General features: G+C 53.8%; 58 protein-coding genes, 1 tRNA gene and 1 other RNA gene (2 of these 60 cut by a window edge). 31 read left to right on the top strand and 29 right to left on the bottom strand.

Going from position 1 to position 57355, the window contains the following annotated elements; genetic code table 11:
• The 3 genes in view from FHS30_RS01385 to FHS30_RS01375 are tightly spaced (at most 9 nt apart) and all read right to left on the bottom strand, a layout consistent with a single transcriptional unit that may run on beyond the window.
• On the bottom strand, positions 1-403 hold the beginning of the coding sequence (locus FHS30_RS01385) for an FAD-dependent monooxygenase (protein ID WP_183907556.1). The gene continues 818 nt to the left of window position 1, outside the view; only the first 403 of its 1221 coding nucleotides appear in the window; its start codon is at positions 401-403; its stop codon lies beyond the left edge, outside the window.
• 7 nt (positions 404-410) lie between these two features.
• A complete protein-coding gene (pepP, locus tag FHS30_RS01380; protein WP_183907554.1) occupies positions 411-1757 on the bottom strand; it encodes a Xaa-Pro aminopeptidase in 1347 nt (448 codons plus the stop codon).
• Between the two features lie 9 nt (positions 1758-1766).
• On the bottom strand, positions 1767-2324 hold the full coding sequence (locus FHS30_RS01375; RefSeq protein WP_183907552.1) for a UPF0149 family protein: 558 nt from the start codon (positions 2322-2324) through the stop codon (positions 1767-1769).
• Between the two features lie 217 nt (positions 2325-2541).
• Here FHS30_RS01375 and FHS30_RS01370 point away from each other — a divergent pair, with 217 nt between their 5' ends.
• From FHS30_RS01370 to FHS30_RS01350, 5 genes are all read left to right on the top strand, one after another.
• Entirely contained in the window at positions 2542-2751 is a 210-nt protein-coding gene (locus tag FHS30_RS01370; protein ID WP_183907550.1) for a TIGR02449 family protein, read from the top strand.
• Positions 2752-2754: 3 nt separating this feature from the next.
• A complete protein-coding gene (locus FHS30_RS01365; protein ID WP_183907548.1) occupies positions 2755-3051 on the top strand; it encodes a cell division protein ZapA in 297 nt (98 codons plus the stop codon).
• Between the two features lie 38 nt (positions 3052-3089).
• A non-coding RNA gene (gene ssrS / locus FHS30_RS01360) (6S RNA) lies at positions 3090-3268 on the top strand.
• Positions 3269-3288: 20 nt separating this feature from the next.
• The gene (locus FHS30_RS01355) at positions 3289-3879 is read left to right on the top strand and encodes a 5-formyltetrahydrofolate cyclo-ligase (protein WP_183907546.1); all 591 of its coding nucleotides are present in this window, start codon (positions 3289-3291) and stop codon (positions 3877-3879) included.
• Between the two features lie 59 nt (positions 3880-3938).
• Positions 3939-5582 (top strand): methyl-accepting chemotaxis protein, encoded by a 1644-nt coding sequence (locus FHS30_RS01350; RefSeq protein WP_183907544.1) that lies wholly within the window; start codon positions 3939-3941, stop codon positions 5580-5582.
• Positions 5583-5725: 143 nt separating this feature from the next.
• Here FHS30_RS01350 and FHS30_RS01345 read toward each other — a convergent pair whose 3' ends face one another.
• Both FHS30_RS01345 and ilvA read right to left on the bottom strand, forming a co-directional pair.
• Positions 5726-5863 carry a hypothetical protein gene (locus FHS30_RS01345; RefSeq protein WP_183907542.1) on the bottom strand — a complete coding sequence of 46 codons (138 nt, stop codon included), beginning with the start codon at positions 5861-5863 and terminating at the stop codon, positions 5726-5728.
• A gap of 217 nt (positions 5864-6080) precedes the next feature.
• Positions 6081-7607: a threonine ammonia-lyase, biosynthetic gene (ilvA, locus tag FHS30_RS01340; RefSeq protein ID WP_183907540.1), complete on the bottom strand. Its 1527-nt coding sequence runs from the start codon at positions 7605-7607 to the stop codon at positions 6081-6083.
• Between the two features lie 147 nt (positions 7608-7754).
• Between ilvA and rpiA the strand changes: the two genes are divergently transcribed.
• Together rpiA and FHS30_RS01330 are read left to right on the top strand one after the other, a co-directional pair.
• Positions 7755-8444, top strand: coding sequence for a ribose-5-phosphate isomerase RpiA (gene rpiA, locus FHS30_RS01335; RefSeq protein ID WP_183907538.1), 690 nt, complete (start codon positions 7755-7757; stop codon positions 8442-8444).
• The gene (locus tag FHS30_RS01330) at positions 8444-9469 is read left to right on the top strand and encodes an AraC family transcriptional regulator (RefSeq protein WP_183907536.1); all 1026 of its coding nucleotides are present in this window, start codon (positions 8444-8446) and stop codon (positions 9467-9469) included. Before rpiA ends, FHS30_RS01330 begins: the two co-directional genes overlap by 1 nt.
• Positions 9470-9531: 62 nt before the next feature.
• Here FHS30_RS01330 and FHS30_RS01325 read toward each other — a convergent pair whose 3' ends face one another.
• The 7 genes from FHS30_RS01325 to FHS30_RS01295 all read right to left on the bottom strand — a co-directional run bounded on the left by FHS30_RS01325 (position 9532) and on the right by FHS30_RS01295 (position 17470).
• A complete protein-coding gene (locus FHS30_RS01325) occupies positions 9532-11313 on the bottom strand; it encodes an ABCB family ABC transporter ATP-binding protein/permease (RefSeq protein WP_183907534.1) in 1782 nt (593 codons plus the stop codon).
• 112 nt (positions 11314-11425) lie between these two features.
• Positions 11426-11818 (bottom strand): hypothetical protein, encoded by a 393-nt coding sequence (locus FHS30_RS01320; RefSeq protein ID WP_183907531.1) that lies wholly within the window; start codon positions 11816-11818, stop codon positions 11426-11428.
• A 45-nt stretch (positions 11819-11863) separates the two neighbouring features.
• The gene (locus tag FHS30_RS01315; RefSeq protein WP_183907529.1) at positions 11864-13048 is read right to left on the bottom strand and encodes a dipeptidase; all 1185 of its coding nucleotides are present in this window, start codon (positions 13046-13048) and stop codon (positions 11864-11866) included.
• 54 nt (positions 13049-13102) lie between these two features.
• Complete coding sequence (locus FHS30_RS01310) at positions 13103-13684, bottom strand: NADPH-dependent FMN reductase (RefSeq protein WP_183907527.1); 582 nt, start codon at positions 13682-13684, stop codon at positions 13103-13105.
• Between the two features lie 124 nt (positions 13685-13808).
• Positions 13809-14891 carry a 4-hydroxyphenylpyruvate dioxygenase gene (gene hppD, locus FHS30_RS01305; RefSeq protein WP_183907525.1) on the bottom strand — a complete coding sequence of 361 codons (1083 nt, stop codon included), beginning with the start codon at positions 14889-14891 and terminating at the stop codon, positions 13809-13811.
• A gap of 199 nt (positions 14892-15090) precedes the next feature.
• Positions 15091-16602 (bottom strand): type VI secretion system contractile sheath domain-containing protein, encoded by a 1512-nt coding sequence (locus FHS30_RS01300; RefSeq protein WP_183907523.1) that lies wholly within the window; start codon positions 16600-16602, stop codon positions 15091-15093.
• Positions 16603-16816: 214 nt separating this feature from the next.
• Positions 16817-17470: a flagellar brake protein gene (locus FHS30_RS01295; protein WP_183907521.1), complete on the bottom strand. Its 654-nt coding sequence runs from the start codon at positions 17468-17470 to the stop codon at positions 16817-16819.
• Positions 17471-17602: 132 nt separating this feature from the next.
• Here FHS30_RS01295 and FHS30_RS01290 point away from each other — a divergent pair, with 132 nt between their 5' ends.
• The gene (locus FHS30_RS01290) at positions 17603-18421 is read left to right on the top strand and encodes a substrate-binding periplasmic protein (protein WP_183907519.1); all 819 of its coding nucleotides are present in this window, start codon (positions 17603-17605) and stop codon (positions 18419-18421) included.
• Positions 18422-18484: 63 nt separating this feature from the next.
• A complete protein-coding gene (locus FHS30_RS01285) occupies positions 18485-18925 on the top strand; it encodes a nucleoside deaminase (RefSeq protein ID WP_183907516.1) in 441 nt (146 codons plus the stop codon).
• Positions 18926-18976: 51 nt separating this feature from the next.
• Here the strand turns inward: FHS30_RS01285 and FHS30_RS01280 are convergent, their stop codons facing one another.
• Both FHS30_RS01280 and FHS30_RS01275 read right to left on the bottom strand, forming a co-directional pair.
• On the bottom strand, positions 18977-20365 hold the full coding sequence (locus tag FHS30_RS01280) for a Na+/H+ antiporter NhaC family protein (RefSeq protein ID WP_183907514.1): 1389 nt from the start codon (positions 20363-20365) through the stop codon (positions 18977-18979).
• A 128-nt stretch (positions 20366-20493) separates the two neighbouring features.
• Positions 20494-21606, bottom strand: coding sequence for a S66 peptidase family protein (locus FHS30_RS01275; RefSeq protein ID WP_246341107.1), 1113 nt, complete (start codon positions 21604-21606; stop codon positions 20494-20496).
• 680 nt (positions 21607-22286) lie between these two features.
• Here FHS30_RS01275 and FHS30_RS01270 point away from each other — a divergent pair.
• The 11 genes from FHS30_RS01270 (at position 22287) to FHS30_RS01220 (ending at position 32444) form a co-directional block, all read left to right on the top strand.
• Entirely contained in the window at positions 22287-22577 is a 291-nt protein-coding gene (locus tag FHS30_RS01270) for a hypothetical protein (protein WP_183907512.1), read from the top strand.
• A 114-nt stretch (positions 22578-22691) separates the two neighbouring features.
• The gene (locus tag FHS30_RS01265) at positions 22692-24983 is read left to right on the top strand and encodes an AAA family ATPase (protein ID WP_183907510.1); all 2292 of its coding nucleotides are present in this window, start codon (positions 22692-22694) and stop codon (positions 24981-24983) included.
• Between the two features lie 6 nt (positions 24984-24989).
• Positions 24990-26645, top strand: a complete 1656-nt coding sequence (locus FHS30_RS01260; RefSeq protein ID WP_183907508.1) for a hypothetical protein — start codon at positions 24990-24992, stop codon at positions 26643-26645.
• 65 nt (positions 26646-26710) lie between these two features.
• Complete coding sequence (locus FHS30_RS01255) at positions 26711-27238, top strand: hypothetical protein (protein WP_183907506.1); 528 nt, start codon at positions 26711-26713, stop codon at positions 27236-27238.
• Between the two features lie 709 nt (positions 27239-27947).
• Positions 27948-28223: a transposase gene (locus FHS30_RS17255; RefSeq protein ID WP_183907504.1), complete on the top strand. Its 276-nt coding sequence runs from the start codon at positions 27948-27950 to the stop codon at positions 28221-28223.
• A gap of 221 nt (positions 28224-28444) precedes the next feature.
• Positions 28445-29356 (top strand): alpha/beta hydrolase family protein, encoded by a 912-nt coding sequence (locus tag FHS30_RS01245; protein ID WP_183907502.1) that lies wholly within the window; start codon positions 28445-28447, stop codon positions 29354-29356.
• A 129-nt stretch (positions 29357-29485) separates the two neighbouring features.
• Positions 29486-29797: a GNAT family N-acetyltransferase gene (locus tag FHS30_RS01240; RefSeq protein ID WP_183907500.1), complete on the top strand. Its 312-nt coding sequence runs from the start codon at positions 29486-29488 to the stop codon at positions 29795-29797.
• 89 nt (positions 29798-29886) lie between these two features.
• On the top strand, positions 29887-30318 hold the full coding sequence (locus FHS30_RS01235; protein ID WP_183907498.1) for a GNAT family N-acetyltransferase: 432 nt from the start codon (positions 29887-29889) through the stop codon (positions 30316-30318).
• Between the two features lie 487 nt (positions 30319-30805).
• Positions 30806-31228, top strand: a complete 423-nt coding sequence (locus FHS30_RS01230) for a hypothetical protein (protein WP_183907496.1) — start codon at positions 30806-30808, stop codon at positions 31226-31228.
• Positions 31229-31391: 163 nt separating this feature from the next.
• Positions 31392-31670, top strand: a complete 279-nt coding sequence (locus FHS30_RS01225) for a hypothetical protein (RefSeq protein WP_183907493.1) — start codon at positions 31392-31394, stop codon at positions 31668-31670.
• 357 nt (positions 31671-32027) lie between these two features.
• A complete protein-coding gene (locus FHS30_RS01220; RefSeq protein ID WP_183907492.1) occupies positions 32028-32444 on the top strand; it encodes an MAPEG family protein in 417 nt (138 codons plus the stop codon).
• 106 nt (positions 32445-32550) lie between these two features.
• On the opposite strand, the gene FHS30_RS01215 is transcribed toward FHS30_RS01220, so the two are convergent.
• From FHS30_RS01215 to FHS30_RS01205, 3 genes are all read right to left on the bottom strand, one after another.
• A complete protein-coding gene (locus tag FHS30_RS01215; RefSeq protein WP_183907490.1) occupies positions 32551-33024 on the bottom strand; it encodes a nuclear transport factor 2-like protein in 474 nt (157 codons plus the stop codon).
• Positions 33025-33085: 61 nt separating this feature from the next.
• A complete protein-coding gene (locus FHS30_RS01210; RefSeq protein ID WP_343048894.1) occupies positions 33086-33379 on the bottom strand; it encodes a DUF6500 family protein in 294 nt (97 codons plus the stop codon).
• A 34-nt stretch (positions 33380-33413) separates the two neighbouring features.
• Positions 33414-34538: a site-2 protease family protein gene (locus FHS30_RS01205; RefSeq protein WP_183907488.1), complete on the bottom strand. Its 1125-nt coding sequence runs from the start codon at positions 34536-34538 to the stop codon at positions 33414-33416.
• 138 nt (positions 34539-34676) lie between these two features.
• Here FHS30_RS01205 and FHS30_RS01200 point away from each other — a divergent pair, with 138 nt between their 5' ends.
• From FHS30_RS01200 to FHS30_RS01185, 4 genes are all read left to right on the top strand, one after another.
• The gene (locus FHS30_RS01200) at positions 34677-36770 is read left to right on the top strand and encodes a TonB-dependent receptor (protein WP_246341106.1); all 2094 of its coding nucleotides are present in this window, start codon (positions 34677-34679) and stop codon (positions 36768-36770) included.
• Positions 36771-36888: 118 nt separating this feature from the next.
• Positions 36889-38160 carry a Xaa-Pro dipeptidase gene (locus tag FHS30_RS01195; protein ID WP_183907486.1) on the top strand — a complete coding sequence of 424 codons (1272 nt, stop codon included), beginning with the start codon at positions 36889-36891 and terminating at the stop codon, positions 38158-38160.
• A gap of 126 nt (positions 38161-38286) precedes the next feature.
• A complete protein-coding gene (locus FHS30_RS01190; RefSeq protein WP_183907484.1) occupies positions 38287-38721 on the top strand; it encodes a potassium channel family protein in 435 nt (144 codons plus the stop codon).
• 392 nt (positions 38722-39113) lie between these two features.
• Positions 39114-39884 (top strand): DNA/RNA non-specific endonuclease, encoded by a 771-nt coding sequence (locus tag FHS30_RS01185; RefSeq protein ID WP_183907482.1) that lies wholly within the window; start codon positions 39114-39116, stop codon positions 39882-39884.
• Positions 39885-40331: 447 nt separating this feature from the next.
• On the opposite strand, the gene FHS30_RS01180 is transcribed toward FHS30_RS01185, so the two are convergent.
• From FHS30_RS01180 to rpsU, 5 genes are all read right to left on the bottom strand, one after another.
• A tRNA-Ile gene (locus tag FHS30_RS01180) sits at positions 40332-40408 on the bottom strand.
• 508 nt (positions 40409-40916) lie between these two features.
• The gene (gene rpoD, locus FHS30_RS01175) at positions 40917-42770 is read right to left on the bottom strand and encodes an RNA polymerase sigma factor RpoD (protein WP_183907480.1); all 1854 of its coding nucleotides are present in this window, start codon (positions 42768-42770) and stop codon (positions 40917-40919) included.
• A 107-nt stretch (positions 42771-42877) separates the two neighbouring features.
• Positions 42878-44863 carry a DNA primase gene (gene dnaG, locus FHS30_RS01170; protein WP_183907477.1) on the bottom strand — a complete coding sequence of 662 codons (1986 nt, stop codon included), beginning with the start codon at positions 44861-44863 and terminating at the stop codon, positions 42878-42880.
• Positions 44864-44929: 66 nt separating this feature from the next.
• Positions 44930-45379, bottom strand: coding sequence for a GatB/YqeY domain-containing protein (locus FHS30_RS01165; protein ID WP_183907475.1), 450 nt, complete (start codon positions 45377-45379; stop codon positions 44930-44932).
• 156 nt (positions 45380-45535) lie between these two features.
• Positions 45536-45751: a 30S ribosomal protein S21 gene (gene rpsU / locus FHS30_RS01160; RefSeq protein WP_183909189.1), complete on the bottom strand. Its 216-nt coding sequence runs from the start codon at positions 45749-45751 to the stop codon at positions 45536-45538.
• Positions 45752-45956: 205 nt separating this feature from the next.
• Here rpsU and tsaD point away from each other — a divergent pair, with 205 nt between their 5' ends.
• From tsaD to folK, 3 genes are read left to right on the top strand one after another with little or no spacing between them, the layout of a single operon-like run.
• On the top strand, positions 45957-47003 hold the full coding sequence (tsaD, locus tag FHS30_RS01155; RefSeq protein ID WP_183907473.1) for a tRNA (adenosine(37)-N6)-threonylcarbamoyltransferase complex transferase subunit TsaD: 1047 nt from the start codon (positions 45957-45959) through the stop codon (positions 47001-47003).
• Positions 46996-47370 carry a dihydroneopterin aldolase gene (folB, locus tag FHS30_RS01150; protein ID WP_183907472.1) on the top strand — a complete coding sequence of 125 codons (375 nt, stop codon included), beginning with the start codon at positions 46996-46998 and terminating at the stop codon, positions 47368-47370. The genes tsaD and folB overlap by 8 nt, the downstream gene beginning before the upstream one ends.
• Positions 47363-47878 carry a 2-amino-4-hydroxy-6-hydroxymethyldihydropteridine diphosphokinase gene (gene folK, locus FHS30_RS01145; protein WP_183907470.1) on the top strand — a complete coding sequence of 172 codons (516 nt, stop codon included), beginning with the start codon at positions 47363-47365 and terminating at the stop codon, positions 47876-47878. The genes folB and folK overlap by 8 nt, the downstream gene beginning before the upstream one ends.
• On the opposite strand, the gene FHS30_RS01140 is transcribed toward folK, so the two are convergent.
• The 5 genes from FHS30_RS01140 to pomA form a co-directional block, all read right to left on the bottom strand.
• Complete coding sequence (locus FHS30_RS01140) at positions 47873-49108, bottom strand: multifunctional CCA addition/repair protein (RefSeq protein ID WP_183907467.1); 1236 nt, start codon at positions 49106-49108, stop codon at positions 47873-47875. The genes folK and FHS30_RS01140 overlap by 6 nt on opposite strands.
• A 62-nt stretch (positions 49109-49170) precedes the next feature.
• Positions 49171-49734, bottom strand: a complete 564-nt coding sequence (locus tag FHS30_RS01135) for an HNH endonuclease (RefSeq protein WP_183907465.1) — start codon at positions 49732-49734, stop codon at positions 49171-49173.
• Between the two features lie 495 nt (positions 49735-50229).
• Complete coding sequence (locus FHS30_RS01130) at positions 50230-50847, bottom strand: PilZ domain-containing protein (protein ID WP_183907463.1); 618 nt, start codon at positions 50845-50847, stop codon at positions 50230-50232.
• On the bottom strand, positions 50847-51830 hold the full coding sequence (locus tag FHS30_RS01125; RefSeq protein ID WP_183907461.1) for a MotB family protein: 984 nt from the start codon (positions 51828-51830) through the stop codon (positions 50847-50849). The genes FHS30_RS01130 and FHS30_RS01125 overlap by 1 nt, the downstream gene beginning before the upstream one ends.
• Positions 51831-51842: 12 nt before the next feature.
• Positions 51843-52604, bottom strand: coding sequence for a flagellar motor protein PomA (gene pomA / locus FHS30_RS01120; protein WP_183907459.1), 762 nt, complete (start codon positions 52602-52604; stop codon positions 51843-51845).
• A 262-nt stretch (positions 52605-52866) separates the two neighbouring features.
• Here pomA and FHS30_RS01115 point away from each other — a divergent pair, with 262 nt between their 5' ends.
• The 4 genes from FHS30_RS01115 to FHS30_RS01100 all read left to right on the top strand — a co-directional run bounded on the left by FHS30_RS01115 (position 52867) and on the right by FHS30_RS01100 (position 56722).
• Entirely contained in the window at positions 52867-53112 is a 246-nt protein-coding gene (locus FHS30_RS01115) for an exodeoxyribonuclease VII small subunit (protein ID WP_183907457.1), read from the top strand.
• A 2-nt stretch (positions 53113-53114) separates the two neighbouring features.
• Positions 53115-54005 (top strand): polyprenyl synthetase family protein, encoded by an 891-nt coding sequence (locus tag FHS30_RS01110; RefSeq protein WP_183907455.1) that lies wholly within the window; start codon positions 53115-53117, stop codon positions 54003-54005.
• 89 nt (positions 54006-54094) lie between these two features.
• Positions 54095-55999: a 1-deoxy-D-xylulose-5-phosphate synthase gene (gene dxs / locus FHS30_RS01105; RefSeq protein ID WP_183909181.1), complete on the top strand. Its 1905-nt coding sequence runs from the start codon at positions 54095-54097 to the stop codon at positions 55997-55999.
• A gap of 3 nt (positions 56000-56002) precedes the next feature.
• Entirely contained in the window at positions 56003-56722 is a 720-nt protein-coding gene (locus FHS30_RS01100; RefSeq protein ID WP_183907453.1) for a leucine-rich repeat domain-containing protein, read from the top strand.
• Positions 56723-56724: 2 nt separating this feature from the next.
• Here the strand turns inward: FHS30_RS01100 and FHS30_RS01095 are convergent, their stop codons facing one another.
• Positions 56725-57147: a response regulator gene (locus FHS30_RS01095; protein ID WP_183907451.1), complete on the bottom strand. Its 423-nt coding sequence runs from the start codon at positions 57145-57147 to the stop codon at positions 56725-56727.
• 45 nt (positions 57148-57192) lie between these two features.
• A protein-coding gene (locus FHS30_RS01090) for a diguanylate cyclase (protein ID WP_183907449.1) crosses the window boundary here: on the bottom strand, positions 57193-57355 show its 3' portion. It continues 740 nt past the right edge of the window; only the last 163 of its 903 coding nucleotides appear in the window; its start codon lies beyond the right edge, outside the window; the stop codon is at positions 57193-57195.

Raw genomic sequence — 57355 nt, 5'->3', positions numbered from 1 at the left:
ATTCGATCTGCGGCGTAGTTTTTAATTGCGCCATCAAGGCGCGACCCAACGCTTGATTGGGCACTACGCGCCCCAGACGCGTCAGGCCATGTTCAGCGGCGCAAATGTGGGCGTGCCCCCAGTGGCCGCGATCGCTCACTTGCACTTCAGTAATGGCACCGCTCGCATCATTCAAAGCAGGCTCTAAATTGAGTGCGGCGAGGGCGTCGAAACTGCCCGCTGCCACCGCCGTGGCGCGCTGATCAAAACTGGGCTGCGCGGGCCGCTCACTCGATAAATCGAAGCGCTCCAGCAAGCGAATGCGTGCGGTGGGCAATTGCTTGGCCAACAGTAGCGCAGCGGTGGCGCCCACCATACCGGCGCCAATGATGGTCACATCTACGTCAAAGTGCGCAGTAGTCATAAGCGAGTCACAGAAGATGTTGCTGTGGGCCATGGGCGCGGGCCTCGGCCATTAATTGTTCAATGTCGGCACAGGTTTTTGGCACCCCGCTGCTCAACACCTGACAACCGGTGCGGGTGATGACGATATCGTCTTCAATACGGATGGCCAAGCCGCGCCACTTTTTCGGCACCCGCTCGTCGTCTTCACGGATGTACAAACCGGGCTCAACGGTGAGCACCATGCCCGGCTCCAGCACACGCCATTGATCGCCCACGCGATAGTCGCCCACGTCGTGCACATCCATGCCCAGCCAGTGGCCGATGCGGTGCATGTAGTAATTTTTGTAGGCGCCGCTGGCAATTAATTTTTCCGGTTTACCGGACAAAATTCCCAAGCGCACTAGCCCATCGACCATCACCTGCACAGACACTTCGTGCGCGTGATTCCAATGGGTGCCCGGGCGCAGCGCGTCGATGGCAGCGAGCTGCACATCCAGCACCAGCTCGTACAATTGTTTTTGCGCCGGGCTAAACACGCCACTGACGGGAAAAGTGCGCGTGATGTCTGCGGCGTAACCGGCCCATTCGCAGCCGGCGTCGATGAGCACTAAATCGCCGGCCCGCAAACTGGCGCTATTGTCGATGTAATGCAAAATGCACGCATTGCGCCCACCGCCGACGATACTTGGGTAGGCCAGGTGCCGCGCCCCCTGTCGAGTAAATTCGTACAGCAGTTCCGCCTCGAGTTCGTATTCCATCATGCCCGGCTTGCAGGCGGTCATTGCGCGCCGGTGTCCTGCCGCAGAAATATCACAGGCCTTTTGCAGCGCACGAATTTCGGCCGCACTTTTATACAGGCGCATGTCGTGCAACAGGTGATCTAAATCTAAAAACTCGCCCGGCGGCATGGCGCCAATGCCGACGTTTTCGCGGATGCGATTGACCCAATTCATCACGCGCCTATCGAACAGCGGGTCTTTGCCCATGGCGTAGTAAACCCGATCGCGGCCTTCAATAAGCCCGGGTAAAATGTCATCGATATCGTCTACTGGAAAGGCGTCGTCGGCGCCGTGGCTGTCGAGCACACCGTCGGGGCCTGCGCGCACGCCATCCCAGATTTCTTTATCGGCATTGCGCTCGCGACAAAACATGACAAATTCGCCATGGGTGCGACCGGGCAACAACACCAACACCGCCTCGGGCTCGTTGAATCCACTTAAGTAAAAAAAGTTGCTATCGGGACGAAACGGAAAATCGATATCGCGCGAGCGCAGCTTGACGCTCGCGGTGGGCACAATGGCAATGCTGTTGGGCTCCATCATGCCCATCAAGGTTTGGCGCCTGCGCGCAAATTCCGCCTTGCCGATCGTCATAGGGTGCGCTTAGTGAAGTTTGGCTTTATGGGAAAATTCGAGATACAAGGTCAGCACCGCCATGCGCAGGTATTCCACCACCTCCACATAGTTCGCCTCAGCCTCTTGCTCAGTGGAGCTGTCGTCCGCCTCCACCTGCGCCAGCGAGGCGATATCGCGCAGCGCCTCGGCGGCCTCGGCAGAAAACTTGGCATCGCCCTTTAAGCCCGCCGTGCCAAAGCCGTGTAAAAAACTACTGCACCAACCGGCCAAGGACTCTACGCGCATATCCAAACTGATGTGGTCGCTCGGCAGCAACAAATCCAGACTAAACCCGTCGCCCTGCAGCTCTTCAACGGTGGCGGCCAACAGGTCATCCAGCGCCTGCGCGAGCAAGGGATCGAGGGATTCCACGTCCATCAGCTGCTTGGCGAGCGCGTGCCATGCACTTTGCTCGAGCGCGGCGCCCGCACTCAAGCGCCCGCACACCACGCCCTGTAAATCGGTGGGGCTGGCCAGGGACTTGGCCTGCAACAGCAGGTCGGCAAAATCGTCGAAGGCGGGCAGGGCGGGCTTACTTTGGCTCATGGGGCTATCCTAATCTCAGAAGCCGCACATGCTACCACGAACGCCGGTCAAATCGCCTGAGCGCCATGGCCACCCTTAGTCAAAAATAGTAAAAACTGCTTTAATTACGGCAACCTAGAGCACATTAGCTAGAATTAACTTCAACAATGATTGACCCCTTAAAGCGGCATGCATATAGTTACCGCTACATACACTGCCTCAATTGCACGAGTTGCCCATGGCCGAACCACAGTTAGCCCTTTTAGAAGCCAAGCTCAACCAGCTGATCGAGCTGTGCCAGCGCTTGGATCGGGAAAACGCCGGACTAAAAGCCCGGGAGGCCACCTGGCAGCAGGAAAAGCTGCGACTGGTAGAGAAAAATGAACTGGCCCGCTCGCGCGTCGAAGCCATGATCAAACGCTTAAAAAGCATGGAATCCGAGGGCTAAACCATGAGTAAACCCGCCAGCAACGCCGTGCTCGTCCGCATTTTAGACCGCGAATACCAAGTGGCCTGCCCGCCCGAAGAGCGCAACGCACTGCAAGATGCCGCCAAGCAGCTCGACCAACGCATGCGCGATATTCGCAGCGGCGGCCATGTGATTGGCTTGGAGCGCATCGCCGTGATGGCCGCCCTCAACCTCAGCCACGAACTGCTCCAGGCCAAGCACCAAGGTGCAGCAGCGGCAATGCCCGACCTGACGCCGCTCCTCAATCGAATTGACAAAACCCTCGAACAAATCGACTAGCCCCTGTTTTATCCCCGGCGCTTTGCGTTAAACTGTGTGCCTCCCTGAGGTGTTCGTTTGTCCGGTAAGTCCTCGAGCCGATAAATTGATACCCGGCGGCGTCTCGCTGGTGTTGGTGTGCATGTCCGCGCGACGGAAAGCCTGATTCACCACAGATTCCGCCACCTTGAACCATCGGGTTCAAGGCCAAACCGGCTACGGCATTCTCGGGGTCCTATCGCTAAGCTTATTGTCACCATGTCCGAAGTCGCGCAACGCCAACAGCTTCGCTCTCAAATGCGCGCCCGCAGGCGAGCACTTAGCGCGGCGCAACAAATGCGTGCGGCACAATCTTTGGCCACCCACTTAAGTCAGCACCTGTGGTTTCGCCAGGCCAAACACATCGCCTTTTATCTACCCAACGATGGGGAAATTGACCCTCGCCCGCTGCTAAATTTGAGCCTGGCACTGGGCAAGGCCTGCTATCTACCGGTAATCACACCCCAGCAACAGCTGATCTTTCGCCGCACAGACGGCCATAGCGCGCTGGTGACCAATCGCTACGGCATCGCCGAGCCCGCACAGGGCGCGCCTTTTCGGCCGCACTGGCTCTTGGATCTAGTACTGCTACCGCTAGTGGCCTTCGACAACGCCGGCAATCGCCTGGGCATGGGCGGCGGCTATTACGATCGCACCTTTGCCACTAGTCTCCATCGCCCGCACCCCATGGGCCGCCGCCTCGGCCTCGCCCACAGTTGCCAGCGCGTTGAATGCCTTGCCAGCGCGAGCTGGGACATTCCTCTGCACGCCATCGCCACCGAATCTGGCACCCAATCCATCGTCCGCTAATTCCTTGCCTATACTTTGCGAGCACTGTATTCCAACTAACGGATATTTGGGGTCGCCTTATGGGCTGGTTTCACAACCTGTCATTTCGCTGGAAGATCAGCATTCCCGTGGGATTTATTCTGGTTCTGCTGCTGCTGACGGGCCTCAATGGATTGCTCATCCAATCAAAGCTGGCCAACAACAGCAAAGTGTTGGGTGAGGTCTATCTCGAAGCCATGGATCTGCTACTGCAAGCAGATCGAGATATGTACCAAGCCCAAACTGCTGCGCGTGGATTGATTTTTTTAGATGCAAGCCACAGCGCCTACCGCGATCTGCGCCCGAGCTTTGATGAAAACCAACAACAAGCGTTGGAGCGCTCGGTTAAAGCCGCCAATTTGTCTTCCGAAATCGCCGGCGTGGTATCTCCGGAGCGCATTCGACAACTGCACCGGCAGTGGATTGACGGTGTGGAAAAAACATTAGCGGCGCGCGCATTAACTGACGCCAACGACCCAGAATTAGTGCAGCAAAGTTTCGGCGCCAACCAAACGCATTTTGCACAATTGCGGGTGTTGCTCGACAAGGCCGGTGAGGCCCATCAAGCGGGCGCCGCACGGTTTATTGCCGCGGCGGAAGCAGACAATGCCGCGGCGGCGCTGCGCGCCAACTTACTGCTCATTGGCGGCGGCATTCTCGGCGTGCTGATACTGCTATTTTTACCGCCACTGTTTACCCAACCACTGATCCAGATTAACCAGTCCATGGCCAACATCGCCGAGGGCGAAGGCGACTTGACCAGTCGCACCTTGCTGAATACGCAAGACGAGCTTGGCAGTTTGTCGCGCAGCTTTAATCGCTTTATGGACAAGCTACAAACTGCCATCGGCGCGGCTAAATCCGACGCCCAAAAAGTGCTCAACGCCGCGGCCGATATGACGCAGTTGGGCGAAGTTAACTTGAAGGGAATGTCGAACCAAAATCGCGCCATTCGGGCGGTAGTGGCCTCTGTCGATGAACTGTCTAACACCGTGGCCGAGATTGCCGAAAACACCAACATGACGGCCGATCAGGCGGGCAAGGCCAACGAGCTCACAAAACAGGGCAATACGACGGTCAGTAACACCGTGGCGCGAATCACCCAGTTGGCCAAGGAAGTGGATGCCACATCTGGGCTCATTAGCAACGTTCAGCAACAGGCAAGTGAAGCCAACTCGGTACTGGATGTCATTCGCGGCATTGCCGAGCAGACGAATTTATTAGCGCTCAATGCCGCCATTGAAGCGGCACGCGCAGGCGAGCAGGGCCGCGGCTTTGCGGTAGTGGCCGACGAAGTGCGCACCCTCGCCAGCAAAACGCAGGATTCCACCCAGCACATTCAAGCCATGCTGAGCGCGCTACAAGATGGCGTGGGCAATGCCGTTAGCGCGATGCAGGGTGCGAGTAATAACGCGATGGAGACCGTCGAATCCGCCAATGCGGCCAATGAAGCCCTGACCGCCATCGCCGCTGCCGTGGGCCAAATTGCGCAGATGTCCACGCAAATCGCCACCTCTGCCGAAAAACAGAGCGCGGTGATCAACGAAGTCAACGGCAACCTTGGCGATATTGATCAGCAATCGAAAGACACCACCAGCCGCATCGGCCAGGCCGCCGAGGCCAGCCGCGAATTGGATGCCCTAGCCAAAAATCTGCAGTCAGTGATGTCTGGGTTTCGCTGTTAATCCCTCAGCGGCACCCAGCAACAACTACCCAGAACAACCACCCAGAAACAACAAAGGCGCACCCGTGGGCACGCCTTAGTTGTTACAACCTTTACTTCCGTTTTACATCTACCACACCAGCTTGTGCCGGGAGAGGACTATCCTTATCGAGTTGCCACACCCTGCATTAACGCAGTAGGCACCTCTGGTTCTTGCTCAAACAAATCGCTATTTGTGAGACCGGTAACCAACACCCCAAGGGCAAAAACCAATGCAGTGATGGTCAATACATCAACCTTCATGACATCACCTTTCTTGTATTGTGATTTTTGCGAGTTACTTCCAGTACCTGTAGTACAAGTACGGTCGCCTTTATACCGCAATCTACTAAAAACCCCAAGACCTTAACCTCTGATCTGTGAATTTTTATCTTACGCCCGTGCAATATCATACGAAAGCACTAGACTAAAATTCTGTGACAAGGCTCACAAGGTAAGCGAACGCTCACTTCATTTGTTGTTAAAAGCCGTTAGAACCCAAGAAAAAGGTATATGCCGGATTTTGCGTCTCATCCCAATAGGGATAGCCCAGTTCGTCCAGGAAACCCTTCATAGCCTGAAAATCCGCCGGTGGCACCGCCATGCCCACCAACACGCGACCATAGGCGGCACCGTGGTTGCGGTAGTGGAACAAGGTGATATTCCAACGCCCCGCCACCTTGGTGAGAAAGTTATAGAGCGCCCCCGGTCGCTCTGGAAACTCGAAGCGCAGGACCCGTTCATGTTCAACTTGCGGTGCCTTGCCACCCACCATGTGGCGAATATGCAGCTTGGCCATTTCGTTGTCGGTCATATCGGCCACGGCGTAGCCCTGTTGGTGCAACTCGTCCACCAGATCGAGTCGATCTTGCGGGTCGGCACTCACCGCCACCCCCACAAAAATGCGCGCGGCCGCGTCGTCGCCGTAACGATAATTGAACTCGGTAATGTTGCGCTTATTGATGGCCTTGCAAAACTGCTTGTAGGCACCGGGCTTCTCGGGAATCGTGACCGCCAGAATGGCCTCGCGCTTTTCGCCGATCTCTGTGCGCTCTGAGATATAGCGCAACCGATCAAAGTTGATATTGGCCCCGCTCACCACCGCCACCAGCGTTTGCCCCTGCACACCCTGCTCGCTGACGTACTTTTTAAGGCCCGCCAGCGCCAGCGCCCCAGCGGGTTCGGCGATGGAGCGGGTATCTTCAAAAATGTCTTTGATGCCCGCACAAATTTCATCGGTGCTCACCGTCATGCAGGCATCCACGGTTTTATGCAGCACCCTAAAGGTCTCGGTGCCAATTTGAGCCACCGCCACGCCATCGGCGAACAGCCCCACCTGTGGCAACTGCACCGGCTTGCCTTTTGCCATGGCCGCCTTCAAGCAGGCGGCATCCTCGGGCTCTACTGCAATGATTTTGATATCCGGGCGCACAAATTTTATGTAGGCAGCCACACCCGCACACAGACCACCGCCCCCCACGGGCAAGAAGATGGCGTCTATAGGCCCCGTGCACTGGCGCAGAATTTCTAAACCGATGGTGCCCTGCCCGGCAATTACGTCGGGATCGTCGTAGGGCGGCACGTAGGTCATACCCTTTTCCTGCACCAACTTTTGGGCAAACGCCGACGCCTCGTCAAAGGCATCGCCATGCAATACTACCTTGGCGCCTCGGGCGCGCACGGCGTCCACTTTGATGGCCGGCGTGGTGCGCGGCATCACGATGGTGGCTTTTAAGCCCAGCTTTTGCGCCCCGAGTGCAAGCCCCTGCGCGTGGTTGCCGGCCGAGGCGGCCACCACCCCAGCGGCGCGTTCGGCCTCAGTGAGCTGCAATAACTTGTTGTAGGCACCGCGAATCTTAAAGCTGAATACCGGTTGCAGATCCTCGCGCTTGAGCAGCACCCGCTGCCCCAAGCGCTCGCTCAACGCACGGGCGCTATCCAACGGCGTCTCGACGGCCACGTCGTAAATGCGCGCATTTAATATGCGTTTGATATAGGTCTCAGGCATGGTGACAACAGCTTCCCGGAAATAATTGGCATTTTTTTGAAAAGCCACGCAATAAATGCGGGCACAATCGCGCATGGTAAACAATTTCTCCCGCCCCATCACCCCCCAAGATCGGTATAATCGCCCCATCAATATTGGGAGCCCTCTATGAATCAGGATCAGCTAAAGCAGGCTGTGGCCCGTGCGGCCGTCGACTACATTCAACCCAAACTCGAATCTGACAGCATTGTGGGCGTGGGCACCGGCTCCACCGCCAACTATTTCATTGATTATTTAGCCGAGTACAAAGGTCATTTTGACGGCGCGGTGGCCAGCTCTGAAGCCTCTGCCGAGCGATTGCGCCAGCACGGCATCCCGGTGTATGACCTCAATGCCGTCGATCACATTGGCGTCTACGTCGACGGCGCTGACGAAGCCAATCCCCAATTGCACCTCATCAAGGGTGGCGGCGCTGCACTGACGCGCGAGAAAATCGTCGCCGCCGTAGCGGACGAATTCATTTGCATCGCCGATGAATCCAAATGGGTGGAGACCCTGGGCAATTTTCCGCTGCCCGTGGAAGTCATCCCCATGGCGCGCTCACACGTGGCCCGCGAGCTGGTTAAACTCGGCGGCGATCCCGTCTACCGCCAAGGCGTCGTCACCGACAATGGCAATGCGATTTTGGATGTGCACAACCTGCGCATCCACGACCCCGAAGCCACCGAAATGGCCATCAACCAAATCGTCGGCGTGGTGACCAATGGCTTGTTCGCCCAGCGCGCCGCCGATGTTTTATTGTTGGGTCGCGCCAGCGGCGTGGACACCCTGCACAAACCTCGCCCCATCGGCGATTGATGTCCACACACCCACAAACGGTGGCCGCCTGCTATGTGCGCCACCTGATTGCCGGTGCCGAGGCCGAGGGCGTCGACACCAGCACCCTGCTCCCCACTGACATTCACGCCGAGCTGAACAGCGATCACTGGCGCATGCCGGTGGAAGATTATGTGGCACTCATGCACGCGGTGTGGCACGCCACTCAAGACGAGTCCGCCGGCTACTGCGCGCGCCCGCTCAAGCCTGGCACCTTCGCCATGCTGTGCCACGCCACCATCGACACGCCCAACTTGCGCCGCGCACTGTTGCGCGCCATTAAATTTTTTCAGTTGCTGTCAGATGATCTGACGCTACAGCTCACAGAAAACGAGCGCGAGGCCAGCATCACACTGAGCCACACGGGCAAGGCCGCACTCGACGATCTATTTTTTATCGAGACATTAGCCTTGATCTTGATTCGTTGGTCGAGCTGGATGATCGATAAAAAACTGTTGGTCTCGCGCATCGACTTTAGCGCACCGACACCCGCGCAGGCCGATGAGCGCGCCCACATTTTTGGCTGCACACCGCACTTCGCACAAGCCCAGAATCGCATTTGTTTTGCCACTCGCTTTCTCAATGAACGCGTGGCCCAAAATTCGCAGACACTCGCCAATTTTTTAGCGCAAGCACCCGTGAGCCTACTCAGTCACTACCAACGGGACACCAGTCTCTCGGCGCAGGTACGCCAGTTGCTGCAGTGTGCCGTAGACGGTGATGAAGGGGGTGTCGAACAGTGTGGTTTGGAACAAATTGCCGAACAGCTGCACCTCACCAGCCAAACACTGCGGCGCCGTTTGAAGGAAGAAGGCAATAGCTTTCAGGAAATTAAAGACGCCGTGCGCTGCGCGCTGGCCATTCACTATCTGGTGCGCGATGACCTGCCCGTGCAAGACATTGCCGAAAAAATGGGATTCTCCGAAGCGAGTGTATTCTTCAAAGCCTTTAAACGCTGGACCGGTCTCACGCCCGGCGCTTATCGCGAGCGCGAACTGGCCAAGTAAATTTCGAAATGATTTTTGAAATAACTATTCAAAATAGCCATTCAAAATAGCTATTCAAAAAACTATCGAGTGGCCGTGTCTTGTTGCGCCCGCCACAGGCGCGCATAGTGGCCTTTCTGCGCCAGCAATTCAGCGTGATTGCCCTGCTCCACCAAGCGCCCCTGATCGAGCACGAGAATTCTATCGGCGTTGACCACTGTAGACAGCCGGTGGGCGATCACCAACGCCGTGTGGCGCGCCGACACTTCATCCATCGCGCGCAAAATAGATTGCTCGGCGTGAGAGTCCAGCGACGATGTGGCCTCATCAAACACCAAAATGGGCGGTCGTTTGAGGATGGTGCGCGCGATCGCCACGCGCTGTTTCTCACCGCCCGACAGCTTCAACCCTCGCTCGCCCACTTGGGTGTCCCAACCCTTGGGCAACTGGGCAATAAATTCCTCCAAATGCGACAGGCGAATGGCCTCGCGCACCTCGGCCTCTGTAGCGGTGATACAGCCGTAGCGAATGTTGTCGAAAATCGACCCGTTAAAAAGCACCGCATCTTGCGGCACGACGCCTATGGCTCGGCGCAGTGATGCTTGCGTCACGCGACGAATATCCTGGCCATCAATTAATATGCGCCCACCGGTACAATCGTAAAATCGAAACAGCAATTTAAATAAGGTGGATTTACCCGCGCCACTGGCGCCCACGATGGCCACTCGCTGGCGCGGGGCAACGCGAAAACTCAATTGCTCAATGATCGGTCGCTCGGCGCTGTAGGCAAAACTCACCCCATCAAACTCAATGCCGCCCTCGCTGACGCACAGCTCCGGCGCCTGAACGTCGTCGCGCACCGCCGGCACTTGCGCCAACAAGGCAAACATTTTTTCAATGCTGGCAAAGGCGCCCTTCATTTCGCGGTAGATAAATCCGAGAAAATTGAGCGGCATAAAAATCTGCATCATAAACGCATTGATGAGCACAAAATCGCCAATGGTCATCACGCCAACGCGCACCTGCTGGGCCGCCAAAATCATCATCGCGGTCATGGCGCAGGCCACGATCAACGCCTGCCCGCCATTGAGTGCAAATAAACTCAAGCGATTTTTGCGGCGCGCCTGCTCCCAAGCGGCCAACTCCTCATCGTAGCACTCAGCCTCGTAGCGCTCGTTGCCAAAATATTTCACCGTTTCAAAATTGAGCAAACTATCCACCGAGCGCGCACTGGTGGCCGATTCCGCCTGATTGGCCTGGCGCACAAACCCCGTGCGCCACTCGGTGGCCCACACGGAGTAGCCCACGTAAAACACCACCGCCACCAGCGTGATCAACGCAAAGCCCACGTGGTAGTTAATGAGCAACAGCGCCGTTACCATGCCCACTTCGAGCAGCGTTGGAATAATATTGAACACCATAAAGCGCAGTAAAAAACTGATGCCACTGTTGCCGCGCTCAATATCGCGCGACAAGCCACCGGTGCGGCGATCCAAATGAAAGGCCAAGTCTAGCTGGTGTAGGTGTTCAAACACTTTGAGGCCAATGCGACGCATGGCCCGCTCGGTGACGCGACCAAACACCGTATCGCGCAACTCGGCGAACAACACCGTGGCCAAGCGCACCACGCCATAGGCAAGCAGCAACCCCACGGGCAAGGCGATTAACGGCCCCTGTGCGGCCGAGAGCGTATCCACCAAATCTTTTAAGACAAATGGCAGGCCCACGCTCGCGACTTTGGCGGCAATTAAACAGCCCAGCGCCAGGGCCACACGCACGCGGTGCTCCAGCAAATACGGCAGTAAACTTTTGAGTGTGGCCCAACTGATTTGGGCGTCGGCCTCATCGAAGCGGCGTGATCTCATGGCCGAATCTCTTTGATTGGGTGTGCTGCCTAGTATGGCATGCCACTGGGCAGAGCTGGTGCGCGCCCAGTGGCTGAGTGAAGCGAGAGGGGAAGGTAAACACTCGCGAAAATTAGCGCGCCAATCGCAAACTCATCATTGTCACTAGCGCCCAAATCCAATTGAATATCAGCACCAATACGGGCGTCATCTCGCCCAATTCAATACCGGCCACGCCCTTGCCCAAAAAGTAGGGGAACACCACAAACAACTGAAAGGCAGTGGGAAACAGACTTAGCAGCGCCGCCTTCGTTAGCGGTCGGCTGTTAGACAGGGGCAGCGCAAACAGAAAACCCCACAAGCCACCCCACACAATGCGCGGATACAGCCACGCGGCGGTCAACGCCGGCGCAATCGCCACGCCCATACTTTGATTAATACCAAAATGGCCGAAGGCCCACACCGCCACGCTATTGGCGAGTGCGCCCAAACCGCCCGCGGCAAAACATAACATCAAGGCTTTCATGAGTTGATCTCCGAGAGTTGTCGTGCAATGACTTAGTGATTTAATTTATTGTTTTGCAGCGTAGGCCTCTACCGCTTCCATCACACGCAGTACATTGCCACCCATAATTTTGGCGATGTCGCGCTCCTTGTAGCCGCGCGTAAGCAATTCGGCAATCAGGTTGGGGTAGCTCGCCGCATCCTTCAAACCAACGGGCAGTGAATCACCCACGCCGTCGTAGTCGGAACCCAAGCCCACGTGATCCACACCCACGAGTTTTACCACGCGGTCAATATGATCGGCCACATCGTCGATGGTGGCAAACGGGTAGGGAAAGCGTTGCTTATATTCGCGCTTAAAATTGGCCTTGGCCTGATCGGTCAGGTGCTCGCCCTGCAGCGCGATAAAGGCTTTTTCGGCGGCGTCTTCGGCGGTGGACCACTCAACGGCGGCCTTGGTCAAAAAATAGCTGCCGAAGTTGATCATAATCACGCCACCTTTTTTGGCCATAGCCTTGAGCATTTTGTCGCTCACATTGCGCTCTAACCCTGGCGTGAAATGACGCAGCGAAGAGTGTGAGGCGATGACCGGTACGGCGGACAATTCAACGGCCTGATAAAAAGCGGCATCGGAAACGTGCGACACGTCCACCATAATGCCCAGGCGATTCATTTCTTTGACCAGCGACACGCCAAACGGACTTAAACCCTGCCACACCTTCGTTTTATCGTAGGATGAATCAGAAATGTGGTTGGCTTTGGAGTGGGTGAGCGTTATGTAGCGCACGCCGCGATCGTAAAAGTGCTGAAGATTTTTTAAATCGCCTTCGATGGCCGCGCCATTTTCCATGCCCAGTGGCAGCGAGATTTTTCCGGCTTGATGGTGGGCGCGAATATCGGCAGCCGTGCGTGCAATGGCAAATTTATCCGGTGCTCGATAGGCGATGGCCTCCACTTGATCGATCAACACATCGGCCAATGCCTTGGCGCCCTTGCCCTCAAGTTTGGCGGGAATGTAAATCGACATAAACGGCGCATCTAAGCCGCCGGCCTTGGCGCGAGGGTAATCGAAGTCGCCATCGACGGTCGCTTGAGTGACGTCAGCCCAGGCTTCTTGCAGCCGATAGGGCACGTCGATGTGACCATCCACAAGGGGATACTTCTGGGCAATTTGCCGAGCTTGCTCGAGGGTATCGGCAATGGCAGTAACACTTAGTGCACACAGGATGCTAAACAGGACTAGCGCTTTCATATTTTCTCCTTGGCGAGTCGGGGCGGCATCAACTGCCGCCCCAATGGCGAAGGATTATGACATACCGTTGGCAAAGCGCCCCATAGTCTCAACGGCTAATTTGCGCACGGGCACCATGGCCTCGGCATAGGCTTGCAACACATCGAGGGCATATTGCGTGCGCTCGGCCAAAAACGTGTCGCTCTTGGTGGGCTCGTCGGCAGTCCAGAGATTGGCGACATCCCGATACAAGAGGTGTTCAGGCAAATACAGCAGGCGCGCATTTTTGTAGCTGCTGGTGCGCATTTCGTTGATCACATAGGCGCCGCCAGTACCGGCTGAAACCGCCACCAACAACGCGGGTTTGTGCGCCAATTCCGCCACGCCGCACCACAGGAAAAAATTCTTAATCGAGGACGGCGCCATGCCGTTCCACTCGGGCACTACCAATACCAAGGCATCGGCATCGGCCACGCGCTGCTTAACGGCCTTGACATCGTCGCGGTCAAAACCAGTGCCGTCCCACTCGGGCAGCGGCTTGGTGGCCAAATCCAACAGATCGGCCGCGCTGCCAAAGTAGCGGCTGTTCAATAGGCCGGCAATGCGCAGGCTCTCCGATTCGGCGCGTTGGCTGCCGCTGATAATTAACGTCTTCATGGTTGCTCCAGTAATAGCTGTTCCGGAATGTAGGGGCGCACTCTCGGCTTAGCAGCCTAACGGTTTTTGCGCCCACAAAAAAGGCGGAGGGCTCAGCCCTCCGCCTTGGGAGACACGCAGGCAATTACGCCTCTTCTTCGGTCTTCAATACGCCGCGACGAATTTGATCGCGCTCCATGGATTCGAACAACGCTTTAAAGTTGCCCTCACCAAAGCCTTCATCTTTTTTACGCTGAATGAACTCGAAAAAGATCGGGCCCACCAGGTTTTCAGAGAAGATTTGCAACAACAAACGCGGGTCGCCGGCTTCAGTTGAACCGTCCATCAAAATGCCGCGCTTCTTCAGCTCGTCGACGGGCTCGCCGTGGCCGGGCAAACGCTCTTCCAACATTTCGTAATAGGTCTCGGGCGGCGGCGTCATGAAACGCATACCGCGCGCCTTCAAGCGATCCCAGCAGCCCAGCAGGTCGTCGCAAGAGAAGGCGATGTGCTGAATGCCTTCGCCGTTGTAGGCCATCAGGAACTCTTCAATTTGGCCGTTGCTGCCCGCCTCTTCGTTGAGCGGAATGCGAATCTTGCCATCGGGTGCGGTCATGGCCTTAGAGGTCAAGCCGGTGTATTCACCCTTGATGTCGAAGTAGCGAATTTCACGGAAGTTGAACAACTTCTCGTAGTAGTCCGCCCAGTAGGCCATGCGGCCGCGGTAGACGTTGTGCGTCAGGTGATCGATGATCTCAAAACCACAACCTTCCGGGTGGCGATCCACGCCGTCGATGAATTCGAAATCGATGTCGTAGATAGACGCGCCTTCTTCATAGCGATCGATCAAATACAGGATGGCGCCGCCAATGCCGCGGATGGCAGGCAGGCGCAACTGCATGGGGCCAGTGGGCACATCGACCGGCTGGGCACCCAGCTCGAGCGCGCGGGCATAGGCCTTAGGCGCGTCTTTTACGCGAAAGCCCATGCCACAAGCGGAGGGGCCATGCTCTTCGGCGTAGTAAGCGGAAGGGTGCTTTTTCTCGTAGTTAACGACAAAGTTGATGCCGCCTTGGCGCCACAGGGTGACGTCCTTGGAGCGGTGATTGGCCACGTGGGTGAAACCCAAAATGTCCAACACAGGCTCAAGAATGCCTTTTTCTTTGGCGGCGAATTCGATGAATTCAAAGCCGTCCAACCCCATGGGATTGTCAAATAAATCTGCCATTAGTCACTCCTCCTGGTCAGTGGGCGCAGTCGCGCGCGCAGGTCGGCTAGTATAGCGGGGCCACAGAGGCACTTTTTGCCTAAATCGCCCCCGCAGCCAAGCCCAAAAGACAAGAATCATCCACTTAAATCATAAACTTGCAGATTTCTGTCTGATACCGCCGAAAGTGTGCAGAAATCGGCTCCCACACCGCGCGGAGCTAGGCCGTTATGACCTCCAACACCGACTGACCGCCTGCCACCAGCGCGTTAAACCCCTGCATGAGCACCGCCCCATCGCCCTTAACCGAGCGCAGCGGGCACAAGCCAGCCGTCAACAGCGCTGCGGCGGTAGTATCGGTCATGTAGATTTCCGCACAGGCTTTGGCCACCGCGTCGCCATCCTCGTCGGCATAGATGTGCAGCGGCAAATCCGAGAGCCTGGTCACTAAGCCAGAGGCAAAGTCCCAATAATTTTGTTCAAAAGACTGGCCCATTAACAGCGCCACCGCATAGGCGCCATTGCCCCACAAATAATGTCCATGGGCGCCGTCTGCCCCCAACTCCTCAAAGCCGAAACTCTCAATGGGGGCGGTGCGCGCACCGTAGGGCAAACGCAGTAAAAAGCGCGGCGCGGCCACCAGCAGCGAGTCACTTTGCGGCTCATCGCGCAAGGCCTGCCAAAGTTTCGCAAATTGCGCATTCACGGGGTGCTGCCAATCCGCCACGTCGGGCGTTTGCGCCAAGCTCGCACAACCGGCTATGCGCTCGTGACCGCTCACCAAGGCAATGGCATCGGCGTACACCGCCAACGCCGACAGCCCCGCGGCCAAGCGCACATCGGCCACCTCATCGGTGAGCGTGACATCGCTCACCAACACCGACCAGGGCGTGGCGCCCGGCATTTGAAAACTACTGATTAAGCGCTGGTAGAGCGCGGCCTGCGTGATGTCATCCGATGCGGAGAAATCCGCGCGCAGCTCCTCTTCGCTGACATCCAACAAAAACAGTTTGAGATTCTTTCCCGTTTCCAATCGGCGCACTAATAAATTCACACTGCGCCAGTTGGCTTCGAGGCGCTGAAAGTCGCCGGCATGCATTAAATTGCGCAACGCATTCGCAGCAACCCGCTCTAAAGTAGCCGTCAATTCCGCCGCGCGCGGATCCGATTTTGGCTCCACAAAGGGCGCGACGATTTGCCGAATAAAGTCGTTGACGTCCTGGGCCTCGCCGCGGCGGTTTGCCTCCTTGGCCGCTGGCCGATCAAACAGCCCTTCGGGAATGGCCATGCCGGTGACCTGCTGCGGCGCCTCTGTCACAGTCCACGATTGAATGTCGGCCGCGGCCTGAGCAAACTGCGCGGGATTGTTCAATTGTGCCGTCAGTTCTCGCAGCCGATGAAACAATGGCACGCGGCGATACAGGGTATCGGGGTGCAAGTCATCCAGGTCTTCGAAGGCGATGGGGCTTGCACAGGTCGGCAATTGTAAGCGCACATTGAGCGCCGCAAAGACGTCGTCAAAATTGTCGCGATTAATTTCGCGCAGAGGTCGGTTCGCCAGCGATGCCATGTCGATGTCGCCCCGGCTACCGCGACCACTGAAATCGCCCATAAAAATCATGTGCATGGGCTGGCCACTGTCGTCCGTGGCGACGCGATGGTTATCCTCTGGGTCATAGCCCGTGCCGCTGCCAAACACCACGCCACCGGTGGACATAGTTACTCGTGTCATCTCTACCCCTCACGCCATTCAACCGTCAAATATTAGTGCGCAGGGCGATGCCAACACCGGCCTCCACAAGTCTTCGGCGAGTCTAATCAGGATGAATACAATAGAGAACTTTGAACCGCCTTTAGCGGCAAGATCGCTGCAAATAGTCACTTGATTGCAGCGCAACTGGTACGAAAGTGCACGGCGTGCGGCAACTCAGGGCCATTCGCCCCCGCTAGACGTGCTCGGGGGTGCGCTCGGCCTGCTGGGCAATAAAATCGCCCAGCAAGGTTTTGCCGGCATCATTGAGAGAGTCGAAAGACAGGCCGTAACTAAAGTGATCACTGTCGGCGTCGGGCTTGCCGAGCACGCCGCGCACGGTGCCCGCCACCTGCACCAGACGCACACCCGATTCAAAGGGGAAGCGCGTGACCAATATCAATGGCGTGCCGGGGCCGCCCAGCTCTTCCGGGGCCTCAAGGCGACAGCCCGACACACTCAAATCCACAATAGTGCCGGCCACCTCCATGGCGCCGCCCTTGATGGTGGCCGAGAGCTGGGTCGCCACACGGGTGGCCTTGCGGCTTTCGTCCTGTGCGATAAAGGCGGGGTAGCCCAAGCACAACATGGGCATGGGTTGCTCCACCTGCTGGGTAATCTGGGCCGAAAACAAAATGGCGCAATTCAATTGCTCGGAGTACAGATGCACTTCCACCAACCCTCGCGTGGGCAATGCCGGCACATCCGGCGGCAGCACCGGCGGCGTAACCATAATGCACTGCCCTTCCACATAGCCCACCAAGCGGCTGGCCTCACGGCGCCCCTCTTGCAGGTTAAAGTCCAACTCTAGGCGCGTGCCTGGCAGCAATTTTAAGTCTTCAAACTTCATATCCGTCCTTAATGCCCCGGTCTTAAACACTTCCCAGTGTAGCCCACTCAGCGGCGCAGGCGAGACACTTGTCCAATGCCGCGCACAGGCTATGCTTTAAGCCGTCCGTATGAATATTCAGGTTTCCCAAGCATGCCGCGCAACGTTTTAATCGCCACCCTGTTACTGCTGGTCACTGGCTTGGCTCAGGCCAACCCCCAGCTGGTACGCGTGGGGGGTTACCAATTTGCGCCCTTCGTCGAAATTGCGCCCAACGGCCAAGCCACGGGGCTCACCCTCGACCTCATCGCCGCCCTCAATGATTTTCAAGACGACTACGAATTTGTGTTTGTACCCAGCAAGCCCACCCAGCGCTATAAGGAGTTCGAGGCCAATCGCTTCGACATGGTGATGTTTGAAAGCAAGCAATGGGGCTGGGAGGATTTGCCCGTGGACAATACCGCGCCCTATTTAAGCGGCGGCGAGCGCTACATTGCGCGGGCCGAGCCCGGTCGCGATCAGTCCTATTTCAATAACTTGGCCGACAAGCGCTTGGCGGGCATTAAGGGCTACCACTACCGCTTCGCCAATTTCAATGCCGACCCCGACTACCTGCATCGCCACTTCACGATCAATCTCATCGACAGTAACGCGGGCAGCATTCGCATGGTGTTGTCGGGTCGCGCCGATGTGGCCGTGGTGACCCAATCCTTTTTGTTTCGCCAGCTACAGCGCAACCCAAAACTCAAACAACAATTGTTAATTTCTGAAGAATTTGACCAGCACTACCAGCACACCGTACTGGTTCGACAGGGCACCAAGCCCACGGCCCAAGAGGTGGAGCAACTACTCAATGACATGCGCACCCAAGGGGCACTGACTAAACTCTGGTCGCGCTACGGGCTCGAGCTACAAAGCTCCACTGCCAACGACGACAGCGAAAGCAACACCGTGTCGGCGCCCAATTTATAAGCGACACACACCTTCACACTGTAACCAGCACACAGTAAATCACACAGTAAGGAAACCCAGCCCATGACCGACGAATTTCTGCAGGCCGCCATAGAAGAAGCGCGGGCAGGGCTCGCCGAGGGCGGTATTCCCATCGGCTCGGTATTGGTTCATCGCGGGAAAATTATTGGCCGCGGGCACAATCGCCGCGTGCAGCAAGGCAGCGCCATTTTGCACGGGGAAATGGACGCCCTAGAAAATGCAGGGCGCCTGCCCGCTCAGGTCTACCGCGAAAGCGTGTTGTACACCACCCTCTCACCCTGCCCCATGTGTTCCGGCGCCATTTTGCTATACGGCATTCCCAAAGTGGTCATCGGTGAGAACACCACATTCATGGGCGATGAAAATTTACTGCGCCAACGGGGTATCACCTTAGAGATCGCGCAAAACGCCGAATGCATTGCACTCATGCAACACTTTATCGAACAGCACCCCACACTCTGGCACGAAGACATCGGCGAGTAGCGGCGCGCGCATTGGCGCCGCCAACATTCTGCGCTAAGCCCGTCGCAACACTCAGCCCCACAGTAAACCGAGCACCACAAAGCCAACGCCACTGATGCCACCGGCAATCAGCGCATAGGGCAATTGGGTGCGCACGTGATCGATGTGTTCAGTGCCCGCCGCCAAACTGGAGACAATGGTGGTATCGGAAATGGGGGACGCGTGATCGCCAAAAATGCCCCCCGATAGCACGGCGGCAACAAACAGCGCAGGGTCGATGTTCAGTGCGGCGGCAATGGGAATCGCGATGGGCAACATGATCGAGAACGTGCCCCAGCTCGAGCCCACGGAAAATGCGATCACCCCCGCCACTAAAAAAATCACCAGCGGCAACAGCCACAGCGGTACGGTATCGCCCACCAGCCCCGCCACAAACACACCGGTGCCCAAGGCCTTGGCCACCGAACCGAGCGCTAAGGCCAGCACCAATACAATCGCCAAGGGCAGCATGCGGCCCGCCCCTTCGAGCCAGGTGTGGCTGAGTTTATCCAAGCTCATTACGCGCTGCGCCAATACCAACACCGACACCAAGGTGAGCGCCGTTAAACTCGCCCACAACACGCTTTTCGAACCCGACCCCGCAAAGAGGTCGCCATCGCCGGTGGCGTACAAGCCCAAGGGCATGGCGACAATGAGCGCCAACACCGGCCACACCATGTTGTGCAGCTGCGGTTTAACGTCAGCGGTTACTGGGTCGCCCACTTCAATGCCGCCGCGCTCGCCACCCTGTGTGCGCACTTCTGCCGCCGCCATCGGCCCAATATTGATATTGCGAGCAATCACCACCGCGGTGGTGAGCACGGCCACAATGGCGTACAAATTGAGCGGGATACTGGCCAGTAAAACTTTTAACGGTTGCTCCACACCCAAGCCGTCGAGCAAACCCAAATTAAACGCACCCCAGGCATTGAGCGGAATTAAAATACAAATGGGCGCAGAGGTTGAATCCACAATGTAAGCCAGCTTTTCACGGGCCACCTTAAAGCGATCAAACAGCGGGCGCGCCACGGTGCCCGCCACCAGCACGGTGATATTGGATTCAATAAAAATCACCACGCCAATGACAAACGCCATCCACTGCGAGCGCTTGCCATTGTTTACCCAACGCGAGCGCTCAAGGTATTGCACAAACCCCGTCACTGCACCGCTGCGCTCCAAGGTTAAAATAAACGCGCCAATCACCAAGGTGAACGCCACCACCCGCGCATCGCCGGGGCTGGCCAACACGGCGATGGTGGCCTCAATAGCGGCACCCAATGCCGACAGCGCATTGACATCCAGCAGTTGAAAAAAGCCCAACCAAATGCCGGCGAACAGCGCCAAATACACTTGCCGAGTGAGCAGCGCCAGGCCGATGGCCATCAAGGGGGGCAGTAGTGAAGTCCACGTGGGGTCAGTCATAGTCGGTGTCTTTATGTTGTATGTGTGTTGTTTTTATTTAGCTGTTGCCTTGGGTCATTATCGTCGATGCGGCAATTCAACGTCGCAAGTATCTATATAAGACGCTCAATACACGACGTTCAATTCACTCAAGCGCGCAATACCGGCTCCAGTAACGTCAGCGTGCCCGCGTCGCCATCCAGCTCAGCCATTCCGCCCACTGGAATAATACTTTGATCGTCGACGTGACCAATCATCAAGCCGCGCACCACCGGAATGGTTAATGTTGCACAGCGATCGCGAATCACCGCTTCAATGCTAAAGCTGGGGCCGTCGATGACGACGTCGGTAAATTTACCAAACACCACGCCCACCACTTGCTCGAACACGCCCGCCAACCACAGCTGCGTCAACATGCGATCTACTCGATAGGGCGATTCGCCAATGTCTTCAAGAAACAACAGCTTGCCACGAAATTCCGGCATAAACGGCGTGCCCATCAAGGTGCAGAGCAGCGTTAAGTTGCCGCCCACTAAAGGCCCGCGCGCGCGACCACCCACAAAGCGCGTAATGCGATTGGCGCGCTCCGCAGAACCACGGCGCTGCGCAAACGGCGGCGGCGCGCCCAAAGGGGTAGGCACCTCTGCCCCCATCAAAATGCGATCAAATTCCGCCACGGTGTAATCTGAATACGCCTGCCCCGCCATCGGCCCGTGAAAGGTAATGAGCCCGGTGCGCAGGTGAATCGCGTTGAGCAGCGCGGTAATGTCGCTGTAACCCAATAAAATTTTGGGGTTGCGGGCGATAGCCTCGTAATCGAGTAACGGCAGCAGGCGCGGCGTACCGAAGCCGCCGCGCGTGCAGATAATGGCATCGACGTCTGGGTCTTTAAACATTGCGTTGATATCGGCAGCCCGCTGCGCGTCAGTGCCCGCCAAATATTGATGGCGCTGATACAAGTGCGAGCCAAGTTTCACCTCAAACCCCAGCGACTTAATAATGTCTACGCCAAAGTCGATGTGCTGATCTTCCGGCGAATTGCCCGCAGGCGCCACCAGCCCCACCGTCATGCCGGGCTGCAAACGCTTGGCATAGCGGGGCTTTTTTACTGAGGACGTTACTCGGGACGTTTCTCGAGACGTAGCTGGGTTCGCAGCCACCATTGCCCCACTGCTCGCCAGTGGCACCAGCGCCAATGCCTTTAATAGATTGCGACGATTCATGCCCGACTCTCGCTTACCGTAAAGGCCACAGTGTGTCATAGCCGCCCGCCACGGCCAACTCAACCCGCGAGCTTTACCGTGGCTGATATTAACGGGAGTAACGTGGTTATTGATGGGCATTGGATTCGTTTCACACACTCTTGGGTCGACCTGACTGCTATTAACTGAAGTTGTTGTGGCTTAAGTTGAGTGGTGGGTTAAAAGCGGCATGTTTTGGGTGCAGGCGCCCTGTCCCCCCGCCACTTTGCCGCTCCAGCAATACATCCATGTATTGAGTCGCTCGCGCCACATCCCTGTGGCTTGCAAACTGGCGGGGGGACAGGGCTTTCGAGGTCGGGTGCGTGATTTATGGAGCAGCTGTTTTCGGTTGTTGGCAGGCAGAGCGAGTAGCAGTAATGCGCAGCCGGAAACATTCACGCCTCAAGGCCTGCGTGTATATCCGTTTTTCAGTAGCCGGGTCTTATTTCTCCTTTTTGCCGCCCGCCCTTAAAGCGTAAAAAAGGTATTGGAATTAATGGCTTATGGGGTATATTTCAAAACACACTCGAAAAAATAGCGCGCCAGCTAGGTATCTGTTGTCTGCAATAGAGGATTTATGTGACTTAGGCGCTGATATTCGAGCCAAATAAAAACAAGGACTTAGGTGTGTTTTGGGCAAATTCTCTCAAAAGAATATACGCGCCGCGTCCTATGAACAAACTGTTATACACAAGGATAAAATGAAAGAAATATTTAAGATAGAGCTTAGCTTTTTATCGCTAATAAAAATAAGCTCCGTTATTGGATTTAGCGCAGGCGTGGTTGCCATTCCATTTTACATGTACACATTTGCCACGGGAATGGGTTTTGATATTGCGCTGTTGCAGCTGATTTTTATGGGTCCGGTAGTAGGTATGATAAATGGGGCGTTGCTTGGCTTTCTCGCTTATCCTTTCTATTGGTGGTTTTCTAAGAAGGTAGGCGTAAAATATTCAGGCTATTTCTATCCGGTTTCAGATAAAAATGCATAACAAACGCCACCAACACGCCGCAGCGCGGCTGGACTCGCAACTAATCGTTGCTCGCCGTTGTGGCGGGCGTCATACGCAAATCTAGTCCGGAGAGAATTTTAGGAAAGGGATGCCATGTCAATAAAAAGCATACAAAAATTAAAGCAATTCGGTATCTTCCAAGATCATACGAACAGCAATGCCAAAGATTTCGGTAAATACAATTTGTTCTATGGATGGAATGGAAGCGGAAAATCTACGCTTTCTGGTTTGTTTCGGTGTATCGAAAATAAAGCCACTTCTAGTAAATTTCCTTCTTCGGAATTCTCGGTAAATGTAGACAGCGGCACGCCTACCACGCAAGCCAATGTGGCGAATTCTGATCTAAACATATATACCTTTAACCATGACTTTATTGATGAAAATATTTCATGGAACAGCATTGTAAAAAGTATATTGCTTGTTGATAAAGAAAAGATTGAAGAACGTGAAAAGCTAGAAAAGTTAAAAAAAGAACAGGAAGCCGATAGCAAAGCACACAACATAGAATCCGAAGCAATAAAGAAACTTGATAGCGCTGTTTCAAAATTTGGAACCGATAGCGCGCGACATATGAAGACAAGTCTTCAGTCTATTGACACCACAGACAGTTACTACCTTCACTACGATAAGCGTAAATTTGAAAAATTCATAGAAGACCACCTTGAAGAAAGCAAGTCGGACGACTCACTTCTTGATGACCAATTGATTGTTGAATTAACCAATGCATCGAAGCCTGATCAAAAGTCACCGATTACTTTTAGTCAACAGACCATTAATCAAAAAATCTTCACCAAAGCAAAAGAACGTCTTGATGATCTTTTAAAAACCAGCGTGATTAGTCAAACGATTCAACGGCTTGTTGAAAATGGTGATATAAAGTCTTGGGTTGAAACTGGTCTTGATCTTCATAAGCACCACGATACAAACCAGTGTGAATACTGTGGAAACACCATCACGGAAGAACGCACCAAACAATTAGAAGCCCACTTTAATGACGATTACAAAGCCTTTCAAACCCGACTTGAAGGTGCTGATGACTGGCTTTCTGGTCAATATATTCAGCCTACAATATTACCCGCTACAAGTGATTTTTACGACGAATTCAAAAGCGGGTACGGTGAAGCCCGTACAGCATTAGAAAAGGCTATTACAGCCTTAAACGAAGAAATAGCAGTATGGCACACTGTGCTGAAGGAAAAGATTGCCAATCCGCTTGAAACTAGTCTAGCGGTCGAAGTTATCAGTGAATCGTCCGTGAAGGCGTTTAACGATGCTATGACCGCTATTGGCAGGGCTGTTGATAAGCACAACCATAAGTCCGGAAATTTCAAAGAAGAAACTGATAAAGCCAAAAAGCGACTTGAACTTCACTACGCGACTACTGAAGTGAAATCATTCGGGTATCATGAGAAGAAAAAAGAAGTAGTTGATCGAGCAGCCGCAAATGGAACGCTAAAAACAACAATTAACACTAGAAACACAGAAATCCGAAAACTTGAAGATTCACTATCAAATGAAGGCGTGGGCGCTGACCAGTTTAATGAATCACTTCATAAGTTTCTTGGGCGCAGCGAATTGACCCTTCGATTTAATCCGGTTAAAAAAGGGTATGAAATACTTCGGAATGATACGGAACAGGTTGACGGTAATCTAAGCGAAGGCGAAAAGACAGCTATTGCTTTCGTCTACTTCATAACCAAGCTGAAAGAAAATGACAACAAGATTGAAGATACTATTGTTGTAGTAGACGACCCCATTTCAAGTTTCGACTCCAATCACCTTTTTCACGCTTATTCATTTATGAAAGTGAACTGTGAAAAAGCAAAGCAATTGTTTGTTTTTACCCACAACTTCACGTTTTTCAAGTTGATTCGCGATTGGATTTCACGGAAGAATAAACATAACAATCAGAATATTGCAAATTTCTACGTTGTTAAAGCAAACAACAAAGTGCCAAGAACTTCAACTTATACAAATGCCGAACCAGCATTAACCTTATATAATTCAGAATATCATTACATATTTTCACGACTGAATTCGTTAAAAAATCAACAGACGCTTGAAACGGATGATCATTTTCTTGCTGCCAATTTATCCCGAAAATTACTTGAATCCTTCTTGTCATTCAAATTTCCAAAGAACCGGGGAAATTTCGCCAACTTGTTTAATACGGCCGTTTCAGAAAGTCGAAACTCTGAAGACGAAGGGAAGGAAAAGATTAGAAAGTTCATCAATGAATATTCACATAACGACCTTATTGAAACCAATGAAGACTTTGTTGAAAACCTGATTGGTGAAGGCGTTTCAGTTATTTCAGATATTTTTGACTGGATAAATGAACTTGACGAAAAGCACTATCAAGAAATGATGGAGGTCGTGTCATGAGCAGTAATGCGTATAACAGGCGCTACTATTGGACAATTTTTCCGCTGTGCCCCAAAACTTCCGCAGAGCGCGACGTTATGTTTCTATCATCAAGGAGTGATTACATTGAGCCAATTCTGTAGTATCGATGGCTGCGCACGAGAAGTTTTTGAAAGTACAACTGAGTGTGTCCTTCATTGCAAGAAAGATGACTACTCTCACGATTTCAAAAATAACGGCATTTTGAGAAAGTTTTATGATGCTTTAATTGAGTATATAGCTGAATCAGCTTTTGAATGGAAACGTCCTGACAACCCAGAAATAGTAAATGCCGAGTCATTTAAAGCCTACCTTCAGGAAGGTGTTGGCAGTGATGAGGTTGTCAATTTCTGCCATAGCGAAGTAACAGTATTCACCTCTATTTTCTTTCCATGCAGAGATAGCAGGGATAACTTTGATTACCTTAAACTTTTAAGAAAAATTAAGGGTGCACATTTTAACTACTGCAAGTTCACAGCGCACTCAGTCGAGATCCCTAAAGTCGAAGCATTTTTTCAAGATTGTGAGTTTTTTCAATGGTGGAGTATCACCCAGTCCAAGCTACTTGAAAATGTAAATAATGTCTTATTTCAAAACTGTAAATTTAGAGAAGATGTCAGCTCATACCCGGATGATGATCACAGTGCAACGCTAGATATACCATTATTTAACAATTGCTCCTTTGATAAAAGTCTATCGTTTGAAAATGTCAGTCTAAAAAAACCTGTATTTAATAACACGGATGACGACCTAATAAAAATCCATAAGTTACGGATTGAAAACTGTGAGATAAATGAAAAGTTTGTACTGAACAAGCTAAACGCTGAATATATATTGATCGAAAACTCTGAATTTAAAGCCAAGCTTGAACTGAAAGAAGGCTTTATTGATGAAATTGAATTAATCAACACCAATTTCAACGGACTCTTCGACTCTTATTCTACAGAGTATGGTCGTTTTTATTGTTTTAAGAGCATATTCAGTGATTTCGTAGGCTTCGAGAAATGTAAATTTGCAGCCCTACAAGGCGATAATGAATTAAACCAATTATCAATATTTAGATATGTTACATTTTTGAGTTTTACAAACTTTAGGAATTCCACATTCGCTCAGGGGATTGACCTAGAAAACACCAATTTAAAAGAAGCCCCCAACTTTCTGAATATAGATGTGTTATCAAACAACACAAACAGGGAGACACTGAGAATAATAAAAGACTCTTTCGATAAAATTGGAAATCATATCGAAGCAAACAAATTTTTTGTTCTTGAAATGACTAAATATAAACAAGGGCTATCTAATAAGCCTTTGAATCAAGAGAAATTAATTTTCTGGTTAAATGAAAAGACCTCTAACTTTGGCCAGAGCTATTTATTGCCGACTTTATGGATAGTGTTTTTCTCAGTCATCTATTATTTGTTAATTCTTGGCCATGAAGGCAATCTGCTATATAACTTAGTACCGCCTGCCAACGAAGCAATAATCTCAGTATCAAATGTATTCAATGGAATAGCAGCAAATATAATACCTTTCAAAAAGCTACTTCGAGAAGGTATGGAGTTTACTAGCCTTGTGTTTTATGTCATTTTCGCTAGTTTGATATGGCAAACAATTGTAGCTGTAAAAAGGCACACGCGGCGTTAACGAAACATAACAAGGGCGTGCAATCTGACTCCGGCGCTATACAACACAATTATGGAGAAACCAATTTGATTAACAGAATCATTCTTGTGGCGCTCATATCGATGATTATTTCATCCTGCGGGGCAAGCAATAGCCATAAAAAAGTATTGAAATCGGATAATATTCCAGCCAAATCGACCATGCCTGCTCTGTCACTTGAAACGGTAGATTTTTCGGGTGATTTAGATGTGAGAAAAGTAAAAGTAGAATGCTCGATGCTAGAAAAATTATCTACGTCTATCTTGGACTCGGCTACGAAGTACAATGCCAACATTATTTCCCATGATGACCCAAGCGCATCGTCGCCAAAGGAGTACACTCTTAAAGTAACCTATGTGAATGTCATACCTCACCGATGGACCTTTATGGCTATACGACCAAGCTCGTCTGCTACCGTTGCAGCAGAAATTTTAAAAGGTGGGAAAGTTATAAAATTCACTAAAAAGGTAATTGGCTCTGGAGTAGCATTTGGCGCATGCGACCGTCTAGAGAAAATTGCAATTACCGGAGGTAGATATATTGCAAAATGGTCGTCCCAGCAAGTCTACGAGTAAATGAGAAGTTTGGGGTAAGCGATCAAGGGCTCAGACTCCTTGATCGAATCTCAAAGATCGGAATCATGGTGTCTGACCCCGAGATCCATAATTTTAACTCCACAAAGCCGCAATCAATGGCGGTACGCTCTCGGCTGTTGCGGGCGTTATGCATCCAAGTTACCCGCGAAAAGTAGACACCCTGTATAGTTATATTTGACTGATATGGAGGTGTCGAATGACACGCAAAAAACACCAGCATTACTAGGGAAAGAGAAATCGAAGTGAAAATTGAAAGTATATTAATAATATTTGGATTGGTTTCATTAACAATAGTCGGTCTTTGTGGATTTCTATATACATCAAATCTTATGTTGGTCATGTTTCAAGCGGTAACTATATTTGGTTTCGAAATTACTTCAGATCAAGTGTTCTCCTCGTTGACTAGCATCGCAAAGATCCAAATAGTGATTATTCTTCTGTTGGTGCCAGGTCTTATTTGCACATCAGTGGGTATTTTTGAATTTAATCATAATCCAAAATGGCATAGGACTTGTCTGAAGATTATCTCATTTATACTTTTTTTGGGTTTTCCACTGATGTCAGTTTTGGCAGTGTATTTATTCATAATTTCAGGAAGAAGGCGCATTGCATAGCAAGTGGTTTTAGGGTCGCCGTGAACTTCCCCCGCTTTAATGGACACCTCTAGATAACTTATCTGGAGGTGTTTGTGCCAAAATACAACAACCCACGAAAAACGTGGCAATATTCAACTGAATTCAAGATTCGGGCGGTAAAGATGAGCTACCAGCCTGATATTCAGATAAAACAGGTCGCTGAAGGCCTGGGAATTCATCCTTTCATGTTATCCCGCTGGCGGAAGGAGTACCGAGATGGCCTTCTCCAAGGGACGGTAAAAAGCGAATTGATAAAGGGGTCGCAGACGCTCGCCTTTGATAAAGGCTTGCTTTTGAACTTTATCCTTTTGGCATGGTCAACACTCTGATCTCAGTTGCCCTTCAAAAGGATTTAATAATGAAAAAACGAGTAGTCGTCACTATTGCCTCCGCAATTGCTCTTTCATCTATTTTTGTAGCTACGTCATTCTGATCAAGAGGACAGATTCCTCGATCGACATTTAGCCCTAGCAATATTAATCCTAAATAGGCTGCCAGGGCTATTCACCACAAATCATAGCCAATTATTTAATAGCACAGGGACAGTAAAGTGAAACTAATAAAATGGGCACTGACATCAATTCTACTATCGGTCGCAATTCTTGCGTCGCTTGGGTACATTTACCTGTACGTTATGCCGAAAGGTCCAGACAGAACTGAGGTAAGCACTATCCCATCGGGAAAGGATAGCTTTGTAATAAACGCCTATCGACACACAGATCGAAAAACTATCCGGGTTTGGACATATAAGCCAGAGAAATGGGCTCAAGACAAACCTATACTGTTTATCATGCATGGCATGAGTAGAAATGCCGAAAGCTATCTGGATGCATGGTCAGATATAGCCGATCAAAAAGGCTTGATGTTGATTGCTCCTGAGTTTGAGAGCAAGTTTTACAAAGTGATAACAAATGATTATCAAGAAGGAAACGTTAGAAGCTATTTCGGTTGGTCAAACCCTGAAGATGAGTGGGCATTTACCGTTATAGAAAATATTTTTGACTACGTAAACTCCACTAATGGACTGTCGATCAGCAGCTATGACATATTTGGTCACTCCGCAGGCGGGCAATTTGTTCAACGCATGATTGCACTTAAACCTGATGCTCGGATCAGAAAAGCCATTGCGGCCAATGCTGGTTCGTATGCGTTCATGAGCAACACTGTGCCTTACCCTTATGGGCTTGATTCAGTAAAGCATAATTTGGATAAATCGTTTGAAAAGCAGCTTGTGATCCTGCTAGGTGAACTCGACAATAATGCACAGCAAGGTAAACTAGACCAAACAAGCGCAGCGACGAATCAAGGCGCTGACCGTCTTGAGCGAGGAAAAAATTTCTTTCTTTCCTCACAAGCCACAGCCACGGAGCGTGGCACTGCCTTCAGCTGGAGCCTGCAATTAGTGCCAAATGTCGGTCATAACTATAAAAAGATGTCAGAGGTTGCCGCAACACTGCTCTGATTTAAAGATAAAGCATCGAAAATAGTCGGGGTCAGATAAGAATTATGGTGTTTGAACCACTGTTAATTCTCACCTTGGGATCAGTCACTCTGCCCCGCCTCGCCACGACACAACCAGCTGACCCCAACCATGAATTTGAATTACGTAAGAGCAGAAAATTCGGATAAACGCTTCTTCTGGGACAACTATTGCCAATCTATGCAACCACACATAGAGGAAATATGGGGATGGGATGAGGAATGGCAGCTGGTGGATTTCGAAAAGCGGTGGGTAGACTGCGAAAATAGTTTAATACGTATAGATGAACAAACCGTGGGTTACATGCAAACCCAAGAGTTTGCCGATGAACACTACATCATGATGTTAATCTTGCTGCCAGAATATCGGTCGGCGGGCATTGGCGGCAAAATACTGACCCAAGAAATAGTCGGGGTCAGATAAGAATTAGGGTGTTTAAACCACTGTCAATTCTCACCTAGGGATCAGACACCCTGCCCCGCCTCGCCATGACATAACCAGTGACCCCAACCATGAATTTGAATTACGTAAAAGCAGAAAATTCGGATAAACGCTTCTTCTGGGACAACTATTGCCAATCTATGCAACCACACATAGAGGAAATATGGGGATGGGATGAGGAGTGGCAGCTGGCGGATTTTCAAAAGCGGTGGGTAGACTGCGAAAACAGTTTAATACGTATAGATGAACAAACCGTGGGCTACATTCAAATCCAAGATATTGCCGATGAACACTACATCATGATGTTAATCTTGCTGCCGGCATATCGGTCGGCGGGCATTGGCGGCGAAATACTGGCCCAAGTAAAGGAACATACAAAACAAGAATATATTGGCCTAAGGGTATTTAGAACCAATACCAGCGTTCTCAACTTCTATCAGTCCCATGGATTTGATATATTTGCCGACGAGGGCGACTTCTATTATTTGAAGCATAAGGCGTAGCAACAAGTATAACTGGGGTCAGATGAGAATTATGGCGCACAAAATAGTGTGAATCCTTATTTGACCCTAATTATCCAGTTCGTGGATCAAGGGGATCAAGCGGTCAGTTTCTAATGGCACTAAGTTAATTTTCACCTACCCCCTGGATAAGAGTTAAAATTCCAACTTACTACGAAGTGCCGCCCTTGGGGCCCCTTGCGCAGCGGTGAGCGGAAGTCGGATTTTAGGGGGCAATTGGGCATGGACGCCCAATTGAGCGACGATCAGGCAGGAGCCTGTTTTCGCGACCCCTAAAATTCGACTGGAGCGAGCGAACCCGATAGGGCGCGTAGCCGGGGTACGTTTCTTTTGGTTCGTTTTCTATGACGCGGAAAGCACGTGGTCTCCGTTGTACTACGGCCCGTATAAAAAGAAAATGAACAAACTTAAACGTTTCCCGCCACGTAAAGCGAAAAACAACAATTATTAAAGACCAAGGACTGCAACAATGAGAAACCTTTTTTTCCTGCTGATTTTAGTACTATTCTCTGCCACCACTAAAGCCAGCGACCCAATGGCCATTTGTTTAATTACTGGCCTACCTGCATCGGATGTAAGCTACGAAAAAATACAACGCATTAAACTAGGCAAAGGCTCCTACGGCAGTGTGGCAGACATTCTGCCGGCCTTTGCACAGAAAGCGGACACCCTTGGTGCCAACGCAATCGTAAATTATGTTGGCTCGCAGCGCTTTGGCTTTTGGCCTTGGCGCGTAGTACGCCCTGTAGTAAGAGGCGAGGCAGTGAAGCTTGACATCGCTTCCGATAAAACCTGTAAAGATATCGGCGGCGCCACGGTCCAAGAAGTGATCGACACCAACATGGAACCGCACCTTCTTGATGAAGAAAAAGCGCCAAAGGGAAGCAGCTAATGCTCTTTGCAAAGTAGTAATCGACAGGAGCGTGAATAATTGAGGACCAAGGGGTCGGATCACGGGGCCAACTCCCTGATCCAACCTCAAAGAGCGGATTCATGGTGTCTGACTCCATGATCCGCCTTCATGATCCAAGGGAAATAACATTTAAGGATAGATGATGAATATCGTGGCTTTTCTAACAGCAGCGCTCGGCGCAGCAATTATTTTTATTGGTTTCTACACAGCCAGAAAGATCGAAAATAAGATTGCATCCAGCATCGCAAAAATTGCTGCATTTTTTGCAGGGCTATTTACATGCGCTCTTTTACCTATGGCGCTCAACCTTCCCGTTACAGCCTCTTCAAAATCAGGAGAATATCTGTTCTACATTCTTTTAGTTGGCGTGATTGTGTCAACAATATTTAAAAAGAGAAAAGCCAGCAAGGAAGCCGCATAAAAGCGCATATCGAGTCACGCCACCGCGCCCTAATAAGATGGAGAATTCACTGTGGGAGCTGGATTTTATATGATGTTTGCGGTCTCTATCCTAATATACAGACTAGCGATTGCAGACAAGAAGAAAGGTTGGATATGGTTTGGCGTCAATCTGTGCGTATCAATGGTTTTGGGTAAGTTCTATGGCTTAAGCGTTTTAGTTGCAATGGGCGCTGGATTCGCTACGTTCATCATCATGTTTCTAGTAAACATCGTGTCGCCCAGAAAGATAAACTAGCGATCGAATAGATAGATTTCAAATAAATATGGGCAACATGATACAGCAGTTGCATATCACCACCCACACTTAGGAAACCCAATGAGCCAAATAGAGATCCTTTACCCAGCCTTTGCGATGTTTAGCCTGACAATGCTCTGCGTATTCAGGCTTGGCCTAATGCGCTTCCATGCCATCAGAAGTCGCGCGGTAAAGATCAGCTATTACCGAACCTACAACGAAGGCAGCCAGCCCGACAACCTTCATTTGATGTCTCGGCATGTACAAAACCACTTTGAGATTCCGCCGCTGTTTTATGTTGGCATTATTTTAGGTTTCATTTCGGGCAACGAGGCACTCGTTACACTGATCTTTGCCTGGCTGTTTGTCGCCGCCAGAGTAGTTCACAGCTTTATCCACTTGACGAACAACAACGTCACTTATCGATTTTTTACCTTCGGATTTAGCCTGATCTGCTTGTGCGGGCTGTGGATCTCAGTCCTTTACAACATACTTTAGCGGTACTGATAAGCCAGAAGAACCTCACCTGCCTTGGCGTACACAAAATTAAGGCGAGCCCATGCCCGCCTTAATGCATCGCGTAATTACAGCTATTTGCTATTTATTATTTGCTATAGTGGCGAATCACAGACACCTTACCGTTTTCAATTTCAAGTACTTCAAAGGAGTGGTGGTTAAACGTTAACATCTGATTGTTGTCGGGATGTACACCCTTCGCCTCGGTATCGAATTCAATCATGATGACATTGTGCCCATAGGCCTGATTCGTCAGTCTTGCGGCGTACTCGGTATGGATACCGAGATAATAGGTCATGCCCTTGCGCAGCGCCGCCTTCCCTTCGGGCGTCCGGCTGTCATCATTTGAGTAGGGCAGGTGTTGATAACCCACATCATCCGTCAAAAACGATAGGTATCGCTCGAGATCCTCCTCGGTAGCATTTGGCTTCTGAACATTTGTCCACGCCGCAAAATAGTCTTGAGTAAATTTTTCATAGTCAAAATCCGCCTGCTCTGCCATTGACGGCCCAGACAATAATAGAGACACCATGAAACACACAGTAGCTGACAATAATTTCATGTTAACAATCGTCCTTAATAGATAGCTTGAATGGGTAATAGAAACATCGAGTTAGCGCCTGCTACACACCCGATATCACCATGGCCTTAACCTTACTGGCCTTCTCAAAATGGTCCAATTGGTGAGTCTCTATCCACCATCGCGCCGCTTCCATCAAAAGCTGTGGCTGATCATTCTTGTTTTTGAAAAATGCATAGAAGGAGAGGCCCACATCCGCACCTTTTTTATCTATTTTATGATCACACACCTCAACTATTTTCTTTCTTAACACGTCCCGCAATCTCATCTCCTTAAATATAAATAAATCAAATTCAATCCCAATGAACCCGCACAGGGAGTGCGGTAAAGCAGTCACGGGAGTGAGCCTAAGGCGCAGTAATCAGATGCCATTAGCTCTGCAATATTTTTAGCGGCAAGCCCAACATGTCATCACCGCTGCCCGCAAAGTACCAAATAATTGCAACAAAACTGCCCAAGGTAATGAAATACCAGACGGTGGCAAACACCTGCCCGTAGCGGTCCAGAGGCAAGAGGTGGCTGGCGTGACGGCTGCGCCATTCCGCTAGAATTTCAATGGTGCCAATCAGCAGTAGGAACCCCAGCAGTGCCAATCCCAGCGTATAGCTAAGCCACACACCAAATCCGGCCGCAACCACGCACAACACCAACCCCACAAGGCTATTCATTGAAAAGCTCACGCTCTTCAGAATGTGCCCACCGTCTAGCGGCAGTATCGGCAGCAGGTTAAACAGGTTCAGTAGCGAGTTAAATGCGGCCAGGCCAGCGAAAAAGATGTTGTCCGTTAACCACCACAAGAATACGCACAGTAATGACATGAACAAACCAAACACTGGCCCCATGATGGATATCACCACATCCTGCCAGCGGGTGTTTATTTTGCCGTCGGTGAGCGCCGCGCCGCCAAAAAACGGAATCAGATAGATGCCTTTGGTGGGGATATTGAAATACTTCATGGCGCGAATGTGACCATATTCGTGGATCACTAAACAGACGATCAGCGACACCGCAAACTGAAACGAAAACAGCCACGAATAGGCGGCGAGACTGGCACCGGCGAGCGCCACCTTGATTACCTTGGCGCTTTTCAGCAATTTCAGCCCCAGTAAGCCCAACCCCACTAGACTGAACTTGGCTTTTTGATCGGGCACCTGCACAGGGTGTTGCTGCTCTATGTCTTTCACATCACGCACGCCCGCCAGATAATCCTCACCCGCCACCGTTAGCGCATAATTCAAACTGAATGGCTGCCAATGCAGCAGTACATTTAATCGGCATTCCACTTCGGTGGGCTGCGTCTCGCTGTCTGCGGGCTCATCTGACGCAGCAGATTCGAGGGCGCGCAGGGAAAACGCATGACAAAATTGGCCCGAGGGATCACCAGTGGCAGCCAATTCCGATACCAGTTCGCCCCCCCAATACAATCGCTGCCAACCCGCCATCGACGCATCTAAGCGCAGCGATTTGCCTAAGAGATCTACATTTAACAGTTCCACCCACACGCTCCTCAATTTATAAGTGGACGATTATGCCCCCATGGCCGCCAATCGCAAACCAAACTGAGCGGGCACTGGGTTCTAGCCAGACTAGGCTGCTACTATAGCGGCCACGGCCATCAGCCCCACGGGAGCACCATGAAGTTTTTTTATCGCAAGAGCGGCCCATGCGCACTCCTGTTAAGCATGATTGCCACGCTGCTCAATGTGCACACGGCGACCGCCACCGAGCTGGAAACCGTCACTGTTACCGCCACGCGCAGTGCCCAAGCACTCTCCACTCTCGCCACCAGCGTGGCGGTGATCGACGAGGATGAACTCAAGCGGGTCTCGGCCACGCATCCCTCTGAAGCACTGGCCCGCGTGCCCGGGGTTTGGATAGCGCGCGGCAATGGGCAGGAGCACCTAACCGCAATTCGCTCACCGGTACTCACCGGCGCTGGCAGCTGCGGCGCTTTTGCGATCACGGAAGAGGGTGTACCCGTGCGCGCCACGGGCTTTTGCAATGTTAACCAACTGTTTGACCTCAACACCGAACAAGCGCAACAAGTGGATGTGTTGCGGGGCCCCAGCACAGTCATGTTTGGCTCAGATGCACAACACGGCGTCATCAACGTCATCAGCCAATCACCCGGTGATCAGCGTGCGAGTATGTTGGGCTTTGAAACCGGCGCAAACGATTACGCGCGCATTAAAGTCAGCCACGGCAGCGCGGACGAACAGCAAGGCTTTCGATTAAACCTCAACGCCGCTCACGACGGCGGTTTCAAAGACGACGCGGGCTTCGATCAACAAAAACTCACCGCGCGCTACGATTACCACACAGATGATGCGAGTACGCACACGCTGTTGAGCATCAACAACCTCAATCAAGAAACGGCGGGCTATGTGGTGGGCACCGACGCCTACCGAGATCCCAACCGCTTGCGGGAGAACCCCAACCCAGAGGCCTTTCGCGATGCACAATCTATGCGCGTGCAAACGCGTATTGCCATCGGTTCGGGCAGCGGCACACGTTGGTTGATAACGCCCTACGCCCGCTACAACCACATGACTTTCATGATGCATTTTCTGCCCGGTACGCCGGTGGAAGAAAACGGCCATCGAAGCTTTGGCGTGCAATCTGCATTATTTTCACCCATCAACAGCGACCTGCACCTGACGGCGGGGCTGGATGCAGAATCCACCGACGCCTGGCTGTCGCAAACGCAAGCAGGTGGGTTTTCAGCCTTTCCTGCGGGCAAACACTACGATTACCGCGTACAGGGCTTGATGGCCGCGCCCTTTGCCCTGCTCGATGCGCAACTCACCGAACACACGGCCGCGACGGTTGGACTGCGCTACGAAACCCTGCATTACGATTACCACAATAAAATGATTAGCGGCGATACCGCCGAAGATGGCAGCCCCTGCATCAACGGTTTTACCGGCGCCGTGGGTTGCCGCTATTCACGCCCAGATGACCGCTCCGATCGCTTTGGCAATTTGTCCTCCCATGTGGCGCTGTTGCATCACATTAGCGCAAACCACACGGTGTTCGCGCGCTATGCACAAGGCAAGCGCGCGCCCCAAGCTACAGAGATGTACCGACTGCAAAATGGCCAGATGAATGCGCACCTCGATTCGGAATCGATCCACAGCAATGAGCTGGGCCTGCGCGGCCAATGGGCGGGTTTGCGCTACAGTGTCACCGCATTTCACATGCGCAAAGATCAGGTGATATTCCAAAGCGCAGACCGACTGAACATCAACGGCGGCAAAACGGAACACCAAGGTTTTGAATACGCGCTGAATTGGCAGCTGAACGATCACTGGCAGATCGCTCTTACCGGCACACTGGCAGATCACCACTATCGCACCAATGTCTCCGCGCCCGGCAGCGACGCAAACATCGCAACTCAGGGTAATCGCGTTGTCTCTGCACCCTATTCACTGCAGACCCTGCGTCTTAACTGGACACCCACCACAGCAACCCACGCCGAACTGGAACTGCTCGACATGGGCCGCTACTACACAAATTTAGAAAACACCCACGCCTACAGGGGCCACCGGTTGGCACACTTGCGCGTGCAGCACCAGCTCACACGATCGCTGACGCTCGGGGCGCGCATCACCAATCTCACCAACACCCGCTACGCCGAGCGCGCCGACTATTCAGCCTTTAGCGGCGACCGGTATTTTATCGGCGAGCCTCGAGCAGCATGGATTAGCCTAACCGTCTACATTGAATAAATTGACGAGCTAGAACATCAGGGCGACAGCGTGCCGCACTATGCCGTATTCTAAGAGCCGCCCATCCAACCGTCGCTCGTTGAGCGCGACAAAACCAATAACACTGTGGAGCCAGCCAATGATTTCGTTTACCCGCGCAGCCTCGCTCACCATCGGTCTATTAATCTCATCCCTCGGCCATGCCGAAATATATCTTCACGCCGGCCACCTGCTCGATGTGGAAACAGGGAAAATACTTAGCGCGCACACCATTGTCATCGAGGGCGATACAATCAGCGCCGTTAAACCCGGCTACCTTACTGGCGACGACGTAAAAATTATCGACCTGCGCAATCATTGGGTACTGCCTGGCGTTATGGACATGCACACCCACTTGGTGGAAAACTTCAGCGGGGATTTCTATGCACCGCTATTTGAATCGCCACATCGCGCCGTTATTGGCGGGGTAGTGAATGCGAAGAAAACCCTGCTAGCGGGCTTTACCACCGTGCGCGATGTGGGCTCGAGCGACTACCAAGACGTGGCCGTGCGCAATGCCATCAATGCGGGCGATATACCGGGGCCGCGCATGTTCGTGGCGGGCCCTGCACTGGGTATTACCGGTGGCCACTGTGATGAAAACTCACTGAATCACGCCTTTAATCAGCGCGCCGACGGTGTCGCCGATGGCCCTTGGGCGGCCCGTGCGCAGGTGCGAAAAAATGTGAAGTACCAAGTGGATCTCATTAAATTTTGCGCCACCGGCGGCGTTTTTTCGAAAGGCACGCAAGTGGGACAACGCCAATACACGCTTGAAGAAATGCAGGCCATTGTGGATGAAGCCCACACCCACGGGCGCCCGGTTGCGGCCCACGCACACGGCACCGAGGGCATCGCCTACGCCATTCAAGCGGGCGTTGACTCCGTTGAGCACGTAAGCTTTCTAGACAAAAAAACTGCCAAGCTTGCCAAGAAACACGGCACCTTTTTATCCATGGACATCTACAACACCGAGTACACCCTGAGCATGGGTGAAGCGAACGGCGTGCCGCAGGAAAACATTGATAAAGAGCGCCAGGTGGGCACCCGCCAACGCGAGAGCTTTGCCCTTGCGGTTAACACCGGTGCGCGCGTGGTATTTGGTTCTGATGCCGGCGTTTACCCCCACGGCGACAATGCCAAACAATTTAGCCGCATGGTGCAATTTGGCATGACGCCGCTGCAAGCGATTCAGGCGGCCACACTGCACAGCGCCGCACTGCTTCGCCAACAAAATCGATTGGGACAAATCAAACCCACCTACGCCGCCGACATTATCGCCGTGAGCGCGAACCCGCTCGACGATGTATCAGTGCTTGAGCGAGTCAATTTTGTGATGAAGGCGGGCGCTGTGTACAAGCGGCCTAAATAAATTGCGCGCTGCGATTTATTTTGCAGCGCAGTTCAATTCAACTGCGCCTAAAACAACAGCAGAAACAATAACTGATACAACAACTGATACAACAACTGACACAACACCGATACGCAGGAGCGCCACATGATTGCAGCAGTTATTCTCAATTGCCTAGTGGTCGCTATGGCGGTGCTTACCCACTATGAGTTTCTCTATCGGATCACGATCATCGTCCCCAAAATGCCCATTAAGCACCGCTACCGAATCGTGTTTGGCGTGTTTGGGGCGCTGATCGCCCACGCCATTGAGGTCTGGATATTTGCCTTCGCCTACTACTACATGACCCACACTGCGGGCTGGGGCGCCTTAGTGGGCAACTTCAACGGCAGCTTGATGGACTGCGTGTACTTTTCCTTCACGGTATTCAGCACCGTAGGCTTCGGCGATATCGAACCCGTCGGCAACCTGCGCTTTTTAACTGGCATCGAATCCTTGACGGGCTTGGTGCTTATCACCTGGTCGGCTTCGTTTTTATTTTTTGAGATGCAGCGTTACTGGGGCGAGAAATCGGCACCCTGAGCAAGGCGCTTCGACAGGATGCCACGATAAATTACACCCAAGCGGCACGAGAAATTCTCGCACCCGCTGCCGCCCTTGGTGCAAGACACAACGCCCAACTCAGATTGCGCATTGCCCTAACGAGCCTATTCTGGCAGTGAGGCAAACACACTTTTCCTCCCAGCCATTTTCGTAAAAAGCCCACCCTTTCAATACCTAAATGTGTTTTGTGTGACCGCTCAATACATCGCTCGGCCTACACAAGTCGTTAACTTAAATTAAGTTAAATCCATAAAAACCTTACCAACATTTCTTCCAAAAAATATTTCTCGATTAAAACTGGCACTAGCGTACCGCTCCACTAATATTCCTCTGTTGTACTCAAAGTCAATCAATCTTCAGTAGGAATAATTATGAAAAACACCTTCTGTTTTATCGTCTCACTTGGGGTATCACTTGCCAGTAGCTGGGTATTTGCTGGGAATTGTGTCTATGGTTGTCCAACGGGTAAATCCGGCCAAACCATTACGCGCCCCATCTACACACTGCACAATAATTCATCCACAAAGTTTGCGAACTGGACGGCTTATCAGGTGACTCAAGTCACCATCGACGGGCCAAGTCGATCACGCTATTGGAAGGCAGACCCCAATATCAGTAGCAGCGCAACATTGGAGCCGTCGGATTACACCAATGCCCACGCAACCCTAGGTACCGACCGCGGGCATCAGGTTCCTCTGGCCTCATTCAGTAACACTGCCTACTGGGCGCAAACGAATTACCTTTCCAATATTACGCCGCAATCTTCAGACCTAAACCAAGGGCCATGGGTGCGATTAGAAACCGCGGTGCGCAATCTTGCGCGCACTGGCCAAGATGTCTATGTGGTTACAGGTCCCTTGTACGAGTGGTATTTCGGCACCCTACCTAACGCCGATGAATCACACACCATACCGTCGGGCTACTTTAAAGTTGTGATTACCGACAACAACGGCTGGGTGGAAGCTTCGGCCTTTATCATGGAGCAAAACACATCTCGCAGCGCGAGCCATTGCAGTAAAGAAGTCACGGTTAATGAAGTGGAATGGCGCTCAGGTCTGAACATCATGCCCTCCCTACCGAGCTATAAGGAGCCCGCCGTGGAAGGACAAACAGGCGGACTCAGCAGCAGCCTAGGCTGTTAACTCTGTTCGAAGTTTTACAAATACGTTTAACTTGAAGTATAAATAAGTGGCATTTTTTGCCACTTATTTTTTTGAATGATGGCCTTAATCCAAACCCGTATTGGTTATTTCAATTCAATGAAAACAGGTGATCCTTTGTTTGCCTGAGTGAACTGGCGCGGAGCGAACAAGACAGATAATGACACTGCGTGTTAAATAAAAAAGGCCACCTAAAATCGGTGGCCTTTATCGCTGGATGGGGTTCACGCCGAGGAAAAGAAAAAAGATGCCTTCCCAGAGTTAATCACAACAGGCTTGGGCCTGTTGTGACCCTGCGGGCTGCGGCTATCGCCTTGTTTCACATTGCTGCGCAATGAGTGAACTGGCGCAGAGCGAACATGACAGGCAATGACACTGCGTGTTAAATAAAAAAGGCCACCTAAAAGCGGTGGCCTTTTTTATTTAATATGGTGGGCCTTCCCAGACTTGAACTGGGGACCTGCCGATTATGAGTCGGATGCTCTAACCAACTGAGCTAAAGGCCCTTAAACTTGATCTTTTGCGCTGTGGTGGCGTCACGTGCTCGGCTCTGTCGGTCACATAGTTGATCTATGCTCCCTCCGCCACCTCCGCGGCTCCTTACCTCAACGCAAAATCTCTGCGTTTTGTTTTGCTATCTTTTGCGCCGTGGTGGCGTCGCCCTACAAGGATGTAGGGTACACCAGATCTGCACGGAGCAGAGTCGGTGCGCGTGCGACCGCCACGGATTGCGGAAGTGTCGCAACCGCAGGAGCGTGTTGCGTGCTCGGCTCTGTCGGTCACATAGTTGATCTATGCTCCCTCCGCCATCTCCGCGGCTCCTTACCTCAACGCAAAATCTCTGCGTTTTGTTTTGCTATCTTTTGCGCTGTGGCGGCGTTGCCCTACATGGATGTAGGGTACACCCGATCTGCACGGAGCAGAGTCGGTGCGGGTACAGCGCTAAGCCTTTGACGGGCTTAAAAAAACAGAGGCGCATTATAATGCGCCTCTGACTATCTGCAAATACTTAAATTACTCGTCTAAGAAACTGCGCAGGTGATCGGAGCGCGATGGGTGGCGCAATTTGCGCAACGCTTTGGCTTCGATCTGACGAATACGCTCGCGCGTAACGTCAAACTGCTTGCCCACTTCTTCCAGGGTGTGGTCGGTGTTCATGTCGATACCGAAACGCATGCGCAGCACTTTTGCTTCACGGGCGGTAAGGCCAGACAGCACATCGCGCGTGGCTTCTATCAAACCTTCCACCGTGGCGGAATCCACCGGTGAGGTGATGGTGCCGTCTTCGATGAAGTCACCCAGATGCGAATCTTCATCGTCGCCGATGGGCGTCTCCATGGAGATAGGCTCTTTGGCGATTTTAAGCACCTTGCGCACTTTGTCTTCTGGCATTTCCATGCGCTCGCCCAGCTCTTCGGGCGTGGGCTCGCGACCCATTTCCTGAAGCATTTGGCGGCTGACGCGATTGAGCTTGTTGATGGTCTCTATCATGTGCACGGGAATACGGATGGTGCGCGCCTGATCTGCGATGGAACGCGTGATCGCCTGACGAATCCACCAAGTGGCGTAAGTGGAGAACTTGTAACCGCGACGGTATTCAAACTTGTCTACCGCTTTCATCAAGCCGATGTTGCCCTCCTGGATCAGATCCAGGAATTGCAGACCACGGTTGGTGTATTTTTTCGCAATGGAGATCACCAGACGCAGGTTGGCCTCGACCATTTCTTTCTTGGCCCGGCGCGCGCGCGCTTCGCCGATGGACATGCGGCGGTTGATCTCTTTAATGGAGGTTAAATCCAAATCAGCTTCGGCTTCAATTTGCTGCAGCTTGCGCTGACTGCGCACGATTTCAGGCTCGATGGCTTTGAGGGCCTCGGCGTAATCGCGCTTTTTCTTAATGATTTCAGCGGCCCAATTTTCATTGGTCTCTTGGCCAGGAAACTCTTTGATGAAAGTTTTCCGTGGCATGCCCGCGGTGCGCACACACAAGCTCATGATGGTGCGCTCTTCTGCGCGCACGCGATCCAACATTCCGCGCACGCGGGTGTAGAGCGGATCGAACTGACGGGGCGGCAACTTGAAGAATTTGAAAATGTCGCCCACTTCAGCGATCAGCTTGTCGGTGGTCTTGTGGCTACGGCCATGCTTAGCCACAGCTTTTTCGTATTTGGTTAACGCTGCACGCAGGGCTTCAATGCGCTCGCGAGCCTCTTCGGGATCGACACCGCCGTCGTTGCTTTCCTCTTCGGTGCTGTCGTCATCGTCATCGTCGTCTTCGTTTTCCGCAGCGGCGTTGGCGGCGTCTTCGCGCATCTGCGCTTGCTCGGCAGCAGTCGGCACTTCGTCGGCGGGGTCTAACCAACCGGCGATGACATCTACCATACGGCGCTCTTCTTTGGCGATGAGGTCGTATTCGCCAATTAATTGCTGCACGGCACCGGGCCAATAGGCCAACGAGTGCATCAATTCGCGGATGCCCTCTTCGATGCGCTTGGCGATGGCGATTTCACCTTCGCGGGTCAGCAATTCCACGGTGCCCATTTCGCGCATGTACATGCGCACGGGATCGGTGGTGCGACCGGCTTCAGTTTCAACCGCAGCCAGTGCGGCAGCCGCTTCGGCCGCAGCAATTTCGTCGGCAGAGTTGTCACCATCGGTCATCAACAGGGTATCGGCATCGGGTGCGGTTTCGAACACCTTGATACCCATGTCGTTGATCATCTGGATGATGTCTTCAACCTGATCCGGGTCAGAAATATCCTCTGGTAAGTGGTCATTCACTTCGGAATAGGTGAGGTAACCCTGTTCCTTACCGCGAGCAATCAATTCTTTAATTCGTGATTGCTGCTGTTTGCCAATATCAACCATTCTGAACCCTGTTATTACCAGATGAGGTGGGGGGACGCAAAAGCCGCGCATTATAACGCTATATGGGGGCTCGGGGCCAGATTCAAACCGGCCTCAAGGCCAATGATTCAGGCTTTTTTCGCCAGTATTTCGCGTAATTGTTCACGTTCTTCGGCACTTAGCGCCTTTAGGCCTTGCTGCTTGGCCTTTTCGACGAGGGGCAGGCTCTCTTGGGCCACCAGCCGCTGGCGCAGCGCCTTAAAAATATCCTGCAATTCTTGGGCGCGCAGTGCCGGTGTCTGATCGTCGGCGGCCACACTGGTGAACAGGTGCATACCCGCCAATTGACCTATGCTCGCCTCCGCGTCTGGCCCGTGGGCCCCGCGCCAATGGCCCAACACCTGACCAATGGTGACCGAGGGCCGGGCCGCCAAAAAGGTGACCAGTGCCTGCAACAGCGGCAGGTCTGGATCATTGAGTTCAGCAATCCCAGAAAGTTCCTGCGCCGCCTGCTCGACCAGCTCAGTGTGGTAGAGCAATAGCGCCGCCGCCAGTCGCGCGGGGGTGAATTGCACGGTTTTTTCAGAGCGCGGGGCAAATAATTGCGGTTGCCGCGGGCGCGCTTCCTCGCCGGGCTGCCACTGATCGTAATCGGGCGGCGGGCCGTTATCTATGGCGACGCCGGGGTCGAAGTTTTCGTAATCGGCATAGCTATCGTCTAGCGGCGGTGCAACCATCGGCGGCACAGCATCCGCATCCAGAGCGGGCGCGGCTGGACGCGCACTCGGGGCAGGCGGGGCTTCAGGTTCGGGCGGGCGCTCCGCCAGTTCCATGAGCATGGCCCTATCCAGTCCGGTGCGCTTGGCCAGCTGCTGAAACATCAGCTCGCGGTATACCCCCTTGGGCAGGCGATAAATGAGCGGCGCGGCCAATTTACTCAAGCGCGCCCGGTGCTCCAAACGCTTCAGATCCAAATCGTCGGAGACGGAGTCAAACAAATAGTCTTCCAGCGAAATGGCGCGGTCGCGGATCAACGTTTCAAATTTTTCCGGACCGATTTGACGCACTAACGTATCGGGATCTTCACCGTCCGGCAGAAACAAAAAGCGCACTGTGCGGCCGTCTTGCATGACTGGCAGCGCCACCTCCAGCGCCCGCTTTGCCGCGCGCCGACCGGCGTTGTCGCCATCGAAACAAAACACCACTTCACTGGTGTATTTGAAGGCGAGCTGCAGGTGCTCTTCACCGCTGGCAGTACCCAGCGTGGCCACACCGTAGCGCAGGCCAAATTGCGCCAGTGCCACCACGTCCATGTAACCCTCCACCACCAGCAGGCGGGGAATATCTTTGTACGCTTGGCGCGCTTCGTATAACCCGTAGAGTTCTTTGCCCTTGTGAAACACCGGTGTTTCAGGTGAATTCAAATACTTGGGCTTACTGTCGTCCAGTACCCGGCCACCAAAACCGATGACCCGCCCACGAATATCGCGAATGGGAAACATGACGCGCTCGCGAAACCGGTCGTAGAGCTTGCCTTCGCCGGCAATCAACATGCCGGCCTCGGTTAACAGCGACTTGTCCTCGTCGGTTACCCCTAAGGTTTTGAGCAGGTTGTCCCAGCCCGGGGGCGCGTAGCCGATGCCGAAATGCTTCACCACATCGCCAGTTAAACCGCGCCCCTTGAGGTAGTTGACGGCGCGCTGGCGATTGCCGTGCGCCTTCAATTGCAGTTCAAAATGTTCGGCGGATTTTTCCAGCAGGGTGTACAAACTTTTGCGCGCTTGCGCCTGTTTTTGCTGCTCGGGGCTGCGCTGCTCGCGCGGCACCTCAAGCCCCGCCAAGTGCGCCAGCGACTCCACCGCATCGGGGAAATCCAAGCGCTCGTAATCCATGAGAAAGCCCACGGCGTTGCCGCTGGCACCACAGCCGAAGCAGTAAAAAAATTGTTTGTCTTGGCTAACGGTAAACGAGGGGGTTTTTTCGTCGTGAAAGGGGCAGCAGGCGCTGTAATTTTTGCCGGTTTTTTTGAGCTTTACCCGGCTGTCGATCAGGCTGACGATGTCGATGCGATCGAGCAGGTCATCAACAAAATCTTGGGGGATCAAGCCAGCCATGGGAGTCCGGTTACCAGAGAGTGAAGCCTTGGAGTGTAACCACCACCCCAGCCTAAGGCCAATACCTTAGGCGAGCTTGGCCTTGAGCAGCTTGCTCACATCACCCATATCGGCGCGACCCGCCACCTGCGGCTTGATCAAGCCCATGGCCTTGCCCATATCGCGCATGGATTCGGCACCGCTGTCGGCAATGGCTTGAACGACAATGGCCGCCAGTTCGTCGGCGGTCAGCTGGGCGGGCAGGAATGCTTGAATCACCCCCATCTCAAAGCGCTCAACTTCGGCCAGATCTTCGCGGCCAGCCGCTTCGTATTGGGTCAGGCTGTCGCGGCGCTGTTTGAGCATTTTGTCGAGCACTGCCAAGGCGCGATCGTCTTCCACCTCTATGCGCTCATCGACTTCGATGCGCTTAAATTCCGCCAAAATCAGCCGAATAGCGCCAAGGCGCTCCTTTTCCCGCGCGCGCATGGCATCTTTCATGGCATCGCTGATACGGGTTCTAAGCTCGGTAGACATAGCAGACATCCTCAAAGGTAGGCGTAGGCGGCGCGCACTACAGACATGGGACTAACGCATGCAAAGCGGAAACGACTAACGGCCGGAGCTTGGACAACCGGCCGTGCAGTCAGATCTGAAAAAAATTAACTGATGCCAGAACGGCGTCAGATTAACTTAGTACATCCGCTGGAATTTTTTGTTCTCGCGAGACATCTTCTTGGCGTGACGCTTAACGGCGGCAGCAGCTTCGCGCTTACGTACAGTAGTGGGCTTCTCGTAGAATTCGCGACGACGAACTTCGGCCAGGATACCAGCCTTTTCACAGGAACGCTTGAAGCGACGCAGAGCCACATCAAAGGGCTCGTTTTCTTTAATTTTTACTGAAGGCATTTCATTACCTGACTGTTTGAAATCTCTATCGGGCTCTGCCACATACAGACCCGATTCCAAGGGGCGCAGATTCTATACAGAACAACCTGCAACATCAAGCCCATTCAAGTCCCTATTTTAGACCACCGAAAGTCGGGCTAAGCTGGTAACTGAAGGGCGGCGACTTTATCATGCCCGCCCAGCTTCTGACATCAGTACCTGAACTATGCGCGTACTTGGCATTGAGACCTCCTGTGACGAAACCGGCATCGCCCTCTACGATACCGAGCGCGGCCTGCTGGCCGACGCCCTGTACAGCCAAATTGCGGTGCACAGCGAGTATGGCGGCGTGGTGCCAGAACTGGCCTCGCGCGACCATGTGCGCAAGACCCTGCCACTGATTCAGCAGGTGCTCGACGACGCCGGCATCACGCGCAGCGAGCTGGATGCCGTGGCCTATACCGCCGGCCCCGGGCTCATTGGCGCGTTGATGGTGGGCGCGGGCGTGGGGCGCGCCATGGCCTATGCGCTGGGCATCCCCGCCATTGGGGTGCACCACATGGAGGGGCATCTATTGGCCCCCATGCTGGAGGACAATCCCCCCGACTTCCCGTTTGTAGCGCTCTTGGTGTCCGGTGGACACACTCAGCTGGTGCAGGTCGAGGGCATTGGCCGCTATGAATTGCTGGGCGAATCCCTGGACGACGCCGCTGGTGAAGCCTTCGACAAGGCCGCCAAGATGATGGATCTCGACTACCCCGGCGGGCCCCATATTGCGCGGCTGGCCGAGCGCGGCACACTCGGCCGCTTTACCTTTCCGCGCCCCATGACCGATCGCCCCGGTCTGGACTTCAGCTTCAGCGGCTTAAAAACCTACACCTTGAATACGGTGGCCGAGCACGCCCTAGACAATGGCTTGCCCGACGACCAGACCTGCGCCGACATCGCACTGGCCTTCCAGGAGGCGGTGGTGGGCACGCTGGTGATCAAATGCCGGCGGGCACTCAAGCAGACCGGCTACAAGCGCCTAGTCATCGCCGGTGGCGTGTCGGCCAATAAGTCATTGCGCGAGCAATTGGAGGCCCAGCTGGCGAAGATTGGCGCCAGCGTTTTCTATGCCCGCAAAGAGTTTTGCACCGATAACGGCGCCATGATTGCCTACGCCGGCGCCCAGCGCTTGCTGGCCGGCCAGACCGCCGATCTCGCCATTCAGGTGACACCGCGCTGGCCCATGGATCAGCTCACGCCCGCCGGAACCGACGCCCATGACTAGCGACCGCATTGTCATCGAGGGTCTGCGCGCGCAGACGGTTATTGGCGTGTACGACTGGGAGCGCTGCCTGCGCCAAGAACTGGTCTTCGATTTGTGTTTGGCCACCGACATCCGGCCCGCCGCCGCCAGCGACGACATCGGGCTCACGCTCGACTACAAAACCCTGAGTGACCGCATCATTGAATTCACCGAATCAACCGACCACCAACTCATTGAAACCTTGGCGGAACAAGTTGCCGCGCTACTGCAAACAGAGTTCCGCGTGCGCTGGCTGAGCCTTAAATTATCCAAACCCGGCGCACTGCCGCGGGCGAGCAATGTGGCGGTGTACATCGAGCGGGGCGATCCTGCAGGCCCCCATGGCTGAATTGTTTTTAGGTCTGGGCAGCAACACCCAAAAACACCAACACATTTGCGCGGGCCTGGATGCGCTCCAGTGCGCCTTTGGTGAGCTCAGGGTGTCTTCCGTGTACGAAAGCCTGTCAGTGGGTTTTGATGGCAGAAATTTTTTCAATTTGGTGGTGGCAGCCCAGACGTCACTGTCGCTGGCCGAGACCTCGCGCCTGTTAAAAAAGATAGAAGACGATAATGGTCGCCTGCGCGATGGCCCAAAATTCAGCCCCCGCACGCTCGACATCGACATCCTGACGTACGACCACCTCACCGGTCTGCACGATGGCATTTACCTGCCGCGCGACGAGATCAACTACAACGCCTTTGTATTGCAGCCGCTGGCGGAAATCGCACCGAACCACCGCCTGCCCGGCTCACAAAAAACCTACGCGCAACTGTGGGCCGACTACGATACAACCAAGCAGCAACTTTGGCCGGTGAGTTTTGTGTGGCGCGGCCGCGAACTTTCGCAACATTTATAGCTCACTCAGCCAGCGCCGCTTCACAACCTCAATGGCATTGACGCGCGCACGATTGATCGCGTCCCCCAAGGCTTTGCCCGACACGCCCTGCGCAATTAAATCTTTTGACTGCACCGCTGTGGCGGCCGCCAGTGCCTGCGCCAAATAGTCCGCGGGCGGATACTCGACATCTTCGAAACCGGTGCGCCCCCGGGCGTCGGCCATACAGGCCTGCACAAAAAGTGCGAGCCGCTCCGGGCGTCGAAACGCATCCAGTTTTTGCAACATCTTCAACACCGTAGCGGCCTTCAACTCCAGTGACCGATGACAATTTAAGTGTTGCTCGGTCACCAATATTGCCAACTCGCGGTGCTCTTTGGGCACCCCCATGCGGTCGCACACCGCTTTAACTAACGGCACGCCGCGCACTTCGTGCATGATGTGGCGCGGCAATTCGTCCTTTGGTGTTACGCCCTTACCTAAATCGTGCACCAGTGCGGCGAAGCGCACGCGCGTGTCTTCGGTGGCGCGCACCGCTTGTTGCAAGGTCATGATGGTGTGCACCCCGGTGTCGACCTCGGGGTGATATTCGGGCCGTTGCGGCACGCCCCACAGTCGATCCAATTCGGGCATGATGCGCGCCAGTGCGCCGCATTCGCGCAACACCTCTACGAACACTTCGGGGTGCGTTTCTGTGAGCGCGCGCTGCAATTCTTTCCAGACCCGCTCGGGCACCAAATGGTCCACCTCGCCCGCCGCCACCATCGTGCGCATCAGCTCGCGGGTTTCGTCCGCCACGGTAAACCCCAGCGGAAAATAGCGCGCAGCAAAACGCGCAATGCGCAAAATCCGCACAGGGTCCTCGGCGAACGCCGGCGACACATGGCGCAATTTTTTTGCATCGAGATCGCGCTGACCGCCATAGGGGTCGATCACCGTGCCGTCGTCGTTTTGGGCCATGGCGTTGATGGTGAGATCGCGCCGAATCAAATCTTGCTCTAGGGTCACAGAGGGATCGGTGTGGAACGTAAAGCCGGTATAACCGTGGCCCGATTTGCGCTCTGTGCGCGCGAGCGCGTATTCCTCTTTGGTGCTGGGATGCAAAAAAACGGGAAAGTCTTTGCCTACCGGCTCGAACCCTTGCGCGCGCATTTGCTCGGGCGTGGCACCCACCACCACCCAGTCGCGCTCATGAAAAGGAAAGCCCAACAAGCGGTCGCGCACCGCACCACCCACTAAATAGATATCCACCAAAACTCCAAGCTAGACATTGATAGGCGCAAGGATAACGCATTCGCGTGGTCGGGCGGGAACTACAACCAGCGGCTATTGCGAGAGAACTGCGGGCGCAGATACTCCATTTGATCGCCCCGGATGCGGTCGCTATTCACCAAGGCTAAATATTCAGCATTGTTGGGGCGGTAGGGCAATGCGATCAAGGGCATGTCCACTTCACTGAGCAGAAAATTACTTTTGTGTTGGTTGCAGCGCTTGCAGGCCGCCACCACATTTTCCCAGCGATCGCGCCCGCCCCGGCTGGTGGGGTGCACGTGATCGCGAGACAACTGTAAGAAATTGAAGTGCTTGCCGCAGTAGAGGCAGCGGTAGTCGTCGCGTCGGAACAGCGCGCGATTGGTGAGCGGTGGCACCGTGCGCATGGGCGCCATGTGTGAGCCGCCGCAGGCGATGATCGAGGGTAGTTGTATGCGGCTGGTCAGTCCGGTGAATCGCGACCGACCACCGGTCACTTGGCGCACCACCCCGCCCAAACTCCAGATCACTAAATCGCGGGCGTACAGGCACACCGCCTCTTGCCAATGGATCCACTCGATGGGCTGGCCAGCCAAATTTAGCCGCAAAATGCGCGCCTCAGACATACGCTCTCTCCTTGTTGCACGGGGGGCAAAACAGCGAAAAAAATCGTGTGAAATGGGGGCAACTCGACGCCGATAGCCGAGCTCTGGGGGCAAACACAATGGGGTTGGGGGCTATTGCGAGGGCGAGGGGCCTAAAGGCCGTCACGGTGGGCGGCAGGGGCTTGTCACTTATTGGGCAAGCGCGCTGGTAGAAGGCCATTTCCTCTTAGGTGGTTTTACCCAGTGTATGAAATTTAATCACTGGGTCAACCTTTTTTACCGCGGTTAAATTGCACTGTGCGACTGCGGGCTAGAACGTAAAACGCCGCAACACGAATGCTGCGGCGTTTACAGGATGACCCTGGATCCATCGGGGTATTTATGCGGCTTCGATCCGTCTAACTCCCTGCCATCGTCCTTGATCCGTGTCCATACGCGGCGCATTCTCTGCTACTCACTGAGGGCAGTGATAGTCGTCATTGACTACACGGCTTGTAAGCCATTGCTTACAAGACGCTATTTTGTGCGCGGCTTCACAGGCATTCTTTGAAGTTCGTGTTGCAGCTCAGAACTGGCCTCCATCTGCTGGCGGTCGCGCTGCTCACGAATTAACCAACCCTGCTTGCGCACAATGTGCTGAATTAGCACTTCCTGGTCGTAGGGGCTGAGCGACATGAAGTTCACCCGCAGATAATGGCCTGCATCCGTGGACTGACAATCGAGTACTTGACCATAGGTGGCGAGGTGTGTGCCCTCAGGGCGCAGCAGTAAATCCAGGCTCAACACCTTGCCGGGTGGCACGTGTTCGTCGGCCACAAAGGCCATACCACAGGCACTGATGTTGACCTCGCGCACCTTGTGAGCAATGTCTCGCACCAAGCGGCTATCCAATTCCAGCTGGGCCACCACGCAATTAATTTTCTTATTGAGCGTGCCCAACAGCTCCACTAATACCTCGGAATCCACCTGCGGCAGCAGCGCCTCGATGGTGTTTTCATAGCGCGACAACAGGCTCATGGTATCCATGGGTTCATTGTCTCGCTCCTGCCGGCTGTCGGCTTCGGCGTCCGTCAACACGCGGTAGGCAACACCCACTCGATCGTTGATGCGAAAAAAGCGGCGGCGCTCGCTCATCAAAACACCTCGCTTGGATCGAGTTCAAACAAGTACTCTGGATCTAGATTTAAATCCCGCAAAATATCTTGCCCCTCTTCTTTCAGCACTTCTAAGTCGGCATCTGAAATGTCTGCATCCAGCCCCTGCTGAATGACGATTTCCACCCGTCGATTGCGCGCGCGATTCTCTGAATTATCGTTGGCCGCCAGCGGTTTAGTATCGGCAAAGCCCGACACCTGAAAGCGTCGAGGATTGACCTCATTGCCCCGCATCAGCTCCTGCGCCACCGACACCGCGCGGCTCGACGACAGCTCCCAATTGGAGCGAAAACGCGCAGTGGCAATGGGCACATTGTCGGTGTGACCCTGCACTTCGATTTTGCCGGGTTTAGCGCGCAGCACCGCGCGAATCTCTTCCATGACGTCCGCATAATTGCCCACCAACTCCGCCGAGCCCGAGCGGAATGAGCCCTTTTCACGGATGCGGATGATGATTTTTCGACCCTGAGTCTCGATTTCAATTTCACCGGCCACAATTTGATCGTGCAGAGACTGCGCCAGCTCGATGGCATCTTGCTCGGTTTGCTGAATCATTTCTTCGAGCTTTTGCTTCAAGCGCGCCTTGATGCCGGCCTCATTATTTTGTTCGCCCTGCTCGATGTCGTACTCTTCATTGCACTGGACCTCCAAGCTCATCTCGGTGACGTCTTCGGTCTTTTGCCAGATTTCATTGATGGGCGTAGGGTCGGGAATACCGGGGCTAAATTCCTGCGCAATGATGCTGGTGCCCTTGGGCACATCGTCAACATTCAATTTATTTTGCACGCCAAAGGCCAGCGCCATGGAACCCGCTAGGCGCTTAAACTTCAAGGCGTCCATTTCCGAAAACGACAGCAACAGTACAAAAAAGCACATCAGCAGCGCCATCAAATCGGCAAAGGTGCCCATGTAGGCCGGCAGACCCGCCGGCGGGCATTTACAATCGTGTTCTTCGTCGGCCACAGCCTTCGCCCCTTAGCCTGCGTCTGCCGCTTCGCGTTTGCCCTCGGGCAGATAGGTGCGCAGCATTGAGTCAATGACTCGTGGGTTTTGACCGCCCTGAATGGCCAGTAGGGCGTCGATGACCAGACTTTTGGTCATCGACTCTTCGGCGGCGCGCAGCTTGAGCTTATCGCCCATTGGCCCAAATAAACCGTTGGCCATAATGGCGCCGTACAGCGTGGTGAGCAGTGCCACCGCCATGGCCGGGCCAATGGATTTTGGATCATCCATGTTTGACAGCATCGCCACCAAGCCCACCAGTGTGCCGATCATGCCCATGGCCGGCGCCGTCTCCGCCATGGCTGAAAAGATGGCCGCGCCCGCCTCATGGCGCTCAACGGCCATGGCTTTGTCTTTCGACAGCAAGGTTTTCACCACTTCCGGATCATGGCCATCCACCAGCAACTGAATGCCGCGCTGTAAAAAGTCGTTGCTCACCTCTTTGCCTTCGAGGCTCAACAAACCACCTTTGCGCGCCGCATCCGCCAGCTCCACTATCTCGGCAATGAGATCCACGGGATCCGTGCTTTTAAACATGAATGTCTTGCCCGCGATCTTCATCGCCGAAAGATAGTGGGCCAAGCCAAATTTGATCATGACCGCGAAAATAGAACCGCCCACCACGATCACAAAGGACGGGGCGTCGGCAAACATACCGAGATTGCCCGCCATCATCATGGCGGTCAGAATAAGGCCGATGGTGCCCAGCAGCCCTATGAGCGTGGCTAAATCCACAAAACACTCCTTAATCGCGAAGATGCCACAAGCCAGTTCCGGGCATCCACTAGGGTTATCGTCCAGCGCCCAGTTTTCTAAACCAAGCGGCCACAGAATGAGTTTAGTTAGGAATATGGGTTTAGCATGAAATTGCTCACAAGTTTGATGCCGCGCATAAACCCGATTGACCGACCCGCACCCCTCGTATAGGGTTGCGGGTTTTCAATTTGCGGGTGCCGCAGCGCACTTAGCGCCATAGGCCCAGCCGAGGAACAGCCCCATGTCCAGCCGAAAAAAGACCCCAGATTTTGAGCAGTCGCTGGCCGCACTGGAAACACTAGTGGCGCGCATGGAGCAGGGCGACCTGACACTGGAAGAATCCTTGAAAGCGTTTGAGGAGGGCATCCAACTGACCCGCGAATGCCAAGCCCGACTGCAAGCGGCTGAGCAGCGCGTCAACCAGTTGATCGAGAAGAACGGCGAGCTGTCGCTAACGCCACTGGAGCAGCCTGAGCAAGGCGAATAACCATGCACCCACAGCTCACCCAACTGAGCCAAACGGTGCGCACTGCCGTCGATGCGCGCCTACATCAAGCCACTACCGACTTTGCCGGCGATGGCGCGCAACTGCGCGACGCCATGGCCTACAGCCTCACCAATGGCGGCAAACGGGTGCGCCCGCTGCTGGTCTACGCCAGCGCCATGGCCATCGGCAACCCACGCGGGGTGCAAGGGCTGGATTGGCTGGCCGCCGCGGTGGAAGCCGTGCACGCCTACAGCTTGGTGCACGATGATCTGCCGGCCATGGATGACGACGACCTCCGACGCGGCAAGCCCACGGCGCACATTGCCTTCGACGAAGCCACTGCAATTCTCGCCGGTGACGCCCTGCAAACGCTGGCCTTCGAATTAGTCGTTCACAGCCCCTTTTGCGCCGATCGCCAAGTGGCACTGGTGCGCACGCTAGCCCGCGCGAGTGGCGCCCGGGGCATGGTGCTGGGCCAAGCCATAGACCTTGCCGCGGTCGACCAGCAGCTGACCCTCGAACAGCTGGAAACTATGCACAACTATAAAACCGGCGCACTCATCGGCGCGGCGGTGCACATGGGCGCACTGGCGGCCGGCGCCAACGACACCCAATTAAACTTGCTGGCCACCTACGCCCGCGCCATTGGGCTTGCGTTTCAAGTACAAGACGACATTTTGGACGTCATCTCAGATACCGAAACCCTCGGCAAGCAACAGGGTGCAGACCGCCAACACAACAAGCCCACCTACGTGTCGCTGCTCGGCCTCGAGGCCGCCCAAGCCAAAGCGAAGGAGCTGCACCTGTGCGCAGTGCGCGCACTGGAAGCATTTGGCCCCGCCGCCGACGCCCTGCGCCAGCTGGCGGATTACATCATCGAACGGCGCGCGTAACCGCGCCGAATTGGCGCTAGTCATTTGGGGCACTGACGCCTAAAATGGCCGATCCGGTGAATAACGCCCGCATAGATAACAGCCACGCCATGTTTAACGAGATACCCCGTCAGCGCCCCGCCACGCCCCTACTCGACCGCATCGAAACGCCGGCCGACCTGCGTGAACTCGACGTCAGCTTACTGCCTCAGGTAGCCGAAGAGCTGCGCCACTTCCTGCTTTATAGCGTGGGCCAGACAGGTGGGCACTTTGGCGCGGGCCTGGGCGTGGTGGAACTGACCGTGGCGCTGCACTACGTCTACCAAACACCGGAAGATAAATTGATTTGGGATGTGGGCCACCAGACCTATCCCCACAAAATTTTGACCGGCCGCCGCGACCAAATGCTATCAATGCGCCAAAAAGGCGGCCTTGCGGGCTTTCCCAAGCGCAGCGAGAGCCCCTACGACACCTTTGGCGTGGGCCATTCCAGCACCTCGATCTCGGCGGCACTGGGCATGGCCTTGGGGCACGAAATGGCGGGGCTGCCGTACAAAACTGCGGCCATCATTGGCGACGGCGCCATGACCGCCGGCATGGCCTTTGAGGCACTGACCCATGCCGCGCACACCGAAACCGACATGCTGGTGATCTTGAACGACAACAACATGTCCATTTCGAAAAATGTGGGCGGCCTTGCCACGTATTTTTCCCGCATTTGGGCCAGCAAAACCTACAACGCCCTGCGCGAGGGCAGTCGCAAAGTGCTGTCAAAGATCCCCTCGGCCTGGGAGCTGGCGCGCAAAACCGAAGAGCACATGAAGGGCATGGTGTCACCGGGCACCTTGTTTGAGGAGCTGGGTTTCAATTACGTGGGCCCCATCGACGGCCACGACACCGAGCGACTGGTGCGCTACCTCAGCAATATGCGCGACATAAAAGGCCCGAAACTGCTGCATATCATCACCCAAAAGGGGCGCGGCTTTGCGCCGGCGGAAGCCGATCCCGTGGGTTACCACGCGCTCAACAAGATTGAACCCAAAGCGCCCGTGCAAGACACCAGCGCCGTCAAAAAGCCTAAATATCAAGAAGTGTTTGGTCGCTGGCTGTGCGACACCGCCGAACAGGACCCACGTTTGGTGGGCATTACGCCCGCCATGTGCGAGGGTTCAGGCATGGTGGAGTTTGCCGCGCGCTTTCCCGACCGCTACCACGATGTGGCCATCGCCGAACAGCACGCGGTGACGCTGGCCGCGGGGCTGGCCTGCGAAGGCCAAAAGCCCGTGGTCGCCATCTACTCCACATTTTTACAGCGCGCCTATGATCAACTGGTGCACGACGTGGCCATTCAAAACTTGGACGTCACCTTCGGCATCGATCGCGCAGGCTTAGTGGGTGAAGACGGCCCCACCCACGCCGGTGCCTTTGATCTCAGCTTCATGCGCTGCATCCCCAATATGATCATTGCCGCGCCCTCAGACGAAAACGAGTGCCGCGCGCTGCTCAGCACCGCCTACCAATACCCGGGCCCCGCCGCCGTGCGCTACCCCCGCGGCACCGGCACCGGCGCGGCCACAGCCAGCACACTCGACACACTGCCCGTTGGCCAGGCCCGCTTGGTCAGACCGGGCAAGCAGGTCGCCATTTTGTGTTTTGGCACGCTACTGGGCGCAGCCCAACAGGCCGCAGAGGCATTGAATGCCACCTTGGTTGACATGCGCTGGGTGAAACCCTTGGACGAGGCGCGGATCATCGATCTTGCTGGCAGCCACGCACTGCTGGTGACCCTGGAGGAAAATACCATTGCCGGCGGTGCTGGCTCTGCGGTGTCTGAATTTTTAAATAGCCAAAATATCAGCCTGCCACTGCTGCAACTGGGTTTGCCCGATCACTACATCGAGCACGCGAAACAGGCGGAAATGTTGGCGGCAGCCGGACTGGATGCCCACAGCATTCAGCGCCGCATCAGCGAGCGACTGGCGCAACTGCCACTGCAAAGCGCCGCTAACGGTTAAGTCGTGCAGAAATCGTCCGCGATCATATTTTTAGCTGCTGCCGGTGTGGTGTTTACCCTGGGTAAATGCACGAGCGGCCCCGCGCCGTCAGAGGTTGCGGCAGAATCTGAAGCGAGTCAGCGCTACGCCGAATTGAAAGCGGAGCGTCTGGCCCGACAGAATCAGCAGGGCGACTTGAGCGGCGCAATGCAACGTTTAGACGAGCTCGGCTTGGCGGATGCTTCGCTGTACCGCTGCGTTAAAAAAAGCGTGTCGCAAGCGCTGGCAACTACCACGCAACACACTATGTCTCAGCCCACCGACTTGCGCCGATTGGAATGCCGCAAACAGGGTATCCGGCGCGTCACTGGTCTGGAGCATTTTACGCAGCTGGAAAAACTAGACCTCACCGGCAATTCAATCGCCGATGTAGCGCCCATCGGAAAACTGTATCAACTGCGCGAGCTGATACTGAACGACAACAAAGTCAGCAGCATCTGGCCGCTGCTGAATCTCGATAAGCTTACTAAGTTGGGGTTGCGCAACAATCCAGTACAGGATCTGCACTACGTCGGGGGCTTTGATCAATTGGGATCGCTCGACTTCCGCCTAACCAGTCAACAGCGGTGCGACTATTTGGTTGACATCAAATCGGCGCTCAAACGCAGCAAGGTGAAATTGTCGGTGCCCAGCCGCTGCAAAGATGAGTTTGGCGAGCCGGCCTCAATCAGCGAATTTGAATAACCTTAATCACTCGCACAGTTCGGCAGCAGCGAGGTGTTAATCCAATACTCCATAAACACGTTTAGCTTAGTCTTGAGCTCCTGTAAACCCACGGGTTTAGTGATGTACCCACTTGCGCCCCACTGGAAACTTTGACGAATATCTTTAGGGTTGTCGGAAGTCGATAGCATCACCACGGGTGTCACCACATGCACTTTCGATTGCTTTACCCAGCGTAGAAATTCAACGCCGCTCTGCCCGGGCAAACTCACATCAACCAACATAACACCTATGGGTGCAGGCTGACCATCGAGATAGGATTGCGCAGTTTCGGCGCTGGGCAGGTGCACTACTTCCACCGAATGCTCAGCCAAAGATGTTTGAATCAACATGGCGTGATCCACATTGTCTTCGAGTAACAACACTCGCATGCGATCGGTATTCATGGAGCCACTCCGGCAAAATTATATTGCTCAACATCAGAGCCGGAATTAGCTCGCCTCGGAACTGATCCGGTTTCTACCTTCACCTTTGGCGCGGTACAACAATTGATCGGCCTTCTCCAGCAGCTCAAGGGCCGGCTCGCCAGTGCTGGCCACCAGACCACAACTCACCGACAAAAACACGTCTTTGTCGCCAACGTGAATCGGGCGC

This window comes from Simiduia aestuariiviva (genome assembly GCF_014192475.1).
Lineage (GTDB): Bacteria > Pseudomonadota > Gammaproteobacteria > Pseudomonadales > Cellvibrionaceae > Simiduia > Simiduia aestuariiviva.
Note: the sequence above shows the minus strand (reverse complement) of the source record. Positions and strands in the feature narration are given on the sequence as shown.

Coding starts and splice junctions, on each gene's coding strand:
- FHS30_RS01345 (WP_183907542.1), bottom strand. CDS start 5,863: ATGAAGGTTGATGTATTGACCATCACTGCATTGGTTTTTGCCCTTGGG.
- FHS30_RS01135 (WP_183907465.1), bottom strand. CDS start 49,734: ATGTCTGAGGCGCGCATTTTGCGGCTAAATTTGGCTGGCCAGCCCATC.
- FHS30_RS01365 (WP_183907548.1), top strand. CDS start 2,755: ATGAGTAAACCCGCCAGCAACGCCGTGCTCGTCCGCATTTTAGACCGC.
- FHS30_RS01240 (WP_183907500.1), top strand. CDS start 29,486: ATGAATTTGAATTACGTAAGAGCAGAAAATTCGGATAAACGCTTCTTC.
- dxs (WP_183909181.1), top strand. CDS start 54,095: ATGTTTAACGAGATACCCCGTCAGCGCCCCGCCACGCCCCTACTCGAC.
- folK (WP_183907470.1), top strand. CDS start 47,363: ATGGCTGAATTGTTTTTAGGTCTGGGCAGCAACACCCAAAAACACCAA.
- FHS30_RS01200 (WP_246341106.1), top strand. CDS start 34,677: ATGAAGTTTTTTTATCGCAAGAGCGGCCCATGCGCACTCCTGTTAAGC.
- FHS30_RS01350 (WP_183907544.1), top strand. CDS start 3,939: ATGGGCTGGTTTCACAACCTGTCATTTCGCTGGAAGATCAGCATTCCC.
- dnaG (WP_183907477.1), bottom strand. CDS start 44,863: ATGGCTGGCTTGATCCCCCAAGATTTTGTTGATGACCTGCTCGATCGC.
- pepP (WP_183907554.1), bottom strand. CDS start 1,757: ATGACGATCGGCAAGGCGGAATTTGCGCGCAGGCGCCAAACCTTGATG.
- FHS30_RS01190 (WP_183907484.1), top strand. CDS start 38,287: ATGATTGCAGCAGTTATTCTCAATTGCCTAGTGGTCGCTATGGCGGTG.
- FHS30_RS01110 (WP_183907455.1), top strand. CDS start 53,115: ATGCACCCACAGCTCACCCAACTGAGCCAAACGGTGCGCACTGCCGTC.
- rpiA (WP_183907538.1), top strand. CDS start 7,755: ATGAATCAGGATCAGCTAAAGCAGGCTGTGGCCCGTGCGGCCGTCGAC.
- FHS30_RS01225 (WP_183907493.1), top strand. CDS start 31,392: ATGAATATCGTGGCTTTTCTAACAGCAGCGCTCGGCGCAGCAATTATT.
- FHS30_RS01095 (WP_183907451.1), bottom strand. CDS start 57,147: ATGAATACCGATCGCATGCGAGTGTTGTTACTCGAAGACAATGTGGAT.
- FHS30_RS01310 (WP_183907527.1), bottom strand. CDS start 13,684: ATGAAGACGTTAATTATCAGCGGCAGCCAACGCGCCGAATCGGAGAGC.
- FHS30_RS01320 (WP_183907531.1), bottom strand. CDS start 11,818: ATGAAAGCCTTGATGTTATGTTTTGCCGCGGGCGGTTTGGGCGCACTC.
- tsaD (WP_183907473.1), top strand. CDS start 45,957: ATGCGCGTACTTGGCATTGAGACCTCCTGTGACGAAACCGGCATCGCC.
- FHS30_RS01285 (WP_183907516.1), top strand. CDS start 18,485: ATGACCGACGAATTTCTGCAGGCCGCCATAGAAGAAGCGCGGGCAGGG.
- FHS30_RS01325 (WP_183907534.1), bottom strand. CDS start 11,313: ATGAGATCACGCCGCTTCGATGAGGCCGACGCCCAAATCAGTTGGGCC.
- FHS30_RS01215 (WP_183907490.1), bottom strand. CDS start 33,024: ATGAAATTATTGTCAGCTACTGTGTGTTTCATGGTGTCTCTATTATTG.
- FHS30_RS01195 (WP_183907486.1), top strand. CDS start 36,889: ATGATTTCGTTTACCCGCGCAGCCTCGCTCACCATCGGTCTATTAATC.
- FHS30_RS01235 (WP_183907498.1), top strand. CDS start 29,887: ATGAATTTGAATTACGTAAAAGCAGAAAATTCGGATAAACGCTTCTTC.
- FHS30_RS01290 (WP_183907519.1), top strand. CDS start 17,603: ATGCCGCGCAACGTTTTAATCGCCACCCTGTTACTGCTGGTCACTGGC.
- FHS30_RS01115 (WP_183907457.1), top strand. CDS start 52,867: ATGTCCAGCCGAAAAAAGACCCCAGATTTTGAGCAGTCGCTGGCCGCA.
- FHS30_RS01280 (WP_183907514.1), bottom strand. CDS start 20,365: ATGACTGACCCCACGTGGACTTCACTACTGCCCCCCTTGATGGCCATC.
- FHS30_RS01230 (WP_183907496.1), top strand. CDS start 30,806: ATGAGAAACCTTTTTTTCCTGCTGATTTTAGTACTATTCTCTGCCACC.
- FHS30_RS01220 (WP_183907492.1), top strand. CDS start 32,028: ATGAGCCAAATAGAGATCCTTTACCCAGCCTTTGCGATGTTTAGCCTG.
- FHS30_RS01165 (WP_183907475.1), bottom strand. CDS start 45,379: ATGTCTACCGAGCTTAGAACCCGTATCAGCGATGCCATGAAAGATGCC.
- FHS30_RS01295 (WP_183907521.1), bottom strand. CDS start 17,470: ATGAAGTTTGAAGACTTAAAATTGCTGCCAGGCACGCGCCTAGAGTTG.
- FHS30_RS01265 (WP_183907510.1), top strand. CDS start 22,692: ATGTCAATAAAAAGCATACAAAAATTAAAGCAATTCGGTATCTTCCAA.
- ilvA (WP_183907540.1), bottom strand. CDS start 7,607: ATGCCTGAGACCTATATCAAACGCATATTAAATGCGCGCATTTACGAC.
- FHS30_RS01370 (WP_183907550.1), top strand. CDS start 2,542: ATGGCCGAACCACAGTTAGCCCTTTTAGAAGCCAAGCTCAACCAGCTG.
- FHS30_RS01315 (WP_183907529.1), bottom strand. CDS start 13,048: ATGAAAGCGCTAGTCCTGTTTAGCATCCTGTGTGCACTAAGTGTTACT.
- FHS30_RS01355 (WP_183907546.1), top strand. CDS start 3,289: ATGTCCGAAGTCGCGCAACGCCAACAGCTTCGCTCTCAAATGCGCGCC.
- folB (WP_183907472.1), top strand. CDS start 46,996: ATGACTAGCGACCGCATTGTCATCGAGGGTCTGCGCGCGCAGACGGTT.
- FHS30_RS01130 (WP_183907463.1), bottom strand. CDS start 50,847: ATGAGCGAGCGCCGCCGCTTTTTTCGCATCAACGATCGAGTGGGTGTT.
- FHS30_RS01330 (WP_183907536.1), top strand. CDS start 8,444: ATGTCCACACACCCACAAACGGTGGCCGCCTGCTATGTGCGCCACCTG.
- FHS30_RS01275 (WP_246341107.1), bottom strand. CDS start 21,606: ATGACACACTGTGGCCTTTACGGTAAGCGAGAGTCGGGCATGAATCGT.
- rpsU (WP_183909189.1), bottom strand. CDS start 45,751: ATGCCTTCAGTAAAAATTAAAGAAAACGAGCCCTTTGATGTGGCTCTG.
- FHS30_RS01260 (WP_183907508.1), top strand. CDS start 24,990: ATGCGTATAACAGGCGCTACTATTGGACAATTTTTCCGCTGTGCCCCA.
- rpoD (WP_183907480.1), bottom strand. CDS start 42,770: ATGGTTGATATTGGCAAACAGCAGCAATCACGAATTAAAGAATTGATT.
- FHS30_RS01300 (WP_183907523.1), bottom strand. CDS start 16,602: ATGACACGAGTAACTATGTCCACCGGTGGCGTGGTGTTTGGCAGCGGC.
- FHS30_RS01185 (WP_183907482.1), top strand. CDS start 39,114: ATGAAAAACACCTTCTGTTTTATCGTCTCACTTGGGGTATCACTTGCC.
- FHS30_RS01375 (WP_183907552.1), bottom strand. CDS start 2,324: ATGAGCCAAAGTAAGCCCGCCCTGCCCGCCTTCGACGATTTTGCCGAC.
- hppD (WP_183907525.1), bottom strand. CDS start 14,891: ATGGCAGATTTATTTGACAATCCCATGGGGTTGGACGGCTTTGAATTC.
- FHS30_RS01270 (WP_183907512.1), top strand. CDS start 22,287: ATGAAAGAAATATTTAAGATAGAGCTTAGCTTTTTATCGCTAATAAAA.